Source organism: Chroococcidiopsis cubana SAG 39.79, assembly GCF_003991895.1.
In the GTDB taxonomy this organism is placed as follows: Bacteria; Cyanobacteriota; Cyanobacteriia; order Cyanobacteriales; family Chroococcidiopsidaceae; genus Chroococcidiopsis; species Chroococcidiopsis thermalis.
On sequence record NZ_RSCK01000002.1, the window covers coordinates 148,045 to 205,216 of the forward strand.

The 57,172-nt window shown below is 43.7% G+C and carries 52 protein-coding genes and 3 pseudogenes (1 of these 55 cut by a window edge); 27 read left to right on the forward strand and 28 right to left on the reverse strand.

The genetic code is table 11. The annotated features are described in order from the left end of the window. From rfbB to DSM107010_RS02080, 12 genes are all read right to left on the reverse strand, one after another. Positions 1-518: the 5' portion of a dTDP-glucose 4,6-dehydratase gene (gene rfbB / locus DSM107010_RS02030; RefSeq protein ID WP_106168111.1), read on the reverse strand. It extends 499 nt beyond the left edge of the window; the window shows 518 of its 1,017 coding nt (coding positions 1-518); the start codon lies at positions 516-518; its stop codon lies beyond the left edge, outside the window. A gap of 191 nt (positions 519-709) precedes the next feature. Continuing rightward, entirely contained in the window at positions 710-1,843 is a 1,134-nt protein-coding gene (locus tag DSM107010_RS02035; protein ID WP_106168110.1) for a glycosyltransferase family 4 protein, read from the reverse strand. 98 nt (positions 1,844-1,941) lie between these two features. Then, on the reverse strand, positions 1,942-3,189 hold the full coding sequence (locus tag DSM107010_RS02040; RefSeq protein WP_106168103.1) for a hypothetical protein: 1,248 nt from the start codon (positions 3,187-3,189) through the stop codon (positions 1,942-1,944). A 27-nt stretch (positions 3,190-3,216) separates the two neighbouring features. Next, positions 3,217-5,094 carry a GtrA family protein gene (locus DSM107010_RS02045; RefSeq protein WP_127022218.1) on the reverse strand — a complete coding sequence of 626 codons (1,878 nt, stop codon included), beginning with the start codon at positions 5,092-5,094 and terminating at the stop codon, positions 3,217-3,219. Between the two features lie 243 nt (positions 5,095-5,337). Beyond that, positions 5,338-6,372, reverse strand: coding sequence for a methyltransferase domain-containing protein (locus tag DSM107010_RS02050; RefSeq protein WP_146138703.1), 1,035 nt, complete (start codon positions 6,370-6,372; stop codon positions 5,338-5,340). 142 nt (positions 6,373-6,514) lie between these two features. Next, the gene (locus DSM107010_RS02055) at positions 6,515-7,672 is read right to left on the reverse strand and encodes a methyltransferase domain-containing protein (RefSeq protein ID WP_106168305.1); all 1,158 of its coding nucleotides are present in this window, start codon (positions 7,670-7,672) and stop codon (positions 6,515-6,517) included. Beyond that, on the reverse strand, positions 7,629-8,390 hold the full coding sequence (locus DSM107010_RS39295; protein ID WP_199755353.1) for a glycosyltransferase: 762 nt from the start codon (positions 8,388-8,390) through the stop codon (positions 7,629-7,631). Before DSM107010_RS39295 ends, DSM107010_RS02055 begins: the two co-directional genes overlap by 44 nt. Next, positions 8,347-9,999, reverse strand: a complete 1,653-nt coding sequence (locus DSM107010_RS02060) for a glycosyltransferase family 4 protein (RefSeq protein WP_199755354.1) — start codon at positions 9,997-9,999, stop codon at positions 8,347-8,349. Before DSM107010_RS02060 ends, DSM107010_RS39295 begins: the two co-directional genes overlap by 44 nt. Next, the gene (locus DSM107010_RS02065) at positions 9,996-11,537 is read right to left on the reverse strand and encodes a class I SAM-dependent methyltransferase (protein ID WP_106168303.1); all 1,542 of its coding nucleotides are present in this window, start codon (positions 11,535-11,537) and stop codon (positions 9,996-9,998) included. Before DSM107010_RS02065 ends, DSM107010_RS02060 begins: the two co-directional genes overlap by 4 nt. Before the next feature lie 32 nt (positions 11,538-11,569). After that, entirely contained in the window at positions 11,570-12,115 is a 546-nt protein-coding gene (locus DSM107010_RS02070) for an acyltransferase (protein ID WP_199755355.1), read from the reverse strand. A 47-nt stretch (positions 12,116-12,162) separates the two neighbouring features. After that, positions 12,163-13,542 carry an ABC transporter ATP-binding protein gene (locus DSM107010_RS02075; RefSeq protein ID WP_015157155.1) on the reverse strand — a complete coding sequence of 460 codons (1,380 nt, stop codon included), beginning with the start codon at positions 13,540-13,542 and terminating at the stop codon, positions 12,163-12,165. A gap of 19 nt (positions 13,543-13,561) precedes the next feature. Further along, on the reverse strand, positions 13,562-14,350 hold the full coding sequence (locus DSM107010_RS02080) for an ABC transporter permease (RefSeq protein WP_371934093.1): 789 nt from the start codon (positions 14,348-14,350) through the stop codon (positions 13,562-13,564). A 509-nt stretch (positions 14,351-14,859) separates the two neighbouring features. On the opposite strand from DSM107010_RS02080, the gene DSM107010_RS41940 reads away from it, so the two are divergent. The 4 genes from DSM107010_RS41940 (at position 14,860) to chlG (ending at position 17,686) form a co-directional block, all read left to right on the forward strand. Further along, positions 14,860-14,988: a hypothetical protein gene (locus DSM107010_RS41940; protein ID WP_277871301.1), complete on the forward strand. Its 129-nt coding sequence runs from the start codon at positions 14,860-14,862 to the stop codon at positions 14,986-14,988. Between the two features lie 214 nt (positions 14,989-15,202). Further along, positions 15,203-15,394, forward strand: a complete 192-nt coding sequence (gene petP / locus DSM107010_RS02090; protein WP_015157157.1) for a cytochrome b6f subunit PetP — start codon at positions 15,203-15,205, stop codon at positions 15,392-15,394. A gap of 80 nt (positions 15,395-15,474) precedes the next feature. Then, on the forward strand, positions 15,475-16,569 hold the full coding sequence (locus tag DSM107010_RS02095) for a Get3/ArsA fold putative tail anchor-mediating ATPase NosAFP (RefSeq protein WP_015157158.1): 1,095 nt from the start codon (positions 15,475-15,477) through the stop codon (positions 16,567-16,569). 64 nt (positions 16,570-16,633) lie between these two features. Continuing rightward, complete coding sequence (gene chlG, locus DSM107010_RS02100; protein WP_041462639.1) at positions 16,634-17,686, forward strand: chlorophyll synthase ChlG; 1,053 nt, start codon at positions 16,634-16,636, stop codon at positions 17,684-17,686. A 39-nt stretch (positions 17,687-17,725) separates the two neighbouring features. Here the strand turns inward: chlG and DSM107010_RS02105 are convergent, their stop codons facing one another. Next, positions 17,726-18,271, reverse strand: a complete 546-nt coding sequence (locus tag DSM107010_RS02105) for a DUF4385 domain-containing protein (protein WP_199755356.1) — start codon at positions 18,269-18,271, stop codon at positions 17,726-17,728. Positions 18,272-18,482: 211 nt separating this feature from the next. Here DSM107010_RS02105 and speB point away from each other — a divergent pair, with 211 nt between their 5' ends. From speB to DSM107010_RS02130, 5 genes are all read left to right on the forward strand, one after another. Then, on the forward strand, positions 18,483-19,415 hold the full coding sequence (gene speB / locus DSM107010_RS02110) for an agmatinase (protein ID WP_106167751.1): 933 nt from the start codon (positions 18,483-18,485) through the stop codon (positions 19,413-19,415). A gap of 263 nt (positions 19,416-19,678) precedes the next feature. After that, on the forward strand, positions 19,679-20,224 hold the full coding sequence (locus DSM107010_RS02115) for a thioredoxin family protein (protein ID WP_015157162.1): 546 nt from the start codon (positions 19,679-19,681) through the stop codon (positions 20,222-20,224). Between the two features lie 63 nt (positions 20,225-20,287). Beyond that, positions 20,288-21,016: a UMP kinase gene (gene pyrH, locus DSM107010_RS02120; RefSeq protein ID WP_041463533.1), complete on the forward strand. Its 729-nt coding sequence runs from the start codon at positions 20,288-20,290 to the stop codon at positions 21,014-21,016. Beyond that, positions 21,003-21,551, forward strand: a complete 549-nt coding sequence (frr, locus tag DSM107010_RS02125; RefSeq protein ID WP_015157164.1) for a ribosome recycling factor — start codon at positions 21,003-21,005, stop codon at positions 21,549-21,551. Before pyrH ends, frr begins: the two co-directional genes overlap by 14 nt. 153 nt (positions 21,552-21,704) lie before the next feature. Continuing rightward, positions 21,705-22,838, forward strand: coding sequence for a geranylgeranyl reductase family protein (locus DSM107010_RS02130; RefSeq protein WP_015157165.1), 1,134 nt, complete (start codon positions 21,705-21,707; stop codon positions 22,836-22,838). 44 nt (positions 22,839-22,882) lie between these two features. On the opposite strand, the gene DSM107010_RS02135 is transcribed toward DSM107010_RS02130, so the two are convergent. Both DSM107010_RS02135 and DSM107010_RS02140 read right to left on the reverse strand, forming a co-directional pair. After that, complete coding sequence (locus DSM107010_RS02135; RefSeq protein WP_106167747.1) at positions 22,883-23,668, reverse strand: RDD family protein; 786 nt, start codon at positions 23,666-23,668, stop codon at positions 22,883-22,885. A 46-nt stretch (positions 23,669-23,714) separates the two neighbouring features. Next, positions 23,715-24,557 carry a hypothetical protein gene (locus tag DSM107010_RS02140; protein ID WP_106167748.1) on the reverse strand — a complete coding sequence of 281 codons (843 nt, stop codon included), beginning with the start codon at positions 24,555-24,557 and terminating at the stop codon, positions 23,715-23,717. A 331-nt stretch (positions 24,558-24,888) separates the two neighbouring features. On the opposite strand from DSM107010_RS02140, the gene DSM107010_RS02145 reads away from it, so the two are divergent. From DSM107010_RS02145 to DSM107010_RS02160, 4 genes are all read left to right on the forward strand, one after another. Further along, positions 24,889-25,842, forward strand: coding sequence for a stage II sporulation protein M (locus DSM107010_RS02145; protein WP_015157169.1), 954 nt, complete (start codon positions 24,889-24,891; stop codon positions 25,840-25,842). A gap of 239 nt (positions 25,843-26,081) precedes the next feature. Beyond that, positions 26,082-28,085: an amylo-alpha-1,6-glucosidase gene (locus tag DSM107010_RS02150; RefSeq protein WP_106167750.1), complete on the forward strand. Its 2,004-nt coding sequence runs from the start codon at positions 26,082-26,084 to the stop codon at positions 28,083-28,085. Next, positions 28,064-28,339: a hypothetical protein gene (locus DSM107010_RS02155; RefSeq protein ID WP_127022221.1), complete on the forward strand. Its 276-nt coding sequence runs from the start codon at positions 28,064-28,066 to the stop codon at positions 28,337-28,339. Before DSM107010_RS02150 ends, DSM107010_RS02155 begins: the two co-directional genes overlap by 22 nt. A gap of 186 nt (positions 28,340-28,525) precedes the next feature. Next, a complete protein-coding gene (locus tag DSM107010_RS02160; RefSeq protein ID WP_015157171.1) occupies positions 28,526-29,596 on the forward strand; it encodes a hypothetical protein in 1,071 nt (356 codons plus the stop codon). 9 nt (positions 29,597-29,605) lie between these two features. Here the strand turns inward: DSM107010_RS02160 and DSM107010_RS02165 are convergent. The 4 genes and pseudogenes from DSM107010_RS02165 to DSM107010_RS02180 all read right to left on the reverse strand — a co-directional run bounded on the left by DSM107010_RS02165 (position 29,606) and on the right by DSM107010_RS02180 (position 34,889). Continuing rightward, positions 29,606-30,028: pseudogene (locus tag DSM107010_RS02165) on the reverse strand (EVE domain-containing protein). 104 nt (positions 30,029-30,132) lie between these two features. Continuing rightward, positions 30,133-31,476 (reverse strand): trans-splicing intein-formed DNA polymerase III subunit alpha C-terminal partner DnaE-C, encoded by a 1,344-nt coding sequence (locus DSM107010_RS02170; RefSeq protein ID WP_015157173.1) that lies wholly within the window; start codon positions 31,474-31,476, stop codon positions 30,133-30,135. Continuing rightward, positions 31,469-32,248 (reverse strand): LAGLIDADG family homing endonuclease, encoded by a 780-nt coding sequence (locus DSM107010_RS02175; protein WP_106171390.1) that lies wholly within the window; start codon positions 32,246-32,248, stop codon positions 31,469-31,471. Before DSM107010_RS02175 ends, DSM107010_RS02170 begins: the two co-directional genes overlap by 8 nt. Before the next feature lies 1 nt (position 32,249). Then, a complete protein-coding gene (locus DSM107010_RS02180) occupies positions 32,250-34,889 on the reverse strand; it encodes a DNA polymerase III subunit alpha (RefSeq protein WP_127022266.1) in 2,640 nt (879 codons plus the stop codon). Between the two features lie 96 nt (positions 34,890-34,985). On the opposite strand from DSM107010_RS02180, the gene DSM107010_RS41945 reads away from it, so the two are divergent. The 4 genes from DSM107010_RS41945 to DSM107010_RS02195 all read left to right on the forward strand — a co-directional run bounded on the left by DSM107010_RS41945 (position 34,986) and on the right by DSM107010_RS02195 (position 37,137). Beyond that, positions 34,986-35,114: a hypothetical protein gene (locus DSM107010_RS41945; protein WP_256498641.1), complete on the forward strand. Its 129-nt coding sequence runs from the start codon at positions 34,986-34,988 to the stop codon at positions 35,112-35,114. Further along, on the forward strand, positions 35,089-35,958 hold the full coding sequence (locus tag DSM107010_RS02185) for a helix-turn-helix transcriptional regulator (RefSeq protein WP_127022224.1): 870 nt from the start codon (positions 35,089-35,091) through the stop codon (positions 35,956-35,958). The genes DSM107010_RS41945 and DSM107010_RS02185 overlap by 26 nt, the downstream gene beginning before the upstream one ends. Positions 35,959-36,048: 90 nt before the next feature. Next, positions 36,049-36,489, forward strand: coding sequence for an ester cyclase (locus DSM107010_RS02190; RefSeq protein WP_106168318.1), 441 nt, complete (start codon positions 36,049-36,051; stop codon positions 36,487-36,489). A 42-nt stretch (positions 36,490-36,531) separates the two neighbouring features. Then, positions 36,532-37,137, forward strand: a complete 606-nt coding sequence (locus tag DSM107010_RS02195) for a pyridoxamine 5'-phosphate oxidase family protein (RefSeq protein ID WP_106168319.1) — start codon at positions 36,532-36,534, stop codon at positions 37,135-37,137. A gap of 193 nt (positions 37,138-37,330) precedes the next feature. Here DSM107010_RS02195 and DSM107010_RS02200 read toward each other — a convergent pair whose 3' ends face one another. From DSM107010_RS02200 to DSM107010_RS02210, 3 genes are all read right to left on the reverse strand, one after another. Continuing rightward, a complete protein-coding gene (locus DSM107010_RS02200; protein ID WP_106168320.1) occupies positions 37,331-38,191 on the reverse strand; it encodes an alpha/beta hydrolase in 861 nt (286 codons plus the stop codon). Positions 38,192-38,203: 12 nt separating this feature from the next. Next, a complete protein-coding gene (locus DSM107010_RS02205) occupies positions 38,204-40,261 on the reverse strand; it encodes a serine/threonine-protein kinase (RefSeq protein ID WP_106168321.1) in 2,058 nt (685 codons plus the stop codon). A 503-nt stretch (positions 40,262-40,764) separates the two neighbouring features. Beyond that, complete coding sequence (locus DSM107010_RS02210; RefSeq protein WP_127022226.1) at positions 40,765-40,923, reverse strand: PE-PGRS family protein; 159 nt, start codon at positions 40,921-40,923, stop codon at positions 40,765-40,767. Positions 40,924-41,007: 84 nt separating this feature from the next. On the opposite strand from DSM107010_RS02210, the gene DSM107010_RS02215 reads away from it, so the two are divergent. After that, the gene (locus tag DSM107010_RS02215) at positions 41,008-41,217 is read left to right on the forward strand and encodes a hypothetical protein (protein ID WP_015157179.1); all 210 of its coding nucleotides are present in this window, start codon (positions 41,008-41,010) and stop codon (positions 41,215-41,217) included. Positions 41,218-41,310: 93 nt separating this feature from the next. On the opposite strand, the gene DSM107010_RS39300 is transcribed toward DSM107010_RS02215, so the two are convergent. Then, entirely contained in the window at positions 41,311-41,487 is a 177-nt protein-coding gene (locus DSM107010_RS39300) for a hypothetical protein (RefSeq protein ID WP_015157180.1), read from the reverse strand. Between the two features lie 161 nt (positions 41,488-41,648). Next, entirely contained in the window at positions 41,649-43,490 is a 1,842-nt protein-coding gene (locus DSM107010_RS02220; protein ID WP_127022229.1) for an alpha/beta hydrolase, read from the reverse strand. A 370-nt stretch (positions 43,491-43,860) separates the two neighbouring features. On the opposite strand from DSM107010_RS02220, the gene DSM107010_RS02225 reads away from it, so the two are divergent. After that, positions 43,861-45,192 (forward strand): hypothetical protein, encoded by a 1,332-nt coding sequence (locus DSM107010_RS02225; RefSeq protein WP_127022231.1) that lies wholly within the window; start codon positions 43,861-43,863, stop codon positions 45,190-45,192. Positions 45,193-45,303: 111 nt separating this feature from the next. Here the strand turns inward: DSM107010_RS02225 and DSM107010_RS02230 are convergent, their stop codons facing one another. Further along, positions 45,304-47,439 carry an NAD(P)/FAD-dependent oxidoreductase gene (locus DSM107010_RS02230; protein WP_127022234.1) on the reverse strand — a complete coding sequence of 712 codons (2,136 nt, stop codon included), beginning with the start codon at positions 47,437-47,439 and terminating at the stop codon, positions 45,304-45,306. A 164-nt stretch (positions 47,440-47,603) separates the two neighbouring features. Here DSM107010_RS02230 and DSM107010_RS02235 point away from each other — a divergent pair, with 164 nt between their 5' ends. After that, complete coding sequence (locus DSM107010_RS02235) at positions 47,604-47,837, forward strand: hypothetical protein (RefSeq protein ID WP_015157184.1); 234 nt, start codon at positions 47,604-47,606, stop codon at positions 47,835-47,837. 11 nt (positions 47,838-47,848) lie between these two features. Here the strand turns inward: DSM107010_RS02235 and DSM107010_RS02240 are convergent, their stop codons facing one another. Then, positions 47,849-49,567 (reverse strand): iron uptake porin, encoded by a 1,719-nt coding sequence (locus DSM107010_RS02240; RefSeq protein ID WP_241994091.1) that lies wholly within the window; start codon positions 49,565-49,567, stop codon positions 47,849-47,851. 403 nt (positions 49,568-49,970) lie between these two features. Between DSM107010_RS02240 and DSM107010_RS39305 the strand changes: the two genes are divergently transcribed. The 4 genes and pseudogenes from DSM107010_RS39305 (at position 49,971) to DSM107010_RS02255 (ending at position 54,387) form a co-directional block, all read left to right on the forward strand. Next, positions 49,971-50,129 carry a hypothetical protein gene (locus tag DSM107010_RS39305; protein WP_181246317.1) on the forward strand — a complete coding sequence of 53 codons (159 nt, stop codon included), beginning with the start codon at positions 49,971-49,973 and terminating at the stop codon, positions 50,127-50,129. Further along, complete coding sequence (locus tag DSM107010_RS02245; RefSeq protein ID WP_181246318.1) at positions 50,099-51,475, forward strand: SLC13 family permease; 1,377 nt, start codon at positions 50,099-50,101, stop codon at positions 51,473-51,475. The genes DSM107010_RS39305 and DSM107010_RS02245 overlap by 31 nt, the downstream gene beginning before the upstream one ends. A gap of 170 nt (positions 51,476-51,645) precedes the next feature. Next, positions 51,646-53,124: a sensor histidine kinase gene (locus DSM107010_RS02250; RefSeq protein WP_127022237.1), complete on the forward strand. Its 1,479-nt coding sequence runs from the start codon at positions 51,646-51,648 to the stop codon at positions 53,122-53,124. 98 nt (positions 53,125-53,222) lie between these two features. Then, positions 53,223-54,387: pseudogene (locus DSM107010_RS02255) on the forward strand (glycerate kinase). A gap of 71 nt (positions 54,388-54,458) precedes the next feature. Here DSM107010_RS02255 and DSM107010_RS02260 read toward each other — a convergent pair. Beyond that, positions 54,459-54,668 (reverse strand): annotated as a pseudogene (locus DSM107010_RS02260) (hypothetical protein); the annotation flags it as partial. A 398-nt stretch (positions 54,669-55,066) separates the two neighbouring features. Next, positions 55,067-55,324 carry a hypothetical protein gene (locus DSM107010_RS02265; protein WP_015157190.1) on the reverse strand — a complete coding sequence of 86 codons (258 nt, stop codon included), beginning with the start codon at positions 55,322-55,324 and terminating at the stop codon, positions 55,067-55,069. Between the two features lie 229 nt (positions 55,325-55,553). Here DSM107010_RS02265 and DSM107010_RS02270 point away from each other — a divergent pair, with 229 nt between their 5' ends. The 3 genes from DSM107010_RS02270 (at position 55,554) to DSM107010_RS42795 (ending at position 57,081) form a co-directional block, all read left to right on the forward strand. After that, the gene (locus DSM107010_RS02270) at positions 55,554-56,162 is read left to right on the forward strand and encodes a DUF3318 domain-containing protein (RefSeq protein WP_015157191.1); all 609 of its coding nucleotides are present in this window, start codon (positions 55,554-55,556) and stop codon (positions 56,160-56,162) included. Positions 56,163-56,479: 317 nt separating this feature from the next. After that, complete coding sequence (locus DSM107010_RS02275; RefSeq protein ID WP_106166850.1) at positions 56,480-56,773, forward strand: hypothetical protein; 294 nt, start codon at positions 56,480-56,482, stop codon at positions 56,771-56,773. Positions 56,774-56,904: 131 nt separating this feature from the next. Then, positions 56,905-57,081, forward strand: a complete 177-nt coding sequence (locus DSM107010_RS42795) for a transposase (protein WP_373425459.1) — start codon at positions 56,905-56,907, stop codon at positions 57,079-57,081. Positions 57,082-57,172 lie beyond the last annotated feature (91 nt).

Here is a 57,172-nt window from a genome sequence, read left to right on the forward strand (position 1 = left end):
GCTCGGACGAGATGATCTGAGCTGGCTTTTGACGCTGCGTAGGGACTATTTGGCGCGTAAGGGGTATCTTCTCGAAATGGCGGAGCTTTTGGTTCTAAAGAGCCGTAGACTTCATCTGTAGAGACGTGTAAGAAACGGAATTGCTCTTGTTTGTATGCAGATAGTTTGTCCCAATAGGCTTTGCTAGCTTCTAACAGTTGGAATGTTCCTACTATATTAGTTTGAATAAAATTTAAAGGAGTTTGAATCGAGCGATCGACATGGGTTTCAGCCGCAAAGTTAATAATTGCATCTGGCTGGTATTGGTCTAATAAATGAGATAATAGCTCGCGATCGCCGATATCTCCACGGATAAAATGATAATCGCGATCGTCCTGCAATTGGGCTAAGTTTTGAGGATTGCTAGCATAAGTTAACTTATCTAAATTGACGATCCTTGCCCATTGCTTTTCTCTCGCTTCTAAAATGAAGTTAGAACCAATAAAACCCAAGCCACCAGTTACTAACAATGTTTGCATCTTCTTATAGGAGAGGTTAGCATCCATCATCGTGATGCGATCGCCAAGCCAACAATGATGCAGTTTAAACCAAATTCAATCGATACAGCCATTCTCAATTGGATAAGGTACATAGATCTGTAGGGGCGCACAGCTGTGCGCCCCTACGAATGCATTTAACCTACGTAGGAAACGCTATAACCAGAATATTGCTATACCAACAGACTCCGGTAAGCCTTGAATGTTTCCCGTGCATTGTGCTGCCAGGAGTATTCTTTTGCTCTTGCTTTACCTTTCTGAATTAATTCATGTCGCAATTGAGAGTTATTAATAACTTCCCAAATTGCCTCTGCTAAACTATTTGAATCGTTGGGGTCGATTAATATAGCTGCATCTCCCGCGATTTCTGGTAATGATGAAGTATTAGAAGCGACTACCGGAGCGCCTAATGTCATTGCTTCTAGTACGGGTAAACCAAATCCCTCATAATAAGAAGGATAAACAAATACATCAGCTCTAGTATAAAATAGTGCTACTAATTCATCAGATAAATAGTCAAGATGGTAAATGTCTTTTTGATAAGGCGATGCCTCAATCGCTGCAAAAATGCTTTGATAATTCCATCCTTTGCGACCAATTAATACAAGATTGTGTTCGATCTTATATTTTTGTTTTAATTCATTAAATGCCACTATAATAGAAATGATATTTTTTCTAGGTTCTATGTTACTGACAAATAATAGATAAGGCTTGGAAAAATCGTAGTTAACTGACTGGCTGAGCTGTTCGATATTTTGAGATGATAAGTAATTAGAACAGTAGCGACTTGCCAATGGTGTAACAAAAACTCGTTCGGCAGCAACATTGAGATATTGAATAATATCTTGCTTAGAACTTTCTGAGATGGTTAAAACTAAGTCCGTCCATCGCAGACAGCGTTTGACTTTCTCTACATAACTTTTAGCGACTGTATTAACATATTGAGGATATTTAAGAAAAGCAACGTCATATATATTCATGACTTTGAAACTGCGATCGCAAGGATAAACCGAATAGTTAGTTCCGTGCAATATGTCTGGATTTCCCCAAGATTTTGCCAAGGATGACCAAATTGATTTGTAAGTAGGAAATAATAACAAATTAGACACTCTAACTGGAATTGGTAGGAAATGAACTGAAGAATATTTCGTTAACACTTCAGGGACACTCCAATTACCGCGCAGCCAGTCTTTAATTCCAGGTTGGTAGACAATACCTAACTCAAAATTTTCCTCTGCTTGCAGGGAGTAAAGCGATTGAATTAAGTTTGCTACCTGCAACCCGACTCCACTAGGTTGAGGAGTCATGGGAGTAGCATCAATGATGATTTTATGAACTGACACTGACAAAACGTGGATCGAAATAATTATTTCATTCTAGTCAGTTGTGCGGTCTATTGGTAAGCTTAGGCAACCCATTGCATATTCGTAAACATACCCACAAATTTCATTTGGAGTAACAATGAAGGAGTTGCCATCAACAATAGTAGGAAAACAATCCATTTTTGATTGAACAACCTGTAAAATTGCGTCCTAGATATAAGGTGAATCGTAGCTAGTACAAGCACTACATGTACGCAGAAAGTGTAGCGAACCATGCTCGTCATGGATAAGCTACTCATACCGCAAGCAGATAGATAAAACATGAGCCAGCCAGCTACATAAAATTCAGCTCTTTGTTTCCAACTTCCCTCTATCAAAAAAGGTGCTGCTTTCCGTTCGAGTAAAAAAACAATGAAAAAACTAATCAAAGCGAACGGTACTGAAATAGCATTAATTACACCAGGTAAATTCAAAATTTTAGGGTCAAGGAAAGCAAAATAACTTTCTGGCTTGAAAATGGCTAAATAGTTAGGTTTGACTCCCCATCCTATCGCTTGCGTTTGCATGTAGAAATTCCAAGCGCCAAACTTGAAATAGCAAAAGGCAAAGAATAAGAGAGAACCCAGAATAGAAACGGCGCTGACTAACAAATATTTGCTACTCTTTTGCCAAAACCGAAATGGTTTTGCTTGTCGATCTTTAGCGCTCAATAGCCAAAAATGAAATAAGGGATAGATGGCTATTGGTAGACCAACAACCCGTGTTGCAGTCATAACAAAGCCGTGTGTAGCAGCAAGAATCCAGGCAACGCGCTTTTTTGATGCAGTCCAGTAGAGAAAACCAAGCAACATCATTAAAAACAGCGATTCTGAGTAACCAGCGACTAAATAAAAAGCGGCTGGATGTACTAAAATTGCGATCGCACCGCAAAGGGATAGTCGATCGGAAATCCGCCAGCGTTGAAACAACAAAAATACATATGTCCAAAACCCCCAACAGGCTATCTGTGCGGCTAGTAGCAAAGCAGTTTGTGTAGATAGATTGAAAACGTTCTTAATCGCCCCAGCAATGACAGGATAGCCAGGAAAAAATGCCACATTTGACAAATCTGGATTTTGCGGCGTGGGCGGAATCGTACTGCGATAGCCATGTTCGATAATATGCGTATACCAGTCACAATCCCATCGGCAAAGCTTAGAATAGCCCTCTACTAAATTTTGAGAATTTGAAAACAAACACCCGAAGAGAACTTGGATTAACGTAAATCCTAATCCTAAGCAGATAGCTTGGTAGATTTGCGGGTAACGTTTGAACCCAATGATATTTAGCACTGGCAATATCTTTTGATGTACGACAATTTATTCAGGCTTGCGAACAAACTCCTGTTGATTTGACGCAAAAGAATACATCTTGTGTCCCGTAAAGCTAAGTAGAGCTACACAAGCAGCACTGACCAAACGGGCAGCAGTAGCATTCCAACCAGCATCGTCCATTAAAAGTTGTAACAATCCTAAATTTGCCAGCAAGCTGTTGAGGGCAACTGTGGCAAACACGGCATACTGAATTAGCCAGTTCTTCCAATAGATCCCGAAAACAAAGCGACGGCTCAGCCAAAAATTAGTCGTCAATCCCATAAAATAGCTGACACACAAGGCTGAGACAGACCAAACGCCAGATTGAACGAGCAATGAAAAGATCGCGACATCAACGACTGTTGCGGCTCCACCTGTAAAGACGTAGCCACCAAATTCTTTCAAGACTTTGAGTGTCTTTTGTTGGCGAGGTTTTTTCACCGTCTTATGTGTGGTGGTCTTAGCGGTGGCACTAGCTTCTTCTTGGTATTCGCTATCCGAATTAACCGACCAAAGATTGTGCTTGCCGGGACTCAAAACATTTTCTGCGGCTAGAATCCCCATCAATAAGCTATGGTCTTGATTATTGTATTTAAATGCACCGTATCTTCCGACTAATTGAAGATTAGAAAATGGCTGCAAATACGACTGAATATCGCTTAGTGCTTGTTGATAGTTACCTGCATAAATTGGGTAAGTGCGGGGTAAGCGAACGACAAATCCACCAGAAACTTTTTCTTGATGTAAAAGTCCAATTTTGCGCAGTTCTCGTTCTGCTCGCTCTAACAATTCTGCTTCTGGTTGCTGCCACATCGGTTCGTCGTAGTTGCACCAATACTCGCAGCACAATGGTGTTTGATGCTGGTTTGGCAGCATCTCAGGCGACCAATTCGCAAAATTGGTGACTCGTCCTAATTGCACGCTTGGCTCGTTAATGTAAAGCCAGTTATCTGGGAATAAGTTATTGCCTTCAACGATCAAATAGACCAAAATTGTATTGCGAAATTTGAGAGACTTAGCAGCTGCGATCGCCTCTGATGGTGCAGTTGGATTCATTTGCTGCACCAACAAACTAATGGGTACGGAAGAAATTACACCACCGCAGTTGACTGTTGACTCCTCTCCTGTCTGGCGATTTCTTAATGTGATTTGAGTAACTTGAGAGTTATCGTGGTGAACCTGTACGACTTCTGTGTTTAACAACACGCTTTGATTGTGCTGGCGCAGGTATTCACCGATTTTTTCATACAATTGACCCGAACCTAACCGAGGAAATTCAAAGCGATCGATCAGTGTTTTGACTTTGCCATCGTTACCCAATAAAGCACTGCGAGCTGCTTTCAATAAAGATAAGCCTTTAATGCGTTGCGCCGCCCAATCTGCACTAATTTCCGTACAGGGTATGCCCCAAAGTTTTTCCGTGTAAGCCTGAAAAAATATTTCAAATAGCCGCCGACCAAATCTACTTGTCACCCATTGGGCAAAATTGCGGGGATGGCGATTGGGAAATAACTGCGATTGAGCATATGAAACGAGAATCTTGACGCTCTCAATCGGTCCCATCGTCAGTAGAGCTTCTTTCGCTTTAAGCGGATAGCTGAAATACTTTCCCCCATAGTAGATGCGTGTCAAGCGATTGACAGTGACTCGATCTTTTCCTAAGACTTCACTCCAAAGTTTGAGTACGGGAGCGAGTTTGGTGAAAAAGCGATGCGGACCAAAATCTAGAATAAAGCCTTGATATTCAATACTTTTTGCTAATCCGCCTACCCTCGTATCTCTTTCTACTACTACGACTGGCTGACCTTTTTGAGTTAAGGTGTAAGCCGCTGCTAGTCCTGCTGGACCTGCTCCGAGAATATAGATTGGATTAGCTTTACTCATGTCACACCACACTACACTAGACTACATGTCTAAACTTTTATAAAGTTTCAGACAATATACATTCATAGCGATCGCCTTGACAACCGCTATTTATTGTCAATATCTACAAATATGTCGAGTAGCTGAGCGCCAGCGTTAGCAAATCCACCAACTCTCTCTTACACCATTGTTTAGCATCAAGTATGCCTTTCCGTCTTTATAGATGGAACCCATAAAGCATCTCGCGATCGCATCTTTGGTTGTTTAAATATCGCAACTTCGCATACAGCACATATAAAAACAATATGACTTTTCTGGTCGATCGTTCAAAGCCTCACCACTAATAGCCTCCTCACAAAAATGTTTCATATCCAAGTTCTTATCAATAGTTTTAGACAGATCGATCAGACCTTTTGTTTCAACAATCTTAAAATTGTGCCTCTCTAAAATTTGGCACAAGTCACTGTAAAAGTATTCAATTTTATGTTCTGGATGAATATAACCTTTAGGACACTGTATTTGAGTTGCAGAACGATTGGGAGTATCCAGTGCCAGCTTGCCCCCTGGTTTCAACAATTTGTATGCTTGAGCAAACACTTTTTCAGCATCTTCTTGAGTTACGTGTTCTATCGATTGTCCCGACCAAACTAGATCGAAAGAACCTTCCTCAAATGAGGATAGGTCGCTCATGCTTGTATAGACATAATTAATGTCGCAACTTTTGTATTTAATATGTTGTGTCAACTCAGAAGCATTGAGCATCCTTTCATCGGGAGGTAAGTCGGCAATATATATTTTTTCCGGTAAATACGGATAGCCAAAGCTTAATAAAGCACCTCTAGCGTCACCAGTAGAAGCTCCTCCCAAGTCTAGAATAACTTTTGCTTCTGGAAGCACCGTTCTAATCAGTTTAAATCTAGCGTGATGAAGCTTGGCATTGAGCAGATGCCAATAGTCTTTCTTACTCAATGGACGTAGTTGAAATTCAATAGAATCGACTAACATCCTCACTAGAGCAGTTCGACTCAAGCCCTTATCAAGCGCGTTCAACCAGTTTGCTAACCCCTCCGAGTCAATTTCGCGCTCAAATATGACTTTATATGCCATTCTTAAATAGCTTTCGTCAGAGAGCGTCTCCATTTCAGGCAAGCTTTCATGAGAGCGAGTTTGAGCGTTTAATTCGGGTTTAGCCAACTTTTTAACGATTGTTTTTACAGACTTGGGAGCTACTTTGGCAAAAATGTTTTTGGCATTCATCTTGCTAGCTTTAAATTTTAAAATTTCAGATGATTTTTTCAAAAAGTATCGCCTTTTTTATCTACTTTAAGGCAGATATTATACTATTTCTTACTATGAAATGCTGACAATAAAAAACTCTAAAAAAACTCTAATTAGAGTAGCAGTTACGCTACTCATATTCCGACTGAGCTTCTGATTGAAATCATAAAACTTTTGACGATCGCGAGCTAATACGATCGGCGATCGCTTCTGTTTTTTGCTGCTCTCCACGTTTAGAAAAAACAAAGTATGACTTTCTCGCGATCGATGTTTTTTCCATGTAAGCATCATACTTTTTGTGCAGAACTTTTTCAACTTCTACTTCTCGTTGAAAACCATGTTGTTCAAATTGTTTTACCCACCAGTGCCAATCAGCCCAAATTAAATGTCCGTTAATCGGATAGCCGTCTTTATCAACGTGAAGCAAGTTAAAAGGCTTTTCTTCAGCAATATCTTGTTCCCACTCTTTGATATAAACAGGAAAAACCGTCCCAAATATTGGATCTTCGCCAAATGCCGGAATATTGCCAAATAAGTAACCGCCATCAACTAATATTCGATCTATGCGATCGAGATAGTCGTGTAGTTTGTTGGGGTTTAAGTGTTCAAATATATCCAAACCAAAAATGAGATCGTATTTTTCCGAAAGCTCTAGTTCTAACAAGTCTCCATGATGGATATTATTTTTGATGTCAGGAAAAGCTTTATCAATTGCCATCGAGCTAATTTCTATTCCTTCGCAATGGATGTTCATCTCATGCAAACATTGCAGAATAGTTCCATTAGCACAGCCTATTTCCAAAGCTCTTTTGGGTTGGAAGGCTGACATAATTTCAGCCATGACTTTCTTATCTTTATCAATTCTAAAACCCCATACACCCGGTTTTTCATAATAACCGTGTTTGAGAATCATGCTTTCTAGCCAATCAAAATCATTGAGGTTTTCTACAGAAAAGACCAAAGCATTATTAGGCTGTAAAAGATCTTCCACTGCGTAATAACGTTCTGGTCTGAGTTCTCGTAAATTTTGAATCCTAATATTATCTTTTAAAACTTTATTAATAAACTCATCCGACTGAACTAAGCTCATGAGTACGTCGGTTCTGCTGTAACCAGTTTGGAGAAGCTTAATGTAATGTTTTAACCCATCTTCATCAGCCTCTCGTCCTAAAAGTTTGCGATAAGCATCTACTAAAAATTCTCGGTCTGATAATGTTTCTGATTCTGAGGTGGAGCGTTTATTTGAAAGCGAATCAGAGATTTCCCCAATTTTTTTGCTAGCTTTGCTTGAGAGATTTAAGAGTTGACTCAGATAGCTCATGACTAAAATTTTCCTCCATCATTAGGACGATTTTATTTAACTTCTCAATAACTGCGGGAGGCGAAAACTTGTTTCGCTGTTGGCGCTGAGCAGTTATCACCTTTTCTCTTAACGGGTTATCTTTAACAAGAATCTTTGCCAGTGCTGCAATTTCAATCAAGTTTTCCTTATTGGTAAACATCAGCCCAGCTTTACCTAATGTCTCAGGAATAGCACTACTCTTATACGCCAGAATCGGCACGTCAAACCACATCGCCTCAACTAGAGGAACGCAAAATCCTTCATGTTCGCTCATCGACCAAAAGAGGTGAGCAGTACGATAAAAGGCTAAGAGTTGGGCATCGTTGACTTGCCCTGGAATCATCACGTAATTCGTGACGTGCAACCGATGCATCAAGCTCGTGACGTGGTGATAGTATGGATCGTTAATGTCACCGCCACCGATGAGAATCAATCTTGCCTCTCGATCCATTGTCAAGTAATGGGCAAAAGCCTCTAGAAGGTGGTCTTGGCGCTTGTGAGGCGAGACGCGCCCGACAAAGAGAAGATTAGTTTTCCCATCCTGTAACTGTTGCATTAACTGTGGATCTGCTGCCATATCCCATTTTTTTGGGTCTACGGGTATGGGAAGTATACCTGGTGCGGTAAATCCAGATTCCGCCAGTTCAGAGGCGTTATATGTGGAAACTCCAACTGAGAGGGGAAAATGTTTGGGCAAGTTGGTTTAATTCAGCCCGACCTTGTTCTAACAGTTGGGCAACGTCGGGGCGATACGACCGGAAAAACTCAGCAGGCGTGATGTTGTGGTAAATCAGACACTTAGAACTAGGATGAGCGATCGCATATTCTGTGACTTCGCAGCCAATCGAGTGATGATAAATCAATCCAGCCTGTTGACCGATACTTTTAGCATGGGGTCTTTTGGCTTCATGGGTGGCGCGTGGGTCTAGATGTTCGGCAAAAATCTCCGACTTGTAACCAAGGGCTTGTAAATAGTTTCTAATCCACCTAGCATGGTTAGAAATGGCATCTCCGTAAGAAAAACCAGCCATCAGTTGATGAATTTCTTTTAGTTGTCTCTGTTGCGGTTGTGGGGAAGTGGCTGGAATAGCTGTCAGTCCTAAAATAGTTTCGTAGCGATCGATGACTCCATCCCAACTCGCATTTTTTTTAGCATAGTCTTGACCGTTTGCACCGTATTCTGCTAGCTGTTCCATTCCAGCGCGATCGATTTGGGCAAACATCTCTGCCCATTCAATTTCTGTTGCTGCTAGCCAACCTCCCCGCGCACTCTTGACAGCACTTGCAGTTGCCAAGCAATCTTGATGTACGACTACGGGTCGTCCGTAAAACCAAGCTTCCATCATGACGCGAGAGTAACTCTCATTCCGACTGGGTTGAAATAAAGCTAAGCAATTTGCCAGCAGTGCTTCTTTCTCGCTTTCTGACACCAAACTAAGGTCAGTCAACCCTGGGGCAGCATCGTGAAATGATGTTTCTCCCGAACCAGCTAAAATTAATTGCAAACTAGAGTCTGGATACTTCTGCTTGAAAATAGCATAAGCTCTGACTAAGAAATCTGTATTTTTTGTTGCATCTCGGCGACCGAGATAGAGAATATAGCGATCTTTTTTGAGTGCTAAATTGCCAATATGACTTAGAGTTGGATCGTCATGCTGTCCGACTTCTATTCCCTCCCCAACGACATAACTTTTAGGAATAATCCCAGCACCGTATAGCTTTTTAGCAAGTTGCTCTTCACCTTCGCTATTAAATAATAACCCGCGTGCTAGGTGAAACATCTGCTCGACTTGCGGCAAATAAGCATAAGCTTCGTCATGCAAACAGGGTTGTAAAAAAGCGCGATCGGCAACAAGTGACAGTCCATTTAAAATTGGACCGTATAGATAGGGGATGAATAAAAATGCTTGATAGTGATGGTGATGAGTTTTGAGAAAGTGTAGTAGTTGAGGAGAACTGATACTCTCCGTGCAAAATATTGTGGCATCATCTAAGCTGACTGGACTGACTCCTGGCTTGAACTGCGCAGGCGGTACTCTCAGCATGAGATGATTGACTTGATTGAAAGCATCGTGGTCGGTGCGGACGACCTTGAACCGACGAATTGCAATCCCATCTTCTTGACTCAATCCAGGCTTATGATGATTCTCTGCCCAGTTGCGATCGAAGGCTTGGCAGCAAGTCGTGATAATTTCAACTTTGTGTCCTCGTCGCACTAAACGAGAGGCGATCTGCCAAGCCTGTTGTTCTGCGCCGCCTTTTAAAGCTTTACCAAACCAAGGGATTACAATCGCCAGTGGCTTCATACTTTATATCCAATAAGGGCATAATCACGGGGACCAAAAAACCAGTTATGCAGGATTCGCATTTCTGGCTCTTCGCGATCGAAAGGACTAGATTCTACTGGGTTTAAGTGTAGGAGTTGGACGTTATGCAAGCCTTGATAGGTAAACAAGAATTGCATACTTTCTGGGTAAAGGGGTCTTTGGTGAGTCGGATCGGAATAAAAGTCACAAGCACCTACGAGTAAATTTTGCGGATTTGGCGTTTCAAAAATAGCGATTCCATTTGGTTGTAAAACTCGCAAGACTTCTGTAATTAAATTGAGCAACTGCGCAAAAGACAAGTGTTCGATAATATGAAAACCAGTCACGGCTCCCAAGCTATTTTCAGGTAGCGATCGCAGGTAAGTAATGACATCGGACTCGATCGCCTCCAGTCCCCTAGACTGACATTGTTCGATCGTGACTCGGTTAATATCGAGTCCTTTTGCCGTATATCCATTGTCGCGTAACAGTTCTAGCCATTCACCCCGTCCGCAGCCTACATCTAGAATTGGTGCGTCTGGCGTGCCTACGTTGGCTGCGGCAATCTTCGGCAAGTAAACTTTGAGTTTATTCGTAATGTCTTCCCGCGAGCCGCGAAATTGTTCTTCAAAAGCAGCATAAAAGGCATCTAACGAGTGCTGGTTTTCATCGAAAAAGTTGGTTAAATGCTCTTGACTAAAAGCTCCTGGTAGGCGTTGCCGTGCTTCTTCGAGAAACAGAGTAATCAATCGCTTCTGCTGTGCTAAATCATTTTTGAGATAGCTATCGTTTCGGTTGTGACGGTCTTCGATCGCCAGCAAGTGAGCGTCCATGCTACTAATACGAATACCAATACCATTCAATCCTTCTTCAGTCAACTTGAGGCGATCGCTGAATTGCTCTAAGTTGAATTCACTCGCATGGATGCGAGCGCTATTTTGACTGACCCGCTCCTCGCTGGCGTTTAAGCGTTCTCGGTTTTGCTTGACTTGCTCTTGAGTAGCATGAATCTGAGTTACTTGCTCTTGGGTGACGCTATTGAGCCGCTCTCTAATCCGAGCCAGCTGCGATTCACTCGAACCGAGGCGATCGCCTAATTGAGCTATCCGTGCTTCTGTAGAACTGAGGCGATCGCTCATGCTGCTCATTTGGGTTTTTAACTCAGCTACTTGTTCGCTCAGCCGTTGCTCGATTGCCGCGACTTCTCTTAATCCTTGACTGAGAGAAAAATTAACGACTCGCTGCTCTTTCTGAATAAAGTTGTAAATTTTGAGGCTGTACTTTTTTAACCAACCTACATTAAAGGGAAAGCGATCGAACTTTTTGGGCCAATGAGTGCGGACTTGAGCTTTGAATTCCGCATTACTCGCTAATGCTTCTATGTGGCTGATATTGACAACTTCTTTAGCGATCGCCCCGTTGACATGGCGATCGTGCTGTAATACCGTCAGCAAATCTGGCTGTCGTCGAGAAACTTCCTCTGTAATTTTTTGTTTTAATTCCTCAATATTTATTTCTGGATTATTCGCTTCAATCATTGCGGACTAACTCTGAGATTAACCTACTATTTCTAGCTTAATTTTTTTGGATCTAACAACTCATCCGTAGGTGCGATTGTTTTAACTATTTTTGCCGGAACTCCCGCCACAATTTGATAGCTGGGAACATCGCCTTTGACAACTGCACCTGCTGCAACTACAGAATGCTTGCCAATCTTGCAAGGACCAATGACTGTAACGTTGCTAGCTATCCACACTCCCTCCTCAATCGCAATATCATTTCCTTCAATCGGAAAATCATACATTCTGGCTTTACCAAACTTGTTGTAATCGTGGGTTCCAGTAATCAAGCTCACGTTATGACCGAAAAAAACATCTTCTCCTATGCATATAGTGCCAGAAGATAAGTTAAATAGAGCATTATTGACCACACACGATGCCGATAGTTTAAGTCTTTGGGGATCGCCATAAACTAAATAATGATTCAATTGCACTTGCTCGATGCATTTCTCTAAATCGGCTTGAGCTAGTTTTTGATTTAAATAACTATCAATTTGTTCTTGCCAATCGCCTTGAGCTAGCTTTTGACTTAAATAATTATCTATCCACGCTTTCATCCAATTTTCTAATCTGGATTTTAAAAATTTACGATTTAAAAAATAATTTAAAAATTTATCGATTGTCCCGTACATGCGAGTTCCTCACATAGTCTGATCTGCCTACCTGCGACTTGGAATACACCATCGACGAAATCATTGACTGCTGCTTGGATAGTAGTTGCATTTTGAATCCAATCGAGCATCTCTAAATTTTCGTGAGGACCATCGCCAAAGGCAATATCAAAGGCATAGCTACCTCCGGCGAGGTGGGGCCAAATAAACTCGAATTCGACTGTAGCTCTACCAATTTCCGATTTTGATAACCAGTAATCGGCAAATTCTTTATCTAAAAGTTCGGTACTCCAACCTGAAAGTACGGTTCGCAATCGATCTAATAAAGCAATACCAACGTTAGGTTTTCTGACGATATCGTGTCTAAATGTGGTAATTCTGACTTTAACAATGTCGCCGGGATAAACTAATTGAATCGGGCGATCGTTTGCTCCTAACAAACAAACATCTTCTATTTCTGCTCGTCCCGTACCAAATCTTTCATAATTAGCAAACGATAAAAACTTTTTATTAGTAAAAGGATTAATTTCTTTAATTGTTATTTTCTTGATGTCGATATTTTCATCATTCTGATTGTTAATAGCTATACTATGGGGAACATCTGGGCGATCGTGGAGGTGTGAAGCAGTCCGCTTGTTCACTTCTTCGTGTACCCAAGCTTGATAATGCTTGCAAACTTCCGCTGGCTTGCCACTATCGACAACGATTCCTTGATTCATCCAAAGTGCTTTTGAGCAAAGGCGCGAGACTGCCCCCACATCGTGAGATACATATAAAATTGTCCCACCATTATCTTGAAATTCCCGAATTTTTGCCATACACCGATGTACGAACACGCCATCTCCTACAGCTAGTGCTTCATCCACAATTAAAATTTCGGGATTGACATTAATCGCGACAGCAAAAGCTAAGCGGACAAACATACCACTAGAATAGGTTTTGACGGGTTGTTCCATAAACTCGCCAATCTCTGCAAAAGAGACAATCTCATCAAACTTAGCTTCTATTTCTGTTCTACTTAAACCTAGAATCTGTCCGTTGAAAAAGACATTTTGCCGTCCGGTAAACTCTGGATTAAACCCACTCCCTAACTCAAGTAAAGCTGAAACTCGACCGCTAACATAAACTTCACCTGTTGTAGGTGTTAGCGTTCCAGCAATAACTTGCAATAACGTACTTTTACCAGAGCCATTTTGACCGATAATTCCTACAGTTTCTCCTTTTGTTACCTCTAGGCTGATATCTTTTAACGCCCAGAATTCTTGGGCGCGGCTCTTGCCAGGTAATAAAATCTCTTTGAGTCGATCTATCGGGCGGTTGTAACACCTGTAGCACTTCGAGACCTGTTTTACGGAAATTGCAATCTCACTCATCACACGCTGCTAGGCAAAACTAGAGGACATCGGCAAAAGCTGGACGTAACTTCTTGTATACCCAAAAGCCACCTGCGAACACAACTATAGAAACTATGCCAGCAATTGCCCACTCTCCCCAATGCTTCACTTCTCCCACTAACACCAAGCCTCGATAAGTTTCCGCGATCGTTGCCATTGGATTTAACCAGAATACCCAGTCTCTAATTTGAGGTGGAATGAGAGATTCGGGATAAACAATTGGCGCTAAATATAACCAGATATTTAGAATAACTGCTAGAGTTTGAGGAATATCTCGCAAAAATACTGTGAGTCCTGCGGCAATATACGCTAGTCCTGATGTAAATAGTATTTGAGTCAGCCAAAGCAGAGGTAGCAGCAATAGCGTGATGTGGATCGTTTTTGTGGTGACTGCTACTAAAAAAATCAATGCCATTAAACCAAACGTACTTTCTACAAATGCAGATAGCACTGGTACTAAAGGCAGGAGAGACAAAGGAAAAACAACTTTCTTAACTAGGTTAGTATTGTTGACAACTGAGTTTGAAGATTGTAACAGTCCGTTGGTAAAAGCTATCCAAGGCAACAATCCAGCAAACAACCACAAACCAAATGTCAAACTATTATTTTCTGGTAGCCCTTTTAAGTTAAGCCTGACCTTCATCACAATTGAAAATACATAAGTGTAAATTAGTAATTGTGAAAGTTGGTTTAACAAGGGCCAGATATTCCCTAGAATCGATCCTTTATACCGCGCATCTAAGTCACGCTGTACTAGAGTCCTAAGTAGATAGAATTTTGTCCATATTTGAGGCTTAACTAGCAGCGATCGCTTCAGATCTTTAACTAAATTTTGAACTAGATAAATAACTTCTTTTACCGAACGCCGATGGATGTTCCCTTGCAGCAAGCCTGTAGCAATTGGTAGGAGTCCCATAACGATGAGCGCAATCCTAATCTGGCGTAATAGAGGAGCATTAATTAGGTTAAAGTAACCTAACATGCCGATCGCGAGAGCGATTGCGATCGCAACTTTGCCGCTTGCCAGCAAAACATGGCTTTTTTTCCTGCTAGCAATTGGCGGGAGCAGGAGCAAATAACCTCCTCTGTAGGCTAAAGTCGCCTCTAGTAAGATAGCTATTCCTAGAATCAAACCGAGCAGTGGAGTTAGCATTAAGCCCAAGCTATAGGAGTTTTGACAACACTAGAATAAAAAATTTGCTTGACAGCAACATCAGCCTTTAAATTGCGTTAGCTACGCTCAAAGCAAAAGTTGCCTTCGCCGAGATCGTTTTGATGACTAACGAATAAGACCAAATGAAGCATGAATTAGTTTCCCACAAAAAGTTACAAGATACTCTTTCACACCGTCGTTTCAAAGTCAAGTCAGTTGTCAGGGAGCGCACGAGCAGTGAAGAAAGGGTGTGGGGTGTGGGAAATTGGTAGTTGGTAGTTGGTAATGGGTAATTGGTAGTTGCTCCCTTGTCTCCCCCCTCTCCCTTGTCTCCCCCCTCTCCCTTGTCCCCCTTGTCCCCCTTGTCTCCCTTGTCTCCCTTGTCCCTCCCTACTCCCTACCCCCTACTCCCTGCTCCCCCATGTCCCAGAAAGCGCCCAATTCAGCTACACTGATTCATGGTTCGTGACGAATTGCAGTACTGGAATGGAAATCGGACAGAAAGTTAAAGTATATCGCCTGAGAGATAGAGTATCTCCCCCCGTTGTCAAGCGACTCGGACAAGTCGGTACTGTCAAGGGTTTTAGAATGACTGACGGTAGCGGCGTTGGTGTTGTAGTGCAGTTTGATGACAACTATAGCACCTGGTTTTTTGAAGACGAAATTAAACCTACGTGACTGGGAAGATGTCTGGAAGGGTTTTCGTGAGGGAAACTTGACCAGACATAACTTATTTGCACTCATCAGGAAAGCAAACAATGCCCCTCATTTTGACATTTTTGGGCAAGGGTGGGACTGGACGCACGACAATCGCGATCGCAGCTGCCAAGCGTCTAGCAAGTCAAGGACAGCGCGTTTTATTGGCAACGGATGACAATCAACCAGGATTAGGGTTGTTATTAGATACATCCCTAGCAGCTGAACCCCAAGAAGTAGCAACAAACCTGCAAGTCGTCCAGTTAAAAACTTCGACTTTGTTGGAACGCAACTGGGATGAGGTGAAAAAACTAGAGGCGCAGTATCTCCGCACGCCCATAATTAAGGATGTCTACGGACAAGAATTGGTCGTGTTGCCAGGAATGGATAAAGCATTGGTACTCAACGCTCTGCGAGAGTATGATGCTAGCGGCAAGTATGACGCGATCGTGTTTGACGGTAGCGGTGACTCGTCGATGCTGCGGGTGTTGGGAATGCCAGAAAGTCTCAGCTGGTATGCCCGTCGCTTTGGTAAGTTGATAACAGATTCCGACTTGGGGAGAACGGTATCGCCGTTTCTCCAGCCCCTCCTAGCCAGTATCTTTAATGTCAGTTGGACTGGTGACACCTTTTCCCAACCGACGAGTAAAGTTACGAACATCCTAGAGCAGGGAAAAGCTGCCCTTGCCGACCCCAAACGCCTTGCAGCTTATTTAGTCGTGAATGACAATCCGGCAAGTATGGCAACAGCACGTTATTTGTGGGGGAGTTCTCAGCTAATCGGCTTAACCATAGCAGGTGCGATCGCCAATCAAACAACTGCGACAGAAGCCCTCAAATCTGAGTTTTCGCCTTTGCCAGTCAGTAGCGTTCCGACTGCGACTCCTGGCGACTGGCAATCCCTCATGGATGCTCTACCAGATTTTACCCAACCTGCACTAGCTCCCAAACCCCTAGAAATTGACGTAGCAGCACGTCAAGTTCGCGTCTTTTTACCAGGATTTGATAAGAAGCAAGTCAAGCTGACTCAATCGGGCGGTGAAATTACTATAGAAGCAGGCGATCATCGTCGCAATATTATCCTTCCCCCAGGTTTGAGCGGCAAAACTGTAACTGGTGCAAAATTCCAGCAGGGCTATTTGATCGTATCTTTGTAATTATGAGTAATAAGGACGCACAGCCGTGCGCCCTTATTACCACGACTCCCTACTCCCTATTTTTATGTCAGATCCAACTCCCTCTTCTGCGTTTCCAAATAGTAATTCAGAGCAGGCTGCTGAGCAAATTGGGTCTGCTACCAATCCTGTTGCTAGTTTACAAAGCGATCGCAGCGGTAGAACTAGGCAGCTACTAGGCATGAAAGGTGCAAGTCCTGGCGAAAGTTCAATTTGGAAAATTCGCCTGCAATTGATGAAGCCGATTACCTGGATTCCCTTGATGTGGGGCGTCATTTGTGGGGCGGCTTCTTCGGGACAGTATACTTGGACGTTGGAACATGTCTTAATTGCCGCTGCTGCTATGTTGCTGGCGGGACCGCTGTTGACGGGTTATACCCAAACCCTAAATGATTTCTACGATCGCGAAATCGACGCAATCAACGAACCCTATCGTCCGATTCCCTCTGGGGCAATTTCCGTTCCCCAAGTCGTAACCCAAATTCTCGTGCTGCTGGTGGCTGGTTTGGGAGTTGCTTTTGCTTTAGATCTATGGGCAGGACATCAGTTTCTCACAATTACAACCCTGGCAATCGGTGGTTCTTTCCTAGCGTATATCTATTCAGCTCCACCGCTAAAACTGAAGCAGAATGGTTGGTTAGGTAATTATGCTTTGGGAGCTAGCTATATTGCCTTACCTTGGTGGACTGGTCATGCTTTATTTGGCGATCTCAACTGGACGATCGCAATTTTGACGCTGATCTACAGCATGGCAGGCTTGGGAATTGCTGTGGTAAATGATTTTAAGAGTGTAGAAGGCGATCGCCAATTAGGGTTAAAGTCTCTACCAGTGATGTTTGGTATTTCTACAGCGGCTTGGATTTGCGTCTTGGCGATCGACATTTTTCAGATGGGAATTGCCGCATACTTAGTCAGTATTGGTGAAAACTTGTATGCGACCATTCTCATCTTTTTAGTCATTCCGCAGATCGTATTTCAGGACATGTATTTCTTGCGAGATCCGCTGAAAAATGATGTCAAATATCAGGCAAGCGCTCAACCATTTTTGGTATTAGGAATGCTCTTGACTGGCTTAGCATTGGGTCATGCTGGTATTTAAGCTAGGTAGGGTGGGCAATGCCCACCTTACAAAAATCACCTAACCTTCATACATCTGTTTGTGCTTTGCCATTAGCTGCAAATACTTCTCATCTGTCTTAGCTTGCACCCATTTTTCCTTAAAAATTGCCGCAGACTCAGCTTTAATCGGATCGACTTCATAAGGCAAAATCTCTTTTCTTGCCTGAAGCTGTGCATCTGGAGAAGTAACTTTTTGAGGATTGCTTTTATATTTTCTCCCACTTTTATGATTTGCATAACGACGCGATCGCGTGTAGCCCATCTGTAAAAACTTTCGCGCCATATCCGCACCAACAAAATCACCTGCTGCTAAATAATTTAGAAATAATTCATATATTTTTTGGCTGGATTCTTTAGCAATATCGGGAGTCTTAAATCGCCAGTACGGTAAGATTTCTGATTTATATGGTTCAACTAAAAGAACTCCTTGTTCGCCTTTACCCACTCGATATAACTCTGGGTGCTGGCGAAAATCAATGGTTTTAAAATCAAGAGAATAATCGAAAGCAGTCATATTTCGATTTTTATAAATGACTTCATGTAAGTTATAGCTGCCATGTGTCATTTGTCATGAGTCATTAGTAAGGCATGGCGTTGCTTTTAGCTAAAGATGGGCATAGCTTAACACCTCGATTGCGTGCGTGACATTTGTAGGGGCGCACGGAGAAAGCGCCCCTACAGATCGTGTGTTTACCCAATCGAAAACCGCTATCAGATCGCTACTTTTAGCGGGAGTGTGTCAGGATCGTGATGTTGCAATTCCTCGATCGCCGTTTATGCTAACTCAAACAGATACTTCTGTCATTCCCTTTCTCGGTGCTGATGTTGCAGCAAGTTATGATGCTGCTAAAGTCGTTATCCTACCGATTCCCTACGAAGCAACAACAACCTATCGCCGTGGTTGCGAAAATGGTCCCGATGCAATTCTAGAAGCTTCACAGCAAGTGGAATACTATGATGAAGAACTTGACTGGGAGATCGGCTGCGATGTCGGTATTTATACGTACCCTTCAATTGCCGATACTCGCGATCGCCAAGTTTCAGCAGAAGAGATGCTGAAAGCCACTCAAGAAACAGTTTACCAGCTAATTCAAGACAAAAAATTTGTCATTGCTTTAGGTGGCGAACATAGCATTACAACAGGTGTTGTCGAGGCATATCGCCAAGCGTATCCAGACGAACCTTTCACCGTAGTGCAAATTGACGCTCACGGCGATCTGCGCCATGAATATGAAGGCTCGATCCACAATCATGCTTGTATTATGCGGCGAGTGGTTGATATGGGTTTACCAACCGTCCAAATTGGGATTCGAGCAATTTGCAAAGAAGAAGCCGAACTGATTAAAGCGAAAAATCTGACTGTATTTCGCGCCAGAGAAATTGCTAATCAACCCGATTGGATTGAAAAAGCGATCGCCGCTATTCCAACTCAAAAAGTCTTTCTTACCATCGATCTAGACGGTATCGATCCAACTTTGATTCCAGGGGTTGGGACTCCCGAACCAGGCGGATTGAACTGGTATGCTCTGCTTTCCTTCTTGAGAAAAGTCATTGAAAAACATCAAGTCCTTGGCTTGGATATTATGGAATTAGCACCAGTTGCCGATTCAGTAGTTTCACAGTTCACGGCAGCGAAATTAGCGTATAAACTAATCGGTTATCAAGCATTAGTTCAGGACTGGAAAAGTAACTACAGCAATTCTAGATGAATCGTGAAATCGATTGTCGGTGTAGAGACGTTACATGTAACGTCTCTATCCGGGAAAGGTTTACAAATCAATTTGGATCGCTATGTTTATATGTTTAATAGTTAATGATTTCTATAGCAGTTCTAAACGATCTGTAAAGCAGGCTTCTAGCCTGCGGCAGGCTAGAAGCCGTTCATGAATCAAATAGGATTGCTAGATTTATTAACCATTAACTATTAATGAACATCCAAATCGGTTATAGAAATATTTTTATTTCAAAAACAATGACTATTCAAACTAACATTCAACCTCCTAAAGTGCGATATGCACCCGATTTTGAATTACGTGGTATAGATACTCAAGTCCACCACCTAGCTCGCTATTTAGAGAAATTTCAAGCTGTGGGTGTTGTATTTATGAGTCATAGTTGTGATTACGTGCAGTCATATATTGAAAGATTAAAAATAATCCAAATAGAATTGCAAGATCAAGGTTTTACTTTAATTGGGATTAATGCCAATCAGAATCTCGAAGATCGTTTCGAGCAGATGAAAAACTTTGCCAACTACTATCAACTGAATTTTCCCTATCTCTGGGACTCTACCAGAGACGTAACGGAAAGTTTCGGGGCAAAAACTACACCAATGTCTTTTTTGATCGATACCGAAGGCTGCATTCGCTACCAAGGAGCGATCGACGATCGCCCCGCAGAACCAGCAGCAGTAAAACAGCCTTATTTACGCAAAGCTATTTTGGAATTGCTACAAGGACAACCCATTTCAATTGCTACTACAGAAACCATTGGCTGTACTCTGCAATGGGGAAACTAGAGACAGAGTTGCCCTCTACTGCTATCTTTAATGGGAGGCGAATATGAATTAAATTTCAGTTGTATGTTGAAACCTTACAAACGAGTTTTGCTCAAGCTCAGTGGCGAAGCTCTGATGGGTAACTTGGGTTATGGGATTGACCCAGGTGTAGTCGAAGGAATCGCAGGTGAAATCGCAGAAGTTGTTGCCCTTGGCGTGCAAGTCGCTGTTGTCGTAGGTGGTGGCAACATTTTTCGCGGTGTCAAAGCATCGGCATCTGGTATGGATCGAGCTACCGCTGACTATATCGGGATGATTGCTACCGTGATGAATTCCCTCACGTTGCAAGATTCGTTAGAACGTAACGGGGTACAGACGCGGGTACAAACTGCGATCGCCATGCAAGAAGTTGCAGAACCATATATTCGCCGTCGCGCCATCCGCCATTTAGAAAAAGGCAGGGTGGTGATTTTTGGTGCGGGTTCGGGTAATCCTTTCTTTACTACCGATACGACTGCTGCTTTGAGAGCAGCAGAGATAGATGCTGAGGTAATTTTTAAAGCAACGAAGGTAGACGGGGTTTACGATGCCGATCCGCAGCTCAATCCAAACGCCAAACGCTATCAAAGCTTGACATACGGTCATGTCTTGGCTCAAGACTTACGGGTAATGGATAGTACCGCGATCGCCTTGTGCAAGGAGAACAACATCCCTATTCTGGTATTTGACCTCACGGTGAGAGGTAATATTCGCCGCGCTGTGATAGGAGAATCTATAGGGACGCTTGTGGGAGGTTTTTGTGAAGTTAGCTGAAGCTGAAAGTACAATGCAAAAAACTGTTGAGGCAACTCAACGCTCTTTTAATACTATTCGTACTGGTCGTGCTAATGCCAGCCTGCTCGACCGCGTGATGGTGGAATACTATGGTTCCCCGACATCTTTAAAATCGCTAGCTAGCATCAGTACCCCTGATGCAACTACGATTACAATTCAACCTTTCGATCGCAGTACCCTTAATTCGATTGAAAAAGCTATTTCCATGTCAGATGTGGGGTTAACTCCTAATAATGACGGTTCTACAATTCGATTAAATATTCCTCCGTTGACTAGCGAACGCCGCAAAGAATTTATCAAACTAGCGGCAAAGTACGCTGAAGAGGGTAAGGTTGCCATTCGTAATATTCGCCGCGATGCGCTGGAGACGATTCGCAAGCAAGAGAAAAGTAGCGAAGTGACTGAGGACGAAGCGCGAGATCTACAAGATCGATTGCAAAAGTTGACCAATAAGTATATCGAGCGCATTGATGAATTGCTAGCAGAGAAGGACAAAGAGATTTCGACCGTATAGCCTCCCTCGAACAGACCAGGTACAGCCTGGTCTGGCTGCTTATTTTGATTTTTATGTGAGTTTTTGTATGGGAAGCGGGCAAAATTAGGTAAAGTTTTGTAAGGCTATCCGCCTTGATGTAGAGAAAACCCATAGGAGTTAAATTGTAGTCTTATGTATGATTGCATCATCGTTGGTGCTGGTCCGGGTGGAGGATCGGCAGCCTATCATCTAGCGAAACAGGGGCGTTCGGTCTTAGTTGTAGAAAAGGAATCGCTCCCACGCTATAAACCTTGTGGGGGAGGCGTATCGCCTGAAGTTGCCAAATGGTTTGATTTTGATTTTTCTCCAGCGATTTCGGTAAAAGTTAATACCATTCGCTACACCTGGAAAATGGACGACCCCGTACAGGCTGAGTTACGCACGCCAGAACCGATGTGGATGGTGCGACGGGACGTATTCGACCACTTCTTGATTCAGCAGGCACAAAAACAAGGGGCAGAACTGCGGGATAGTACGGAAGTGAACGGGATCGAATTTAAAGGCGATCGCTGGTACGTCAAAACTGCAAACCAAGTGTTTGAAGGACGTTATCTGATTGCAGCTGACGGCGCAAAAGGACCAATGGCGAAGTGGTTGGGCTTCAAAGAACGCAAGCGCCGCTTGGGTGGTGCTTTAGAAGCAGAAGCCCCCGCCAAGGTGGATGATAGTAACATTGCCCATTTTGAATTTGGGATGGTGAAAAACGGCTATATCTGGAATTTCCCCAAAGCTGACGGCTATTCTATTGGTATCGGCACGTTTCGAGGCGGAGAAGGACAGGACTTTAAACAAATTTTGAGCGAATATGCCACTCTATTTGGCATTGATGTCAAGACTTGCAGACAATACGGTCATCCTCTCTGTTTGTGGGATGGAACGCAAAAGCTACATACTCAAAATGCCATTCTCGCTGGGGAAGCGGCTTGTGTCGTCGATCCATTCACTGCTGAGGGTATTCGTCCCTCAATCTTTACTGGAGTCAAAGCCGCAGCTGCGATCGATCGCGCGCTTGCAGGCGATATCAACGCCTTAGAACAATATACCGACACCATCAACGAAGAATGGGGTAGCGATATGGCTTGGGCGCAAAAACTAGCAGGTGTATTCTACCGCATTCCTGGTATTGGCTATAAAGTTGGTGTCAAGCGCCCCTCTGCGACTCAGCGCATGGGACAAATTTTGTGTGGCGAGTTAAGTTATGGCGATGTAGCAAATCGTGCCTTAAAGCGTCTCAGTGGTAGTCTGATCCCTGGTATGGGTGGTTAATATTTTGATGTGATTTACGAGTAGGGGCGCACAGCTGTGCGCCCCTATTGACGATCCTGCTGGTATGCTAGATACACTGCTTCTAAAAATGTATCAGGCTTGACGGCTTGAGGTAATTTTTCCAGGGCGATAATTTTTTTCGTTTGTTTAGCAAGTTCTAAACTCAGTTGCTCTTGAGCCTGTTTGGACATTACCTTTCGTCTTTGCAAATATTCGCGAATCACCGCAAAATCATCGGGTAAAAGTTGCGAAAAATCGGCTTCAGATTGCAATAATTGCGACATCAGATCGTGGGCTGCATCTGAAATGGGAAAGCTTGCAGATGTATGGGAAGTTTCAGTTTGAATTACAATTGTACCTGCAACTAAATCGCCTAAGCGTTTCTCGCGCTGACCAAACATAATTAAAAATGCACCGAGAAATAAGATATCGTCAAAAGGTCGCAGGAGCGATCGCAATATTGCTTGTTGAATGCTGACAAGTCTACCATCATCTCTGACGACGCGAATTTTAGCAAAGCGTTTGCCTGGCGTTTGTCCTTGCCATAGAGTTTCAAATAGGACAAAGTAACCCGTATATAAAAAGAATGTTACTAAAAAAGCGATCGCTAGCATCCATAAGCCAACATCTGTATTCCGAAATATTCGCTGCCAAAATTCTACGACTTGATAAGCAATAAAGCTCCAAATAAATAAGAATCCAACTATGAGAAAGGTGAGAATATGGTAGTCGATCAGCAATGCCCAGGCACGGCTACCAATTCCTGCTAACGTGAATTCTAGTTCGACACTTTCGGGGGTTTGGTGGGTAATGCGGTTGAAAAAATGCATATTTGGTAGTTGGTAGTTGGTGGTTGCTATTACCCATCACTGAAATTTAGACATCGCGATCGCGTAATTTCAATCCTAGTCCTTCTCGTCGTGTCCGTAAGTCATAGTACACAACAGCTTTAATAACTTGCCAAAATGGCATAATTAAAATTCCTCCGGCAAAGCTTAGAACCCAAGAAATTAGATACACAATTGTGTAGGCAGTGGAGCCTTGTTCGAGACGTAACAAAAATATTTGAGGAATGTAGCTAGACACAGCTAAAATTGGAAATGTAACAATAAAAGTTATTAAAACAATTCCTTGAATGCGCCATATAAATGTTTGAGTTAAATTCCAACTTCTGCTAATACTCTGTGCGCCATTAATACTTTCTTCAACTGCTAGCGGTACTTCAGAGATAAACCAACGAGAGTATAACCATATTAGTCCAAATAATAAACTGCCAAGAAGAGCAACTACCACTAAACCAACAGCAATTGTACTACCTAGTTCGCCAAGAATTAAACGTAACAAAAAGCCTAAAAATAAAACAGCTATAGTACCGATAATTGTGCCTGCAATAGCAAATCCTATATAAGCTAAGAACACGAAAATACCAACTCGGAGACCAACGAAAAAGAATGACCAAGTACGTGACTTAATATAGTTACGGGCAGTGCTAATACTTTCAGGTTGGTTGACGAGTTCGCCAAAAGCCAAACGCGAAATCAGTCCAGCGATCGCGGCAAATTTTGCCCAGCCATAGATTGGAACTAAAACCCATAAATAAGCTTGTAAAGCTAACCTGAGATATCTTTTAAAATGAGATCTATACAGCCGTACTCCCGCAGTCACAACATTGCCGACATTCAACGGTTGCATCGAACTAGAAGAACTAAATTGAGACATGATGGCATTTTCCCCGATTTAAAGGTGAGATATAGCAGTTCTAAATGATTTGTAAAGTAGGCTTCTAGCCTGCGGCAGGATAGAAGCCCGATCCACGTTCATGAATCAAATAGGATTGCTATATGTAGCAATTTGTGCTGTCATGAATTTTTTCTAGTTGGTTATCATTTACCAATATCCATCGATCGCATCTACATCCCAATGACAAATGACCAATGACAAATGACAATTTTCACGAGTATTTCATGACTCAAACAGAATTACTATCTATAGTCTGCCCAAATTATTGCAGTTATCTTAAAGTAGCCAAGATCGACCTAGTTTAAAATTTATGAATGTTCAACGATGGATTGCTCGCCGAGAACCAAACTGGAAGCGTTTAGACGATTTATTAAGACAGGTTGAAAAAAAGGGGATAAAGGCACTTCGCTCTGGTGAAATTAAAGAATTAGCCAGTTTGTATCGTTCCGTAGCCGCAGATTTAGCCCGCGCCCGGACTCAACAAGCTAGTCATATGATTATTCAAAATTTACAATCTTTAACAACTCGTAGCTATAACCAAATCTATCAAGGTTCGCGGCGACAAGAATGGCAAGCAGTACTAGACTTTTATCGCTGGGGTTTTCCTACCGCAATTCAGCGGAATTTTGGTTGTATTGCCTTAGCTACAGTACTCTTTTTATTTGGTGGAATTGTAGCGTGGTGGTATGCGTGGCAAGACCCGACATTTCTATCATTAGTTGTACCCGATTATTTAATTAAAAAAGTACAAGAAGATCGTCAATTGTGGATGGGTTCGATTGTTGGTGTCGAGCCACTAGCATCTACAAACATTATGACGAATAATATATCTGTTTCTTTCGCTGCTGTCTCTGGGGGAATTACCGCAGGATTATATACAACATTTCTACTAGTTTATAACGGTCTAAGTATAGGAGCAGTTGCAACTTTAGTCGGACAAAATAATTTAGCTTATCCCTTTTGGGCATTTGTATTTCCCCACGGCGCTTTAGAGTTACCTGCAATCTTTTTTGCTGGTGGGGCAGGGTTTTTAATTGCTAGAGCAATTGTATTTCCTGGTAAATACAAACGGGGAGATGCCATAAAATTTTATGGCACTCAAGCCGCCCAGTTAGTACTGGGAATCGTCCCGATGTTAGTCATTGCCGGAATCATTGAAGGGTTTTTCTCTCCCAGTCCAATTGTTCCCTCACCTTTGAAATATCTGGCTGGAATTGGTTTGTTTGCGTTGTTGGTGATGTATTGTCAGCGGAAAAAAACATGATGATATTTGTAGGGGGCAGGGCGGGTTTACGGGAAAATTCTGTTTGAGTCAAAGTTAGTTGGTGAACCCGCCCCTACAACGTCTGCTCTCTAACACTCCTGTGTTCTTGCCTCAGCAATTTCTCAACAATTTATCACCCTTCACCCCTAACTTCTAATCCCCATCGACGATATATTATGGTTGCGGTGCATACTCAAACATAGTAGCGATCGCGCTTCAGTAGCAAGCAGTAGGTTGATATGGGGATTCAATTTGGGCGGGAAATCTGCGGCAACCTCGATATCGCGGAAACGCGAGAGTGGCTGGTGACAAACGGGATTGGCGGTTATGCCTCTGGTACGGTAGCGGGATTGCTGACTCGACGCTACCACGGGTTATTAGTCGCAGCCCTCAAACCGCCTTTGGGTCGCACGTTAATGTTAGCAAAGTTGGATGAAACGATTTTATATGGCGATCGCTTCTATCCTTTAAACACGAATCGCTGGGGGGATGGAATTGTCAGCCCTGAAGGTTATTTGTGTGTCGAGCAATTTTCTCTAGAAGGGACAGTCCCCGTTTGGCGATTTGCCTATGCTGATGCCCTGTTGGAAAAGCGGGTATGGATGCAGCAGGGAGCCAATACGACTTACATTCAGTATGCCTCAGTTCGCGCCACTGCACCGCTACAGTTGGGACTGAAAGCGATGGTTAATTATCGCGACTATCACGGCATTACTCAAGGTAACAGCTGGCAGATGGTATTAGATCCAGTCGATCTGGGAATTTGCGTTACTCCCTACCCTGGTGCTACACCCCTTTACTTGCTAGGTGATGGTGCAACAGCAACAATCGTTCACAACTGGTACTATGGCTTTGACTTAGCAGTAGAACGCTACCGAGGACTGAGCGATCGCGAAGACCACTTGCACGCAGCAACTTTTCAAGTGACGCTCAACCCTGGGGAATCCTTTACTTTTGTGGCGAGTACGGAAAGCCATCCAAATTTAGATGGCGCAGCAGCCTTGAAACTGCGTCACACCCAAGAACAAAAGCTACTCGGACAGTGGAAAGCCAGTCGTTCGATTAAAGCGAAAGAACCGCCGCAATGGATACATCAACTAGTTCTAGCTGCCGACCAGTTTATCGTCGATCGCCCCCTTGCCGACGAACCGCAGGGCAAAACGATTATTGCTGGTTATCCTTGGTTTAGCGACTGGGGACGCGACACGGCGATCGCCTTACCAGGTTTGACTCTTTGCACGGGGCGATCGGAAATTGCCCGTTATATTCTCCGTACCTTTGCTAAATATGTCGATCGCGGCACGATTCCCAACCGTTTTCCAGATGTGGGGGAAGCACCGGATTACAATACTGTTGATGCGACTTTGTGGTACTTTGAAGCAATTCGTGCCTACCACAGTGCTACAGAAGATGATGCCCTCATCCAAGAACTATTTCCAGTCCTAGCAGATATTATCGATTGGCACTGTCGCGGTACGCGCTACAACATCCATCTCGATGCCGCTGACGGACTGCTTTATGCTGGGGAAGAGGGATGGCAGTTAACCTGGATGGATGCCAAAGTTGGCGATTGGGTCGTCACACCTCGAATTGGTAAACCGATTGAGATCAACGCACTTTGGTACAATGCTGTGCGGAGTATGGCAAATTTTGCCCGGCGGCTAGGTAAGCCCCATCAAGAGTACGAGGCGATCGCCAACCGCACGCTAGCGAGGTTTTCTCGTTTCTGGAATCAAGATTTAGGCTACTGCTACGACGTACTAGATGGTCCTGATGGAGACGATCTATCCCTACGTCCTAACCAAATTTTTGCCGTCTCCTTACCCTTGGTGGGGGCGCAAGGCATTGCACCTCTACTCAACCCAATGCAGCAAAAAGGTGTTGTCGATGCTTGCGGACAGACATTATTGACTTCTTTCGGCTTGCGATCGCTTTCCCCCGAACATCCGCAATATCGAGGACGGTATGGTGGCGATCCGCTGCAACGAGATAGCGCGTATCATCAGGGGACAACCTGGGGATGGTTAATTGGTGCATTTGTCTGTGCGCATTTGCGCGTTTATAAAAATCCCGTGCAGGCGCGTCAATTTCTCGAACCGATGGCAAATCACCTTTGCGATCGCGGTATTGGTAGTTTAAGCGAAATTTTTGACGGCGATGCGCCCATGACTCCACGCGGTTGCATTGCCCAAGCTTGGACTGTTGCAGAAGTTTTGCGGGCTTGGTTTGCTACGGAGGAATAGGGAGTCGGGAGTCGGGGGGAAGGACAAGGGAGACAAGGGAGACAAGGGGGAACTCGGGGACCCCACGACCGAAGGGAGTGGGGATTAGGGGGCGAAGGGAGAGAAGAGAGCTGAGGGAGTTGAGGAGGCTCTCGGGAACTGAGGGGGAAAAAACACTACGCATCACGCACCACGCACCACGCACCACTTTCTTACCAACTACCAATTACCAATTACCAATTACCAACAACAGTACTAGTAAACGTGTAGCTTAGCGATCGCTGCGTGATGTTAAAGTAAAGATATTGAAACAATAGCAGCAATATTCACCGATTAATGATGAAGTTCTTGTCCCGCGATCGATCTCGCTCGGCGAACGGGATCGATCGCGGTTGAGGGCTAGCGGGTGTGTTATTTGTTTACGAATTCCTAACTTTACTGATGAAATGGGGTGCCTTCATATGCTCATCAGCTCAGATATTTCACAAAACCTAACCACTCAACAGCTTGTCAAAATTTGGGCAGAGCGATATAAGCCTCAAATCTCCTTCTCCGCGCAACATCATTTTGCCTCTGATGCTCTGCTTCACCTGATTTCGCCGGAGGGCAGACGTGAAACTGTTGCGAAGTTGCATCGATCGCTGATCGAGCTGAACTGCGAGTATGCTGCTAGTAAAGCGAGCGAACTGTATGAATGCATTCCATCGGCTACAAGTCCGAGTGAAATTACCAGCATTGTGCAGTGTACGGTTGAAATCTACTTAAATTTACTGGAGTTTTACAAGCAGCCATCATACCTTCTCACTGACACATTGCAGAACAGCAAGGGCGATCGCGATCTGCGATTGGTTGGCTTGAGTAATACAGATCTCATAAAGCTAGCTAGCTTTATAGAACCACTGCTATTAGAGTATCAAGAGCGTCACCAAATTTCTGATGATTGGGCGAAGCTAGGGTTTCTCACGACTCACTTCAACTTTAGCAATGTGGCACTACTGGAAAATTTGAATGCTGCCGAGCAAATTTTTGTCAGACCTTACTTCAAGTTTCTAGAAGAGCAGGTAGCGTTGCCGTGGCTGCGCGTTTGCGAGGCAGCAAGTATGCACGAGCTGAGTTCGCCTGCGTTTCAAATAGTTCAACACATGCTACCAGAAGTCGAGGCGATTTCTCATCGGGTGTATATGAATCTCTTGCGACAGTTTCCTAAAACCACTACACGGAGGGGAAGATTAGATCATCCTAGCGTGAAGCATTCGTGCCTCCGAGACTTAGATATGTTTCAAGCATACTTGTGGCTTTGCGTGTTGCAGGGTAACTTGGCTCCCATTGAAGATGAGCTAGTGCGTTTGTGTACGATGGTCATGCCACGGGTGGGTGCGACTTGGGAAATGACCGCTGTGTGGAACGTTCTATTAGTAGCAGAGATAATGAGTCGCACTTGGATGAGCGAGCAGAGATTTCTCAAGCCTTACACGAACGGGCTTATACGGGCATTCGAGCGATCGCAAAGTCAGTTTGTTGTAGAATCTTGACTAAAATCATTATCCTTTTAATTGATGGACTCGCTGCCATTCTTCCAGCGTGATTTTATAGTTAATACCAGGAGCGCGAATTACAGGTAAATTGCTTAAAACGCGATCGTAAAGCAGTTCCGATCGCCTCAATGGTTGTCCCAGCAGTCTGCGAAGACAACGGATTTTAACGTGGAGTTTACTACCAGCTTTGCTCGGATCGAGCCAATAGTCTTTATCAGCTAATTCTGTCAAAGCTTGTACGGGCTCGGCAACTTCCGCGATCGCATATATTCCTGCTTTTTCTCCTGCCATCCACACTAATACTCCATCACCAACAGCAATATCTTTGCTATAGCGAGTTACCCGCTACGGAATTGTTTCTAAATCCCGAATCACATCTAAAATTCGGTAATATTTAGGGTTACCTTGAAATAGCCAGTAATTTGTCATTTGTCATTTGTAGTAGTTGATAATCGGTAATTGTTAGTTGAGGTTTGTTCAATAGTTTTGACCTTCAACTTTTCACTTTTGACTTCCCCATTACCTATTACCTATTACCCATTACCTACTAACAATGGTTGTACGTGCGCGGGAAATTTTGCAGTTCTAAGTGCTTCTACGGCGGTTCTACTATCTTGTACCCAATAACTACGACCGAGGCGCACTAATCGACGATTGCGGGCATCTTGAATAATAGCAAAAACTGGAATTTTTGCTTTTTCCTTTTCTTCTACTTGTTGCTGCAAAATTTCTTGTAAGCGATGCTGTTCTTGGATGTTTCCAGCTTGTAAGGGATCGAGTTCTACCATGACTAAACGGACGTTTTCTATTGGTTCCACATCTTCAATAATCATTTGTACTTTGTCGTCTCGCCGATCGACTTTACCCCAAACAATTAATCGCGTATCTGCTTCTAAAAGATGGGAAATGCGCTCGTAGGTTCTCGGAAAGACAACTGCTTCTGTCTGTCCGGTTAAGTCTTCTAGTTGTAAAATTGCCATGCGATCGCCTTTTTTCGTAGTCACGGGTTTCATGCTAGTTAGCATCACTACCGAACTCACAGAGGTTTCGCTATGGATATTTTCCAAATCGCTGAGGTTAATTGGAGACAAAATTTGTGCTGCTTGTCTAACTGCTTTGAGGGGATGATCGGAGACGTAAAAACCTAATAACTCTTTTTCTTTGCGTAACTTTTCTGATTGTTGAAAATCTGCGACTGGTGGTGCTTTGGGTGCAGAATCAAAGCTACTTTCTGACTGACTAGTATCCGTCAGTCCTCCCAAGTCAAATAAACTAAATTGACCGATCGCCCGATCTCTAGCACGAGATTGCGCCCAATCGTGGACTAGTTCTAAATCTTTTAATAATTGTTGACGATTTGGTTCGAGTTTATCGAATGCACCACAATAAATGAGTGGTTCAATTGTTCGACGGGTGACAGCACGTAAATCAACGCGATCGCAAAAATCAGCTAGAGATTTAAATTCTCCGTCCGAACGCGCTTTTAAAATCGAGGCGATCGCTTCTCCGCCTAACCCTTTAACTGCTGAGAGTCCAAATAAAATATTATTTTCTATTGGTGTAAAATCTACACCAGAGCGATTGATATCTGGTGGTTCGATTTGAATATTCATGTTCAAACAGGTAGCAATATATTTTTGTACCTGTTCTGTTTTGTCGCTATTAGCTGTTAATAGCGCCGCCATGTATTCTACAGGAAAATTCGCCTTGAGATATGCAGTTTGATAAGTGACGTAGCCGTAAGCTGTGGAATGGGATTTATTGAAGCAATTTGAAGCAACTAATCCATTTTTTAAAACAAATTTATGATCTCGTTCAACCCCAATATCATATACTGGCTGAATTCCTAACGATTTACGACTAATTATCTTAACCACGTCTATAACTCCTAAGAATTTGCTCAATTTTCTGCTTTTTACGGCTTAGTCCTAATAATGGATTTTGATATACGAAGTTATAAAATGCTTGAATATTCTGACGACTGTAAATTCTCCAATCATAAGCTTTTCCTGAGACATGTTCTTCTACAACACCCATATCTAAAAGTCTAGCCAGCTCACTTGTGAACTCGAAAGAACCTACAATACAAACAAGTCCGCCACTTCTTCCCTCGTTTACATAAGCACAGCCATCTCCATCAAAATATCCCAATACATAAGAAGCTAAATATTCTGATTCAGGAAAATAGTAAGCACCAGAAAACATTCTCCCAGTTACCACACTATAGTTGCACAAAGCAGTAGCTATTTTTCGTGAAGAAAAGTTGATTCGATAGTGAGGAGCGTAGCCTTGAGGTTTAATAATTCTAATATTTTCAGAGTATAATAGTTCTCGACTAAGTAGCTCTGTCAGTTCGCGATCGATTGATTCAAAAGCAATATAGTTAGTTTTAGTAACACACCCATCTGCTGCTAACAAGCCTAATAAGTATGCTTTAGCTTGAGTATCAATTACATCGAAGTAGCTTTCATTTAATGTATAGCGATTTCGACGCTTAGTATTAATATCCGCTTCTTTAAGAACTCTAGCAACGGCTCTTTCACTTACACCAACATAACTAGGAATGTTTCCGCACTCTATTCCTGCAACAAAAGCATCTATTATTTGTTGTTTATGTTGTAAATTTAATTGCCGATAGCTCACTAACATTTTACAGATTTTGGATTGACTTAACTTGTTTTAGATCTAACTCTTGTTCAAAAATCTCATCAATTGGTAACATTTCTCCCTCAAATGTCATAAATTTATGGTCTTTAGTCGCACGAATAATTGAACCATCTTCTAAACAATATTCAAATACTTCTTGTTGTCCTCGATTATGCCATTGAGCAATTGGTTGAGTATAGATAAAACCATTATTATCGACACTGTAAACTGTACATTCGATACGTTCTTCTACAATTTTACCTATAGGTATTGCTCCATATTCAACAGTTAAAATTTCAGTATCGTAGCTGAGACAATACTCTGCGAACTTCATCATCTTCTCAAATAACTCTTCAGCTATTTGTTTTTTCACCCCATTTCTGGCTGCGCCATCAACAAAAAGTTCCCTTTGTTTCTGCATCTCAGAGGTTTTCTTTTTACCCATGGCACGTCTTAACAAATCCGCCTGTCCGAGGGAATATCCGGCTAAATCTTGAGCAATTTTCATAATTTGCTCTTGATACACCATAATTCCATAGGTTTCTTGCAAGATTGGTTCTAATATGGGATGCTCGTTTTCAATTGCTTCTTTACCGTGTTTGCGATTAATAAATTTTGGAATTAAACCAGCATCTAATGGTCCTGGTCGATATAAAGCTAGCACAGAAGAAATATCTTCGATACAAGAAGGTTTTAAATCTCGAACAATCTGACGCATTCCCGAAGATTCTAGCTGAAATACTCCTTCTAACGCGCCTGCTTCTAGCAGCTTATAAGCTTTTTCTACATCTTCAGGAATTTTATCAGTTTCACCTTTAGCTAAAATTTTCTGTACTTTTCTTTCATTTGCCGTAACTTCATACGGATCGACTTTTATTTGGCGATATTGTTCGATTAGTTGAATAGACTTTTGAATTAAAGTCAAATTCTTTAATCCTAAAAAGTCCATTTTCAACAATCCCATTGCTTCGATGTCTTCCATAAAATATTGGGTAATGACATCGCCTTCTTTATTCCTTTGTAACGGGACGATTTCATCTAACGGATCGGATGAAATCACAACTCCGGCTGCATGAACGCCATAAGTTTTGTTCGTTCCTTCAATTCGCATCGCCATATCAATCCAGCGGCGAACGTGGGGTTCGTTGTCGTATCTATCCTTAAACTCTTGTTCTGGTGTTTCGTCAGAAATCATCACCGCCAGTTTAGTTGGCTTACCCCGCACCACAGGGATTAATTTCGCCATTTTGTCTGATTCGGCGTAGGGAATATCTAAGACTCGCGCCACATCTTTTAAAACAGCCTTGGATGTGAGGCGGTTAAATGTAATAATTTGCGCGACTCGATCTTCACCATATCTCCGCGTCACATATTCAATCACTTCATCGCGTTTTTCGATGCAGAAATCGGTATCAATATCAGGCATTGACTTTCGTTCTGGATTCAAAAATCGCTCGAATAACAAGCCATGATGTACCGGATCGATGTTAGTAATTTGTAGGCAATAAGCAACCAAAGAACCAGCAGCGGAACCGCGTCCTGGTCCTACAGGGATGTCGTTATCTCTAGCGTATTTAATGTAATCCCAAACGACTAAAAAGTAAGTTGAAAATCCCATTTTTTGAAGCATTTTCAACTCATATTCCAGTCTTTCCTTATAGACTGGTTCGATTTGATTGCGAGATTTACGATTGAGGCGTTCTAATAATCCTTCCCAAGCAACTTCTTCTACATAAGTATCGGCTGTATGTCCGGCAGGAACGGGATAGTTAGGCAGTCGCGGTTCGCCTAAAATGTGGTATGGTTCGACTTTTTCGGCAACTTCTAAAGTTGTGGCGATCGCCTCTTGGATAATATCATCTGGTAAATGATCGCGAAATAACTGCGCCATTTCCTCAGCAGATTTCAAATACTCCGTCCCGCTGTAGCGCATCCGATTATCTTCGGAAATTAGCTTTCCAGTTTGAATGCATAATAGTGCGTCGTGAGCATCAACGTCAAAACAGGAAATAAAATGGGAATCATTCGTAGCAACAAATTTAATATCTAATTCTCTAGCAATTTTGATGATTTCCACATTCACGGTTCTATCTTCAGGAGAACCGTGATCTTGAATTTCTAAATAATAATCCTCCCCAAAAACATCTTTATACCATTTAGCAATTTCTCGCGCCACATCTGGTTTACCTTGTAAAATGGCTTGGGGAATTTCTCCACCTAAACAAGCACTCGTAACAATTAAGCCTTCGTGGTACTGTTGTAACAGCTCCTTATTGACACAAGGACGGGCAAATATCCCTTTACCTTGAAATCCTTTCAGGTGAGAAATCGACGTAAGTTTAACTAAATTCTTGTAGCCTTTAGTATTTTTTGCTAAGACAACTTGATGGTATTTTCTAACTCGGCGGCGTTCTTTATTTCCAATATCGCCGTTGATGACATACATTTCATTGCCAATAATTGGCTTAATATTCTTACTACGACAAACTTTAATTAATTCGATCGCCCCATACATGACACCGTGATCGGTAAGCGCGATCGCAGGCATACCCAATTCTATTGCCCGATCTACTAGTTGCGGTAGCTGGCTTGCACCATCAAGCAGGCTGTAATCGCTATGGATGTGTAGACCGACGAAAGACATAGGAGCATCCCACAGTGGTATGACAGACATATAGGATACCGGATTTTGGGTGCGCTGGGGTGGGTCTGTCTATTCTCTTAGCAATTTCATATAGTTATGGCAGAAGGCAGATGGCAGAAGGCAGAAGGAAAAACTTTTCGTGTAGAAGATTACTTGAGGAGTGTAAGTACATATGCTGCAACAGCCACTCAAATTGGATATGACGAAGCTGGAGGACTCTACTAAAGTCCTCCCTCATCCACCGCTACTTAACAGTCACTCAGCAGGCTGGAACGAGGTTTTTCTAGCTTACTACCATCATCCAGGTTATGAGACTCCAATAGAGCATTTGATGATGCAACACGTCCTTGATGTCACCGATCGCAGCAATTGTGTAGAACATGAAAGGCGTGTCGGCGATCGCTACCAGTCTTACTGGTTTGGTAATGGTGAGATTGCTTTTTGTCCGGCTAACACGCTGCATTGGGCAGTATGGCAGCAAGAGGCACGCTTTACTCTGATTACCTTTGCTCCTCAACTTTTAGCACGCTTGGCAACTGAATGTACAGGTCGCGATCGCCTAGAACTAATTCCTCGTTTTCAATTTGTCGATCCGGTAATTCAACAACTCGCCTCAGCCTTAAAAGCAGACTTACAAACTGGATGTCCTGCTGGACGAATTTACGGCGAGTCTTTGGGTGTTGCTTTAGCCGTACACTTACTTATTACCTGCTCCACGTTACCACCAAAAATTTCTACATATTCAGATGGACTACCTCAGTACAAACTGCAACAGGTAACTGATTACATTCAGGCTCATCTCAATCTAGAAATTAAATTATCAGATTTAGCTCGTACTGTAGGCATGAGTCAATATTATTTCTGTCGTCTATTTAAACAGTCTACGGGCATGAGTCCCCATCAATATTTAATTCGGCTGCGGGTAGAACGGGCAAAACAATTACTCAGACAGCCAGATTTAGCGATCGCAGATGTAGCATTTCAATGCGGTTTTTCGCATCAAAGTCACTTGAGTTGCCATTTCCGGCGCTTGGTGGGGGTGTCTCCTAAAACATTTCAGCAACAATAGCAAGAATCTGCTCAAAATTGCAAGAACTTGCGCGACACATGTGGAATAGCCCAATTAAATTAATGGCATTCACGCATTGGAGACACTTTTATGTCCATCGAACAAAATAAAGCGATCGCCCTGCGTTTTGCTAACGAATGTTGGGGAACTAATCCTAATTGGAAAAAAGCTTGGGACGAATTAGTATCACCAGATCTTGTTCATTACTTTTGTAGCTGGGCTGAACCGATTTGCGGTATAGAAGCAAATAAAGAATTTGAAGCGAGTTTATTTCAAGGATTTCCCGACATTCAACAGACAATTAAAGATGTAATTGCTCAAGAAGATAAAGTAATGTATCGTTCCACTCTCAAAGGTACACACACGGGAATGTTCATGGGATTACCACCTACAGGTAAGGTTGTAACTGTAAATGGTAGCTTCAATTTATTACGCATTTCTGATGGCAAGATTGTGGAATGGTGGTATGAGGTGAACTTGCTAGAAGTTATGAAACAAATGGGAGTTATTGCTGAACCTGCCTTGAAATAGATTATCTACATTTGCCACCCTTAACTTATTAAAGGAAGGCAGATGGCAGATGGCAGATGGCAGAAGGAAAAAACTTTGCAGCTAAAGGTTTCAAGCTACGTTGATGTCCTAAACTTTCCACGCTTTGCTACAAAGGAGAGAAAAATGGAAACAACACTAATGACTTCAAAGTATTTGATTGAAGTTGTAAAAGACACGATCGAATCGGTGAAATATTGCTTTCTCATTACAATTAATGAATCAAAGCAAGCTCATGCTAGACTCGTCGAACACTTCAATTTTGAAGCAGATATGACGCTTTGGTTTGTCACAAATGCAAAATCTCGGAAAGTGCGTGAAATCCTGAATAAAAATTCTGTAACAGTAACTTTTCAAGATGACAGCGAACAAGCTTATGTGACAGCTTTAGGTATAGCAATTGTAGAAACCGATTCTTACGAGAAGCAAAAGCGATGGCAAGAGGATTGGATTGTCTACTTTCCAGCAGGAATACAAAGCAATGATTATGTACTGATTAAGTTCGTACCGTCCAGAATTGAATTAATGAATTTTGCGCGTCATGTAGCATCGGAACCTTTGTCTGAGCTTCAACCTGCTATATTAACTAAAGTAGAAAAAACTTGGGTGCTTGAGGAAAGTAAGAAGTGATGCAGCAAAAAGAAACTGCATTTTTAAATTCTCCTTTTAAACATTTTCAATTAACGCAAAATCCCTTAATAACCCTTTGCGTCTTTGCGCCTTTGCGTGACATTAATACATATCCTGTCAGGGCGGGTTTACGTGACGTATTTGTGAGAAACAGAAATTTTTGGTAAAACCCGCCCCTACAGTAACACTTTCTTCAAATGGATTGCTTGACGAACTGCTGCACCACTTGAAAATACTGACTCCCTGCAACCTCAGCAGTATTATTATGCCCCGCCTTCGGAACCAAAAAAATTTGCTTTGGTTGCGGTGCAGCTTCATACAATTGTTGACTCATACTAGCAGGAACTTGCCAATCGGCAGTACCGTGAATAAACAATACTGGCATAACTAAAGAACCCACCTTATCAATAGAATCAAATCGTTGATGTAATAGTAGCTTGATTGGAAAAATACGATAAATTTGCTGATGATTTACCATATCCGCCACTGAAGTAAAAGAACTTTCGACGATTAATCCAGCCGCCTTTGGTTGCTTAACCGCCAGATCGATCGCCACTGCACCACCTAAAGAATGTCCGTAAATAAAAATCTGATTGGCTGGAATCTTTTTCTCCTTAACTAAATAATTCCAAGCTACTTGTGCATCTTGATAAACTTGCGATTCAGAAGGGAAATTACCCTGACTCAAACCATAACCGCGATAATCAGGGAGTAGTACCGAAAAACCCATACGATGAAATCGGCTTGCATGAGCAACATTTGCCCCGATATTAATTCCATTACCGTGCAAATATAGCAATACTCTGTTACTTGGTGTCGATGCAGGTATCCACCAACTATGTATTTTTTCTACCTTACTAGATGCCGTTTTTACAGGCAACCACACTTCTTGATACTGTAGATTAAAAGCTGCTGGAGTAGTATCAATAGTAGCGCGAGGAAAGAAGATAAATCGCGCTTGTTGAAAGTAGAGAAACAAACAAGCAATGATATACAGACTACCAGCGATCGCAGTTACAGATAGTAGCGATCGCCATAGAAATTTTATCGACATGGATGCAGACTGCTATTCGCTAATTATTAGTTTAAGCTGATAATCGCTCTTACCAGACGCAGTAGATACGACAACAAACTCGTAAAAACCGGATTCTGGTAAATCTCCATCCCAAGTACGATTGCGAGAATCTTCCATCAGCTTAATTTTACCTGTAGGAGAATATACGGAAATTAATACTTGCGGATCGGCTTCCAATTCCAGTTGCATCACTTGTTCTTCTGTTAATTCGGCAACAAAAGTTTTGCCTTCGCCAGACTTCAACCTACCACTAACTTGTCTTTCACTCGTTCCAGAATCAAACTCAATTTTCTCATAAGCGTTTCCCTTCAGGATAGCTTGCAACTTCTCCTCAGCGATCGCATACCAAACCTGATTAATTGGTTTGTTCATAAAATTTTGTCCCCGCTGTTGGGGAAACATTTGTAAAAAGGCAGCATCAGCTAAATCGTATAAAACTCTATTACTTAGGTTTAGTTGATACAATTGCTGTTGCCAACGCGATCGATCTTTTTGCGAGTAACTACCCAAACGCTTGCGAGTTTCTAAGGGCAGAAATTGCAACCAATCTAAACAGTCCGCCGCCAAATTATCCCAATCAGCCCTAATTTTTGCATCCTCTGGATTCGCCGTGAGACGACGACCTTTATACTGAGGATATCTTTCCCAAAAAACTTGGTCTACTAAAGCAATATAATATCTGTTATTTATCCCCATTCGCTGGCGGCGATCGCGCAATTGATTTTTCCGACGTTGTTCGGCAGCAGAAAACTGAGGTTTAGCGACTACTTTTGGCGACTGAGGTACTTTCTTGTCAGTTAGATTTGATTGAAATTGCAACCAACCACTCACTGCTAACCAACCCATATATGCAGATATAATTCCTATTGGTAATGCAAACCAAATTTTTTTGGTTTTGAAAAAAGTAACGCTAGGAATTTTAATAACTGGCTTCGGAATGTTAATTGCTGGTTTGGGAAAATTGTTAACCAACAGAGAAAAATTAATAACTGGCTTCGGAATGTTAATAACGGGTTGGGGAATATTAATAACTGGCTTGACAGCAACGGCAACTGGCGACTTATTAACTGCTACTGTCATGGGAGTAGGTAGGGGTGTCGCAGCGGTGCTATGCTGCTGTAAGAGGTGTAAAACGTGTTGTGCAGAATGATAGCGATCGCTAGGGCGAGGAGATAGCATTTTATCTATCATCGTCCCCAACATTGGCGTAAGACTGACTTCTCGCCGCCAGTGCCATGTAAGATGGCGATCGTCGATTAATTCTTGTGGTTCTTTACCTGTAAGTAGAACTAATACCGTAGCAGCCAAGGCATACAAATCGCTGTGAGGATAAACTACCCCCTGCTGCATTTGTTCGGGTGGTGCGTAGCCGACTTTTCCTAGTAGCGTAGCGGTATGCATTCCCCTACCAGACTTAGCTGATGAAACAGTCGCAACAACTTGTTTGACACCACCAAAATCAATTAGCATTGGTAGGCGATCGCTAGCGCGTAAAATTAAATTTTCTGGGGAAATATCCCGATGAATGACTCCTACACTGTGGATGTAATCTAATACAGGAAGAATTTGCTGCAAGAGGTGAACGATCTCTGTCTCGCTAAAAAATTTTCCTTGCTGCATTCTCTCATCTAGCAGGCTACGGTAGGTTTCCCCTTCTACGTAATCTTGAACCAGAAATAAATGTTCTTTACTGTCAATTTTGACGCGAAATAATTCGCGAAAGCGGGGAATTTGCGGATGCTGCAATTTGTAAAGCACTCCCGCTTCCCGTTCAAACAATTCTGCTGCTTTGCGTAAAAGAGTATTACTCTGTGCTTGCGGCGCAAATTCTTTCAAAACGCAGAGTTCGCGAAAGCGGTTAGTATCCTCCGCTAGATAGGTGCGCCCAAAACCACCTTGTGCTAGCAAACGTACGATCGAGTAGCGATCGCCTAACATCTGTCCTGAATACAAGCCATTTCCCGACGCTAGAGACAGCTTCTCGCCGCAATGCATACAAAAACGACTTTCAAGCAAGTTTTCGTGACCTTGAGTGCAGTATACGGACATATGACAGCGAAGGAGTTATGAGAAGCGAGGAAATTCGGAATTCGGAATTCGGAATTCGGAATTACGCACCATCCCAGCTTTTACAGGGCATTATGAGTATATCTACAAATTTAAATAACTCACGCTCTTTCTCTTTAACTCATCTCCAGTGACACTTTTTTCAGTTATCAGTAGACCTTCTGCGTGAATACTTGAATTGTCATCCACACGCGAAGCGAAACATCTGGGAGATTCTTCACTACACTGCGTTGCGTACCCTTCGGGAAGGCTTCGCCAACAGAATGACATCCATGATTTTTTGACAGGAGTTACGCAGTCGATCCCCCAACCCCCTTAAAAAGGGGGCTTTATTCCTCCCTTTTTAAGGGAGGAACTAGGAGGGATCGTCGAGGACTGAAACTCAAGTGCGTAACTCCTGTTTGATTCATGCAGGAGGTCTAGTAAACAGTGGTACGTGATGAGTGGTGCGTGATGCGTGAAGAAAGGGTGTAGGGTGTAGGGAATTAGTAGTTGCTCCCTTGTCCCCCTTGTCCCCCTTGTCTCCCTTGTCTCCCTTGTCTCCCTTGTCTCCCTTGTCTCCCTTGTCCCCCTTGTCCCCCTTGTCTCCCTTGTCTCCCTTGTCTCCCTTGTCTCCCTTGTCTCCCTTGTCTCCTCTTTATCAAGAATTCTTAAGCTGATGAACGTGGGTGCAGTTATAGCCTGAGAATATTGAGAAATAAATCTTGGTGCAAGAGGGATAAGCCATAATGTCGATCGCTCGAACTTCCACATCTACACCAAAAGTAAGAGATACTAAGCTGAAAGAGCAGGAACTCATTCAGCAGATTCGGGCAGAATTAGTGTCTACAATTAGAGTTACGCCAGATGAAGCATTGGCAGACTGGCAGAGAACCTCTATCGGACAGGGGTATTTTAGCGGTACGTTAGAAAGCGAAATCTATCGTTCTTTTTTGTAACTACCTGTTTTGCAACTACGATGGTTTAGTGGCGATCGCAACTCACATATGACCGCATCGATTGGTGAACCTACCGAACCGTAGATCGCTGAACTACGAATTACTGTCGCTTGTCTTACCACGGATTAAAATACTCACAAGCGTCCAGCCTGTCCACAAAACAGCTGAGACTAGCAGGAAAATCATCAGTAAGGCTAAGCCAGAAAACGGCGCTACGATGAAGCTGAGTAGCAAACCCAACAGTAAAATCATCAATAAAGTCTTGTCCATTACCATTTAACTCCTCGTCTCGATCTCATTCACCAAGTTAGCAAGCGCGATCGCAAATTGACCTCTAACTAGAGTTATTTGTCATTGGTCATTGGTCATTGGTGATTATTCTCTCCTCAGTTCCCTCAGCTCCCTGGGCTTCCTCAGCTCCCTCAGCTCCCTCAGCTCTCTTTTCTCCCCCGCCTGTAAGCTTGAGGACAAAAATTCTGTTGGGCTGTGACCACCGTACAGATAGAATTAGCTAGCTGAGTTAGTGGTAAGGATGAAACGAGACTTACATCTAGCGGTGCTTGGCTGATGGTTTGAATATAGGAGGAGCTGAGATAGGGACGATACTGGGGGTTTCGATCGAGATAAGTTTCCATGAATGCCACGCTCAAAATGCTAACGTAGCGACGTGCGATCGCCGGATTGGGACCGATAACTTGTGCGGGTAGGGGAATCGGATCGGCATCTTCCGCTGCTGATTCGCCAATCGTAGAAAAATGGCTGGCGCGATCGATGGAGAGCAAGTATTTTCGCTCTGCTGTTAACCAAGCAAAAGGAATAATCTGTTCTGGTAAGGCAGGAGCAATTGTATCTGCACTGCTGCTGACGATCGCTATGGGAATTTGAATCTTCCTCAACCCTAATTCCCCAAAAATACTACTAGTAAATGGGTTAATGGCGATCGCGGCTTTAATTCTCCAGTCTTTCAAATTATCTTGAGTCAATGGTAAAGCCAAAGCACGACACTGAAGCAGTAGCGATAGATTCCAGATATCTTTAGGGTTGTTACAATCTTGACGCAATTGACTAAAATTCAAGCTTGCGCCTGCTAAAGCTAAGGCAGTATAACCGCCAAAAGATTGACCAATAATCGCTGCTCGTTGTACATTCAACTGCCAACTGGGATTAACTGCATTCAGTCGCTCTAATTCATCCAATAAGTATTTCACGTCTAAAGGACGGTTGACAAATTCGCTTGGCTCTGCTACTTCGGCTGCTTGACCGGAAAACAGCGATCGCAATTGTTCTGCATTGCTACCAGGATGTTCGGGAACTGCAACAGCAAAACCATAACTTGCCAGTTGCTCGGCTAGATAAATAAAACTCGTGCGATCGCTCCCTAAACCGTGGGATATGACTATGACTGGGAAGCGTCGGGATTCAGTAATTGGTAATTGGTAATTGGTAATTGGTAATTGGTAATTGGTAATTGGTAACTGTTCTGTTCTCTCCCCTAGCTCCCCCAGCTCCCTCAGCTCCCTCAGCTTCCTCAGCTTCCTCAGCTCTCTTTCCCCCTGCTCCCTGGGTAAATAAAGATCGGCAACAAAAGCCCGATCGCGGCGGCGATCGCTTAATTTTAAGGTTTGCTTGCTCCAACTAAAACGTCCGGGCGATCGCAAATCTGGTAACTGAGAAAAATTTATTCCTTGGACTTGAGCAGCTGCGACTGTCGAATTTTCGGAAATTAAGGCGATCGCTCTGCGTGATTGGCTAATCAAGGTTTCTAGGGCTTCAGCCATCTGAAGCATCCGCCCCATATTAACTCGTACGTTAGTCGGAAATTTGTGTAGTATGTTCAGGAGTGTTAAGCCTTTTGGATCTGCTGCTGCTAAAATGAGTGCCGAGCGCAGGGCATAAAATCCCGATTGCCGAGATTCAGTTTGGACAACCTCGCCTAGTCTTTTTAACAGGGTTGTTCCAGTTGGCGTATAAAGAAACTGGGATACTGCAACCGGACTTAGATCGATCCGTTTGAGTAAAACTCGTTGTAATTGTAACAATCGTTGGGGACTGACATATGCTGCATAGGTAGCTAACTCGTCGTCAACTATGCCTTTTTTAGCGTAGCTTTCCAAGGAGTTCACAGAAATAGACCGTTCGATCGCTCCATAGGAAATATAAATTTTTTTTGCCGCGATCGCAGAGTTGGCGATTCCAGGTATGGGTAAAAACCACAGTCCTAAACTACTGACCACAACTCCTAACCAAGTCCGAGCCGGAAAATTAAATGACATAGAGCAAATAATTAATTAGTGATGCACGTTCGCGCATTCGCAAGTCAGAAGCATCTAGCCACCAGCCACCAGCCACTAGCAACTCACTACTCACTTTCCACTGACAACTGACTTTCTTCAATTGAGGTGGTGGAGGTAAGATAGCTACAGGATAGAAACGAGAGTAACAACTCGCGCCTAATTATTTTATATTTCTGCATACAGAATTTGGGAAAAGTTACCAGTATAAATACTGAAAAATTCATTTATGGTAGAAGATCTATTTTTTTTAAGAAAGTCTGAATCTTTAAAAAAATCTTTTAAAAGTGGATGAATAATAGAAAGTCTGATATCGGGGCAGCTAAGAATTTTTACAGCGGGGTACAAGACCATGAGTGAAGCAGAAAAAGTCAATAGTGCGCCATTTGCTGAGTGGTTTAATTTTGCTAATAGTGGGCTTGCCGATGGTGAGGCATCCCCAGCAAACCAAGACGAAACCAATTTATCTGAGTCAGCGGACGATGCTGCTGTTGCCCGCGATGTTTCTGTGGAACCAGAACCCGCAGTAGGTTCTTGGTCGTCCGTTGCTCGTTGGATGGACTCGGCAGAGAATGGTGGAGCATCCTTAACTCCTGAAGAAGTCGCGACGTTATTGAGTTTCATCCAAGAGATGCGCGGCTCCAACACCAAACTAGTAGAACGGGTAATTCAGTTAGAGAGAGCGCTAGAAAACAGCCAAAATGAATTGCATTACCTCAAAGGGCGATCGCGCGAGGCAGATTTGAAGCTTGCCCAAAAAATTCAAGCTCAGGAGCAAGCGCGATCGCAAGTAGAATCTTTATCTGCCAAGCTAGAGACGGCAGAACAAGCCATCCAGCAGCAGAAAATTGTGGTTGAGACCCTTACCGATGACTTAAACGCCAGCCAAGAACGGATCGCTCAAATGGAAAGAGAATGCTCTCTCGTGCAGTCTAGATATAATGAGCAATCCTATCAGCTCATGCAAGTCGAGACATCCTGCCGCGATCTCCGCTCTCGCTTACTGCGCCAGCAACGCTACACCATGCAGTTAAAAGTAGCGCTAGAAAAGTGCGCGGAATCACCCGCTGCCACAACCGATCGACCCCCAGAAAATCATGCTAGTAGTTTGAGAACGCAATCGTTATTCCCCAACCCGCAACCGATTACTCCGTGGTCGATTCAAACCCCGAATTTTATCGATCGCGACCGACAAGAATCCTCAGATTCACCATTGAATGAGTGGACGGCGGAAAACTTTTTGAGCGATCGCCAAGCGCCTTACAGTTTCAATTCCACCCCCAGTACTGGATCTTTCGATTTGCAAAGTGGGAATAGCTCCGCAGAGCAAAGTTTTTTCTTTTCAGAAACTAACCAAGAAGTAGACCTAGACGATTTCTTGAGTTTGTTACAAGAAGAAGCTTCAGCAGAGGCGATCGAGACTGACGATACAACGTCGCTCGACCTCGATCGGCTCGCGCCCCAACCACAGATATCAGAATCGCACCCAACCAATGAATCGCAGACGGAGGAACCAGCAGGGGAAGCTTCTGCTTCGCCTGCCGATGCTTCCCCATCCAGCCAGAATCAGGTTAACCTCAACTGGCCCTCACCAGTTGTTTATCCCTGGCATCCACCCAAAGGTAGAAAATCACTAGCATCAATTGAATTACCAAAATTTCCACGCAGAAACCAGAATCAGTGAGCGGTTGTCAGTTGTCAGTTATCAGTTGTCAGTGACTAGTGGAACCGGTGACAAGAATTGAATCTGGTTCCACTAGTCACTAGCCACAAGCCACTCACCCACAACCAACAACTAACTACTAACCACATCTTGAGAACCAATTGCAGGCGTGCGGGGATGAGGGGCGATCGCCAGTTGGGGTCTTCCCATACCAGTTGTTAGGGCGTAGCTTTGTGTCAGCAGCCTCAACCACAATCTGGGATAGCGGCGTTCTAACCACGGCTGGATCTGGCGCAAGAAACTCGGCAACCAGCCGCTAAAACAAAGACTCAACAAGGAATTCCAGCTAAAGTTGAAGTAACTCAGCAGCCATCGCAGCAGATCTTTGGCTCCGGCTAATTCCCAAATCCAGAGCAGCAAGACGGGATTTTTTCTGGCAGCTTTCAGCGCCAAACGATTAAAAGTAAACCAATCAAAGCGGTCTTTGATAAAGCGATCGGCAACTTCTAAAGGTTCGTCAGTCAACAGTCCGAAGAAATTATTCAGCATCGAGTTGACTCGTTCTGGTGGTAAAAATTTACCCGTGGGAACCATCATGCCTTTAGAAAACATCCAAGTCACGGCAACATTGCTTTGATAGGCGCGAATTTGATTCAAATCGCTAGCACTGAGCAAATCGTGCTTTAATGCCATATCTAATAAGGCTGTAAGACGGCTGAGATTGCGAACGAGGGAGCCAAAACCAGTAAAGACGAGGGGAGATTGCAGCGAAGCTGCATCGCCGATCGCGACTAAGCGATCGAAAGCAACCGTGCGATCGCGACTCCCAACGCTAAAATGTCCCGGAATATAACCAAACGTAGGTTTTTTCCATACGAGTTTATCTAGGTCGCAACGGCGATACTCTGGCAAAATCGTGAAAAAGTCCTCGTACATTTCCAGCAACGAACCGGGATTTTCTGGATTGACTTGATGGTAGTGAAACAAATAAACTGTGATTTCTTCGCCCGCACCAGGAAATAATTCCCAAATTAACTGTCTTCCCCGCGAAATGTCGCCGTGACTATTGAGTACATCGCCATATTGAGCATCCCATACCCCAGGCTCAAAGCCGCCATTAATTACCGCTCCTACCGTCGGACAGACGCTATCAAAAGCACGACCGCCATTGAGTTGCCAAGCAATCGGAGAAGCTGTCCCCATTGCATCTACCAAAACTCGTCCGCTGGCTTGTTTTTGAGTTTGGCTGGGTAAATGCCGAGCTTGTAACGTAACTTGCGATCGCTCGATATCAGCGCGGAGAAACTCGGTTTCGTCCCAAATTTCACCCCCCGCAGCTTTTAACTTTTCTCCACACAGCCGCAGTAACCTTTCTGCATCTAAGGCTATATTCAGCACCGTTGGAGTATGGAGGATCGGTGCTTTTAAGTGGGGTGGATTGTTCCCATCGAAAAACTTATTAAATCCGTCTTTATATTCTCGTGCGATCGCACTTTCGCATTCTGCAGGAGTTAGCAAACCCAGATCGATTAAACTTTGTAATTCCGTGCGAGAAATATTCCACTCCCGATTCATCCGTCCAAATGGCAAACGCTCCAACAACAACACGCGATAACCTAACTGCGCCATCACCGCTGCATGAATCACGCCTAATGCGCCACCGATGTAAATGAGATCGTAGGATGGCTGTAGAGACGTTACATGTAACGTCTCTACATTGTTTACATGTAACGCCTCTACATTTTCCCTAGAAAACACAACTTGACGCGGCTGCTGCGGATTCTGCACTCCTTCGCGCCACCTTTGCTCCCACCAGTAAACTCGCTTGAGATCGTATTCGCCATTAGGCATTTGCTGAAAATACTTGACGGTGAGGGGGTAGTGGGGAGCAAGCGCCTCAAAAATAGATTGTTGGGATAAATCTATTGCTGGTGGTGCGGGATAGTTATGAGGAAACTTAATTCTAATCTGCTTTACAAGACTTTGCAGAATTTGCCGTTCTCCTGGTAGGGGAGAATCTGCCCAACGGAAGACCTTGAGATATGTAGTACGCTGTACAGACCAAACAAAAGCGGAGATCTCCCCTAGCTTTTTTGCCGTTGGATCTGAAATATTTGTCTTTATCGCTGTATCTGTAGGTATTTGCAAGCGAAAACCTTCAGGCGCGATCGCTTTTTGCCCGATTCCTGGTTCAAATTCCGCTTGCAACCAGTGCCGAACGACAGATGTGTCTGGTGTGGGGATTTCAATGTACAAGAGTTCTTTCATCTTGGCGCTTTTGTCTATGGGTAAACTACCAATTTGGACAGAGGTGACAAGGGTTTAGACTAGGCTAAGCTTGCCAAAAATAAGCTTGCTTAGAACAAGTTTAAGAAAATTTACAATTGTGTTTGGATTTATTAAAACAGTTTTTTATCTTGTAAACTCCCGCCATGCATTATCCCATCCCAACCAGCCCCGAAGAAATTATTAATCTCAGACAAAAACCAATTAGCGATGAATTGGTAGCCACTGCGATCGCGGGCGTGATTCAGTTCGTCCGTTCTCAAGGACAATCTTTAGAACAGCTAACTGCCCAACTGCTTGCAGATGATAGCTTATTAGACGATCGCCAGCGCCGCAGGCTGAGCGAGATTGTCACCCAGGCGTGGGAAAAATTTGCCTAATTGTGTAGCACTCAAAACTCAAAGGCAGTGCGAATTGTTCCAATCACGATGTCTTCGTTCTCAGTATTATGATTTGGAGCTGTCAGCCAAATCAAACCAGGGGTGATAGAGATATTATCTGTAGCTTGGTATCTGTAGAAGCCTTCAACGTGAATTGAAGTATTGGGGTCGCTCGATTGCCCTATCGCTCTTAAACCGCTACTCGTACCAGTTAATTTCGGTTGCATCCCGATTATAATTCCGCCGAGATTGCCTTCTTTGCCCAGATCGGGAAATCCGAGGGTGATGGCGTAATTCCAAATCGATCCATCTCCCAAACCGATTGCGCGAGCAGCAGTATAGCCCACCCAGCCACCGATCGCAAAATCCTCGCTAATTCTGTAACTGGCTTCAATGCCATAGGAGTTACCGACTACAGGCAGTTCGAGATCTGGCGTGCCGATTTGAGTTAAATTAGCGGCTGTACTACCCGTACCTGTATCTAAACCTTGACCGGCAGCTCCATAAGAATGAATATAAGTTAAGCCTACAGCAAGGCGATCGCTGGGCGTTAATGTTAACTGAGCGATCGCGCCGTAATCGCCGTTAAATAGTCCCGCACCAGCTGCCGGATCGTTAGCATCTCCAGCCAGATAAGCGAAATCAAAACTCATTGCCTCAGATAACTGTAACCTCGCTCCAATTCCCGTGTTGCTATTGGGGACGCGATAAATAGGATTGCGTCGTCCAAAGCGAGAAATTGCCCCCGTATCGCTATCTTCAAACAAAGGGTTGATTACATCCGTAAAATCATCGCTGTCTGAATCGTTGAATTGGAACAACAGCGTTATTTTTTCACCCACTGGTAGTTCATATTCTAGGTTCCCCAGTTCCACGCTTCCTTCGGTGTTCGAGTCAAAACCTAAACGCCCTTCATCTGTTGGCAAGTCAAATTGCTCGAAGTTGCCAAAATCAAGCCTGGTGGTCAGTAAGTCCTTTCCAGTAAAACTGGTTTCAAAAGCAAGTCTGCTTCGACTTTGCAGCACTGTATTGTTGTCGTCGCCCGCTCCGCCAAAAGCATCGCTGAGGGCAAAAAGCACCGTTCCTTCTAGTTTGGTGGTGGTAGAGAATTGATTAGATTCTAACTGAGCTGTCTGTACCTCTAAGCGATCGACTCGCCCGCGTAGAGTCACCAGTTCGGTAGCAAAATCAGTTTGCAGTTTTTGTAGGGTGGCTAAGTCTGTTTGAGTTATAGGATTGCCAGTTGCGATCTGTTCGTTGATTCTTTCTAATGCTGCATTCAACCCTGCCGCAAATTCATACCGCGTCATTGCCCGATCGCCTCTAAACGTGCTGTCTGGATAACCAGCAATGACTCCGTAGCGCTCCACTAAAGATTGCAAGGCTTGAAAAGCCCAATCGCTAGGCTGGACATCAGATAACTGCGAAACAGACGTGACTTGGCTCATCTGAAGATCCCCCCAACCCGCCCGATCGAGGGGGGCGAAGGGGGGATCTTTACGATCGCGACGCTCGGCGATCGAAAACCGTTTTTTATCTTGGTTAATGTTATCTATGATACTAGTAGTTTGAGGTATGTCCTTTGATAGTTGAAAGTTGTTTTTTATACTTTGGCGCTCGTTGCTGTTCGGGTCAATATGTGTATGTTGCAGAATTTGTTCTGCTATGACTGTAGGAGAAAGCAATAATTCGATCGCTAGAGGAGCGACGATCGAAATTAACTTTTTCATTAAAGTTTGGTTCATGCTTACTATTTTTATTTATTTTTTGAAATTAAAGCAACTATATTTGAAATTTCATAAAATTGAGTTTTCAAAGGATTTCTGAAGCATGTTTGGATAATTTTGCTCGAATAACCTCTCTTTTAATTTTTACAAGTGCAAAAATACGAAATTTCAAAAAGTGCAAAATTACGTTTGCAGAAATACTAGAAATCGATCTATGAAAAAAGCTAAATTGAGGTAAAAACTTCTGCCTTCCATCCCAGGGTAGATACTTAGACAAGAAATTAAATTTACTTTAAGAAGATGTTAGTCTCTGATTAAGCACGGGCGATCGCTTGTGTCAATCGAGTGAAACAATCACTCAGTACAGGTCGTCATACCGCACGTTAGTTGGTGACTAGGAGGAAAGATGAATAAAGCTGCTGCCACTCAAAAGGCAGGTAGCAAGGAGCGACTAGGCACGACTAGCATTTGGTCGCGCATTGAGAGCAAGCGCCCTCTACTAAAACTCACCCACGTCAGCGACGGTTTCGTTGGGTGGTTGATGCCGTGCTACCTTTGGCGCTGACTCTCATAGCAGGAATCGCCATTCTTCTACCAAGTTCGCTGCCAACAGAGGCGCGATTATCTCTGTTTGCCTTTGCCTTAGCGGTAATCTTGTGGTCAACCACATCCCTGAACGCAGCCTATGTTGCCCTAGCAACGGTGGTGTTGCTTATATTATCTGGTGGTAGCGAACAAGAAGCGTTATTTGAGGCACTGGAATCAGATGTAATTTGGCTGATGATCGGTGCTTTCATTTTGGGTGGAGCCGTACAGCAAACGGGCTTAGCGGCAAGATTAACGCAGTTGGTCGTCAGTCGCGCCCGGAATGTCAACGGCGTGTTTTGGCTGTTGACAACTATATTAATTCCCTTGTCTTTCGTTATTCCTTCCACTTCTGGCAGGGCAGCTGTAGTCATTCCTGTATTTCGCAGCATTGCCAACGCCGCAGGCGATCGCCGCATTACCCGTGCAATGGCGCTACTGATGCCGACAATTATTTTAGTTGCCACGATTTCTACTCTCATTGGTGCTGGTTCCCATCTGATCGCGATCGACTTGTTAGACGAAATTGCTGATGTCAAGCTCTCTTACGCACAGTGGGCGCTTTATGGCGTGCCGTTTGGAGTTGTCGCTAGTTATATTTCTTGCTGGGTAATTTTGCGCTTATTTTTAGACAAAAATCGCCGCCAGCGCCAACTTCAGATTCCTTATCAGCAAAAAAAACCCTTTTCTACAGCAGAACGAACAACACTGCTTGTCGTTTTGGTCATGGTAGGGCTGTGGTTGACGGAAAGTTGGCATGGGTTGGAAATCGCCACCGTTACGGTGATTGGGGCTTTAGTACTAACTGCACCTAGTATTGGAGTCATTAGCTGGAAAAATGGGTTGAAAGCAGTTTCTTGGAACTTAATTGTATTTGTGGGTGCAGCTTTGGTTTTAGACGAGGCGTTGATTGAATCTGATGCAGCCGAATGGATTATCAACCAGCTATTTGCCGCAAGTGGCATTGCTGGCACAGAATCGCGCCTCTTGATCTTGCTCGTATTATCTCTAATTGCCCTGACTTCCCACATTTACATGACTTCGCATACAGCCAGAGCTGTAGCTCTAGTCCCAGCGCTGTTATATCTAGGCAACAGCTTGCAACTCAATCCCGTAGCGGTTTTATTCCTCAGCAACGTCGGCATGGACTATTGTTTGACTTTTCCCGTCAGTTCCAAAGCGCTGTTGATGTTTCAAGAATTAGAAGGCGAAACCTATAAACCAGCAGACTTATTGCGTCTGAGTTCCGTACTCTTGCTAGTTCATTTGGCACTGATCGTGGTGTTCTATTACGGTTACTGGCAATGGATCGGCTTAAGGCTATGACGGTTATCAGTGACCAGTGACTCCTGACCAGTGACCAGTGAAGAAAGGGTGTAGGGTGTAGTGAATTAATTACGACTTGCGACTTGCGACTTGCGACTTGATAGCTGCTCCCTCAACTCCCTCCGCTTCCTCGGTTCCCTCAGCTCTCTTCCCCCCTGCTCCCTTAAATTATGAATTTAAGAAAGAAACTATTAACAACATTTAGCGGGTTGGCGTTGCTGGCGCTGGCAACGGCGGGTGTGACTGTGTGGGCGATCGCGCAGTGGCAAAATAGCGAACGCAGGTTGCAAGGACATTATCAACGTAGTTTATTGCTGGAGAGCGTCAGAACGGCAACTTTTCGGGCTTTTAAAGAATTGCCAGATGCGATTATTAGCGACGATCCAGATGCACGACAAGAATTTGAAGCCTTTCTCAAACCAGCAGAAGCCGATTTTAAGCGCTGGGCAGAATTAGCCGATACTGAAGCAGAACGAAAACAAGTTCAACAAGTTCGCAATGCATACATTGCGCTGATCCAGGATGCCCGCGAAGCTTTTACTTTAGTAGCACAAGGTCAACGCGATCGCGCCTTTGCAATTTTAGAAAAACAACTAGAAGACATAGACTTTATTAGATTTGAGCAAGTCACTCAACAAGCCGTTGCTTCCGATCGCCAAAATCGCCAAATCATCAGCCAGCAAACACAAAATACGCGGCAAACTGCGCAATTAGTTCTAGCGATCGCGGCTTTTGGCACAATCTCACTGATGTTGCTTCTTGCAGCTTATTTAGCTTCAGATTTATTTGCACCATTAGAAGAGGTAGAGGAGGCATTAGACGACGCAGCTAAAAGAGACTTCAAACGCCGCCTCGGTGAAGAACGTCAAGACGAGCTAGGAGCAGTCAGCCGAGCTTTCAATCGAATGATGGAGGCAATGGCAGAACGGCAGCAGGTTGCAGGTTTGGCTGCCGTTCCTAATGGTGTTGTTAAAGATGGCGTAGAAGATTCTGCTTGGCAGCATTTGCCTTCACGAGTCACTTTGCATCGATTATTGTCGCAATTGCGATCGCGAGTGACTCAGTTGCAGCACCACAATGGTTTTAAGGGCAACGAAGAATTTGACGGGCAACAACGGGCGGCGATCGGGCAGCTCGATCTACTATTACAAGCCGTGTCGCGAATTACTGATTTTGGCTTTCCCTTAGATTTGAATCTTGCCCGTACCGATATCAGAGCGCTGCTTTACGATCTGCTGCTGCGGTTTCAATCCGAACTCGTCGAACGCGCCGTGAGCGTCGATCTGGATATTGCTCCAGAAGTCAGTTATGCAGTTGTCGATCGCCCGAAGTTACGCGAGGTTTTGAGCGAACTCGTACGGAATGCCTTAGCAGCATTGCCAGAACAAGGTGGACGTATTGGTTTGCGGACGCGCATCGATCCTGATGCTACGAATCTTTTAATTGAAGTCGCTGACAACGGCAAGGGAATTCAACAACCCGCGATCGAACGGGTTTTTTCTCCCACAGTCACTACCAACGGTCAGCGTGCAGGCGTGGGACTTACCTTAAGCAAAGCGATCGTCGAACAGCATGGGGGTCAACTCACCATTGATAGCGAACCTGGTCAGGGAACATACGTACAGATTTCATTGCCACTACGAGAGTAGCTAGTGGCTAGTGACTAGTGACTGGTGACTAGAACAAAACTCAGAATCTAGCCACTAGCCACTAGCCACTAGCTACTCATTCATTACAGGAGATAATTATGAGCTTACGTATTTTGATTGCACCTTCGGGATTTAAAGAAAGCTTGGAAGCTGATGAGGTAGCAGATTGTATTGAAACGGGAATTTTGCGAGTTTTACCCGATGCTACTATCCACAAAGCTCCCTTACGTAGATGGTGGAGAAGGGTTCACCAAAGCCCTCGTAACAGTTACGGGCGGGACTTTACACCATCTGACGGTCGCCGGTCCTGTCGGACAGCCTGTAGATTCTTATTTTGGGTTTCTGGGTAATACGCAGACAAAAACTGCTGTCTTAGAGATGGCAGCGGCAGCGGGACTGAGATTAGTGCCGCATCACGAACGTAACCCTCTAGTGACAACAACCTACGGCGTGGGAGAACTGATTAAAGCAGCGCTAGATGCGGGTGCAGAACGGATACTGGTTGGTTGTGGCGATTCCGGTACGAATGATGGTGGTGCGGGAATGGCGCAAGCTCTGGGAGTACGCCTGTTAGATGCAGATGGGAAGGAAATCGATCGCGGTGGTGGCGAACTGATAAAACTAGAACGCATCGATCTTAAAGATCGCGATCGCCGTTTGGAATCGGTACAAATTGATGTGGCGTGTAACTGGCACAATCTGTTGTGTGGCGAAAAAGGTGTAGCGCGAGTATTTGGACCTCAAAAAGGTGCTTCACCAGAAACTGTGGAGCAGCTAGCCGCAGCACTCGATAATTATGCTGCTATTATCGAACGCGACATGGGTATAGATGTGCGAGAAATGCCCGGAAGTGGCGCTTCTGGTGGCTTGGGTACGGGCTTGTATGCTTTATTAGGGGCAAAATTGCATCCTCGCTATGACATTGTGATGCAATATCTCCACCTCGATCGCTTATTAGAAGATGCCGATCTGGTGATTACAGCGGAGGGAAGTATTGACTTTCAAACTCCACGCGGCAAAATTCCGGCAGAAGTGGCACAAAGAGCCAAGAAATATCAGCTACCAGTTATTGCCCTTGCCGGAACTATCGGGCGTGATGCTGAGGTGAATTTCAATTGCGGCATCGACTCCTTTGAAAGCATTCTCGATGCACCCTGTAGTTTAGGAGATGCGATCGCCAATGCTCCAGAACTCGTTACTAAGGCTGCCGAACGGGTTGTCCGCTCTGTTTTAGTAGGACAGAAATTAGCAACTGGAAGTTAGAAAATAGCGGGGGGAACTGAGGAAGCTGAGGAAGGGTTAGGATTCCTAACTTCCTGTTTCTCCCGATGCCCCGACTTTGGTTTCAGGAACAACCAAGCGATGAAGAAAAAGGCGGCTGTAAACAGCTGGAGCGTATCTACGCTCGATAGGGAGCCATCAGAGAAAGAAGCAATGCTTCGGTCAATGATGCCAAATAACCAAAAAGATATTCCCAAAAACCAGATCCCGTTTCTGAGATAACTCAAAAAGATAGATGCTTCCGATGGCGAGCGATCGCTCATAACTTTATTCCTATAAATTCAACGAGTCATTGATTGGGCAGCAATGTACGGACTTTTCGGTTAAATTCTCTGTCTGGCTTTGCCTCCAGATTAAGAAATATTTCTTTTAACCGCCATTGTTCTAAAGAAGTATTTCATCAGCTTGACAAGCGTACCGTTATTTGTATCGTATTCTATCTCATCAAGACAGATTTGCCCGTTGCCAACAGGAATATTTGCTTGAATTTATGGTTTTTGGTAATGATTTCTTGACCAGCTATCAGTGACTAGTGACTGGTGACTAGAAAAGATTCCAGCCAAAGCGTCATCGGTTCCACCAGCCACTTCTCAATCACCGTCTTCACGGAGTAGTGTAGCGGAGGGCGTTTACCGTCAACCACCAATTACCAACCATCAACTTAACGCTCGCAGTCTTCTTTCGGTGTTAAATCTGAAGGGGGGCGATCGTTACTCCATGCCCACCAGACACAACTGCATTGACACTGATAAAACTCTTGCCACTTGCGACGGTTGTTTTCGGTAAATACGGGCGATCGTCGATTTAGCCAGACTCTTTCTGCTTCGCGGCTACCAGAACGACAACGGGGACAACAAAATTCATTGGCATGAGTTGCCTGTTTAGTCCATTGAGGCGGAATCGGTGCAAATGCATCCATTGAAGAGATAATTTTTTAAGTCTATTAGTTTATTATCAGCGATCGGCAAACAAGGTGTAGGGTATAGGGTGTGAGGTGTAGTGAGCTTTTAACTTGTATACGAGCGGGTTTAGTAAAGAGATGGACAGCCTTGGCTGGAAATTTTACCTTAAATCCCACCCATCCCAATACATGATTTTTGACTTTTAACTTTTGACTTTTAACTTTTGACTTTCCCCATCCCCTACTCATGGAACCAACTACTGAAATCCGCCGCCTTCTGGACTTGATGCCTGCTTCCGGTCGGATGTTGACTAAGATTGTCGGTAAGCGGGAGCAAACTAAAGTTATCGATTATGCTTTTCCTATGCCGTGGCAGCAGGAACGTCGCATTTCCATTAATTTCGATCTCTGGCGGCGGCTACCCCAACCACAGCGAGATTTGTTGCTGTTGCGGACTGTTAGCTGGTTGACGGCAGTGAAGTGGTTTAAACCGGACGTCTATCAGGGAGTTGTCTTAGCGGGGCTTTTGGGGACGGTAGTAGAGATCGTGCAGGGGGATGTGGTGGGTACTGTGGCAGCTGGAGCATTAACCGCGATCGCCGGGACTCGGATTTGGCGCAATAACCACAGTTCTCAAATTGAGGTAGAAGCAGATGAGGCAGCAGTGCGCGTTGCTGGGAGGCGGGGTTATGCTGAGGCAGAGGCGGCTCAACATCTGTTGTCGGCAATTGAAGCGGTGGCACAGATGGAAGGACGACCGACTTTAGATTTTATGGAACTACTCCGCCGTCAAAATTTGCAAGCGATCGCCGGACTTTCTTCTGCTGGTATTCCAGAAACTCTCAGAGAAAAATAATCAATAGATTACTTATTTAATAAGCACAATAATTAGCTCTAAAAAGGGGTTGTCCCGTGCTATTTTTGCTGCTACAATTTAGCGTGTACGCTTTATAATGGGAATATTTGAAAATCTAAAAAATTCGTCTATAGTTCCATTATAAAAAAGAGCTTATCAAAACTAAATTGCGAAGTCAACATCTCTTTGCCTTTTTATTCATGACAATTCCTTACTAAAAATTTTCCGATCTTTATATAACTGAATATAACTGACTCATATCAATTCAACATGAAGCTGCATATAGAGGTAAGCAAATTCGATAAGTTCACATAGCCATGAGCCGCCCATTTAAGATTGAGATCGCCGAGAGCGAAAAGGAACTAAAAAAACTCCTACAAACAGCTGTGATTCTAGTAACTCTCAAACAACTGTTGGCACAAGGTAAGTGTGTGTATTACTTGTGTCAAGATGAAACTAGGGTTGGACTCAAAACTCTTACAGGAAAAGTGATTACTGCTTCTGGAGTCAAGCCCACTGTTGGAGTAAAATGGCAATGGGAAAACTTCTGGATTTACGGTGCGATTGAACCATTGACTGGGGACCACTTCCTTGAGAGTATCCAAAATTGAATAGTGAGTGTTTTCAACAGTGCTGGGACTGGCTATCTCAGGAATTAGGCTCGGATTATGCCATTTTACAGATCGAGCGAGCATCTGCTCATACAAGTTCAGCAATTCGTTGACCGGAAAATATTATTCCTCTGTTTCAACCAGCATCAGCCCCTGAACTCAATCCGATTGAGAGACTTTGGCAATTCCTCAAAAAACCTCTCAAAAATCAACTTTTCTCTTCTCTACAAGATTTACGCGATCGCATCCCAGAAATCTCTTCTTCTAACTTTATTCTAGAAGCTCTTTTCTATGCAGCTTCATCTTAAATTGGGCTCAGCCCTCTTCTGTCAAACTGGGGTGAAACCTTGATTTTTCGTAGGCTAAAACCACGTAGATTCGTTGAATTTGCCTAAAGTG

Excerpts from the sequence above, each read along its gene's own strand:
- DSM107010_RS02035 (WP_106168110.1), bottom strand. The coding sequence starts at position 1,843 with ATGACTCCTCAACCTAGTGGAGTCGGGTTGCAGGTAGCAAACTTAATT.
- DSM107010_RS02045 (WP_127022218.1), bottom strand. The coding sequence starts at position 5,094 with ATGAGTAAAGCTAATCCAATCTATATTCTCGGAGCAGGTCCAGCAGGA.
- DSM107010_RS02055 (WP_106168305.1), bottom strand. The coding sequence starts at position 7,672 with ATGAGCTATCTGAGTCAACTCTTAAATCTCTCAAGCAAAGCTAGCAAA.
- DSM107010_RS02060 (WP_199755354.1), bottom strand. The coding sequence starts at position 9,999 with ATGAAGCCACTGGCGATTGTAATCCCTTGGTTTGGTAAAGCTTTAAAA.
- DSM107010_RS02065 (WP_106168303.1), bottom strand. The coding sequence starts at position 11,537 with ATGATTGAAGCGAATAATCCAGAAATAAATATTGAGGAATTAAAACAA.
- DSM107010_RS02070 (WP_199755355.1), bottom strand. The coding sequence starts at position 12,115 with ATGAAAGCGTGGATAGATAATTATTTAAGTCAAAAGCTAGCTCAAGGC.
- DSM107010_RS02075 (WP_015157155.1), bottom strand. The coding sequence starts at position 13,542 with ATGAGTGAGATTGCAATTTCCGTAAAACAGGTCTCGAAGTGCTACAGG.
- DSM107010_RS41940 (WP_277871301.1), top strand. The coding sequence starts at position 14,860 with ATGAAGCATGAATTAGTTTCCCACAAAAAGTTACAAGATACTCTTTCA.
- petP (WP_015157157.1), top strand. The coding sequence starts at position 15,203 with ATGGAAATCGGACAGAAAGTTAAAGTATATCGCCTGAGAGATAGAGTA.
- DSM107010_RS02095 (WP_015157158.1), top strand. The coding sequence starts at position 15,475 with ATGCCCCTCATTTTGACATTTTTGGGCAAGGGTGGGACTGGACGCACG.
- chlG (WP_041462639.1), top strand. The coding sequence starts at position 16,634 with ATGTCAGATCCAACTCCCTCTTCTGCGTTTCCAAATAGTAATTCAGAG.
- DSM107010_RS02105 (WP_199755356.1), bottom strand. The coding sequence starts at position 18,271 with ATGACACATGGCAGCTATAACTTACATGAAGTCATTTATAAAAATCGA.
- speB (WP_106167751.1), top strand. The coding sequence starts at position 18,483 with ATGCTAACTCAAACAGATACTTCTGTCATTCCCTTTCTCGGTGCTGAT.
- DSM107010_RS02115 (WP_015157162.1), top strand. The coding sequence starts at position 19,679 with ATGACTATTCAAACTAACATTCAACCTCCTAAAGTGCGATATGCACCC.
- pyrH (WP_041463533.1), top strand. The coding sequence starts at position 20,288 with ATGTTGAAACCTTACAAACGAGTTTTGCTCAAGCTCAGTGGCGAAGCT.
- DSM107010_RS02130 (WP_015157165.1), top strand. The coding sequence starts at position 21,705 with ATGTATGATTGCATCATCGTTGGTGCTGGTCCGGGTGGAGGATCGGCA.
- DSM107010_RS02135 (WP_106167747.1), bottom strand. The coding sequence starts at position 23,668 with ATGCATTTTTTCAACCGCATTACCCACCAAACCCCCGAAAGTGTCGAA.
- DSM107010_RS02140 (WP_106167748.1), bottom strand. The coding sequence starts at position 24,557 with ATGTCTCAATTTAGTTCTTCTAGTTCGATGCAACCGTTGAATGTCGGC.
- DSM107010_RS02145 (WP_015157169.1), top strand. The coding sequence starts at position 24,889 with ATGAATGTTCAACGATGGATTGCTCGCCGAGAACCAAACTGGAAGCGT.
- DSM107010_RS02150 (WP_106167750.1), top strand. The coding sequence starts at position 26,082 with ATGGGGATTCAATTTGGGCGGGAAATCTGCGGCAACCTCGATATCGCG.
- DSM107010_RS02160 (WP_015157171.1), top strand. The coding sequence starts at position 28,526 with ATGCTCATCAGCTCAGATATTTCACAAAACCTAACCACTCAACAGCTT.
- DSM107010_RS02175 (WP_106171390.1), bottom strand. The coding sequence starts at position 32,248 with ATGTTAGTGAGCTATCGGCAATTAAATTTACAACATAAACAACAAATA.
- DSM107010_RS02180 (WP_127022266.1), bottom strand. The coding sequence starts at position 34,889 with ATGTCTTTCGTCGGTCTACACATCCATAGCGATTACAGCCTGCTTGAT.
- DSM107010_RS41945 (WP_256498641.1), top strand. The coding sequence starts at position 34,986 with ATGGCAGAAGGCAGATGGCAGAAGGCAGAAGGAAAAACTTTTCGTGTA.
- DSM107010_RS02185 (WP_127022224.1), top strand. The coding sequence starts at position 35,089 with ATGACGAAGCTGGAGGACTCTACTAAAGTCCTCCCTCATCCACCGCTA.
- DSM107010_RS02190 (WP_106168318.1), top strand. The coding sequence starts at position 36,049 with ATGTCCATCGAACAAAATAAAGCGATCGCCCTGCGTTTTGCTAACGAA.
- DSM107010_RS02195 (WP_106168319.1), top strand. The coding sequence starts at position 36,532 with ATGGCAGATGGCAGATGGCAGAAGGAAAAAACTTTGCAGCTAAAGGTT.
- DSM107010_RS02200 (WP_106168320.1), bottom strand. The coding sequence starts at position 38,191 with ATGTCGATAAAATTTCTATGGCGATCGCTACTATCTGTAACTGCGATC.
- DSM107010_RS02205 (WP_106168321.1), bottom strand. The coding sequence starts at position 40,261 with ATGTCCGTATACTGCACTCAAGGTCACGAAAACTTGCTTGAAAGTCGT.
- DSM107010_RS02215 (WP_015157179.1), top strand. The coding sequence starts at position 41,008 with ATGTCGATCGCTCGAACTTCCACATCTACACCAAAAGTAAGAGATACT.
- DSM107010_RS39300 (WP_015157180.1), bottom strand. The coding sequence starts at position 41,487 with ATGGACAAGACTTTATTGATGATTTTACTGTTGGGTTTGCTACTCAGC.
- DSM107010_RS02220 (WP_127022229.1), bottom strand. The coding sequence starts at position 43,490 with ATGTCATTTAATTTTCCGGCTCGGACTTGGTTAGGAGTTGTGGTCAGT.
- DSM107010_RS02225 (WP_127022231.1), top strand. The coding sequence starts at position 43,861 with ATGAGTGAAGCAGAAAAAGTCAATAGTGCGCCATTTGCTGAGTGGTTT.
- DSM107010_RS02230 (WP_127022234.1), bottom strand. The coding sequence starts at position 47,439 with ATGAAAGAACTCTTGTACATTGAAATCCCCACACCAGACACATCTGTC.
- DSM107010_RS02235 (WP_015157184.1), top strand. The coding sequence starts at position 47,604 with ATGCATTATCCCATCCCAACCAGCCCCGAAGAAATTATTAATCTCAGA.
- DSM107010_RS02240 (WP_241994091.1), bottom strand. The coding sequence starts at position 49,567 with ATGAAAAAGTTAATTTCGATCGTCGCTCCTCTAGCGATCGAATTATTG.
- DSM107010_RS39305 (WP_181246317.1), top strand. The coding sequence starts at position 49,971 with ATGAATAAAGCTGCTGCCACTCAAAAGGCAGGTAGCAAGGAGCGACTA.
- DSM107010_RS02250 (WP_127022237.1), top strand. The coding sequence starts at position 51,646 with ATGAATTTAAGAAAGAAACTATTAACAACATTTAGCGGGTTGGCGTTG.
- DSM107010_RS02265 (WP_015157190.1), bottom strand. The coding sequence starts at position 55,324 with ATGGATGCATTTGCACCGATTCCGCCTCAATGGACTAAACAGGCAACT.
- DSM107010_RS02270 (WP_015157191.1), top strand. The coding sequence starts at position 55,554 with ATGGAACCAACTACTGAAATCCGCCGCCTTCTGGACTTGATGCCTGCT.
- DSM107010_RS02275 (WP_106166850.1), top strand. The coding sequence starts at position 56,480 with ATGAGCCGCCCATTTAAGATTGAGATCGCCGAGAGCGAAAAGGAACTA.